The sequence below is a fragment of the Tenacibaculum sp. IB213877 genome, from assembly GCF_034043975.1.
Classification (GTDB): Bacteria; Bacteroidota; Bacteroidia; order Flavobacteriales; family Flavobacteriaceae; genus Polaribacter.
The window spans coordinates 403700-461370 of the sequence record NZ_JAXCHH010000001.1 but is presented as its reverse complement, the minus strand read 5'-3'; the positions used below and the strand labels follow the sequence as shown (position 1 = coordinate 461370).

Sequence of the window (57671 nt, the reverse complement as noted above, 5' to 3'; positions counted from 1 at the left end):
AATACAGCTGTTGTTAATAAGTTCAAACTCTTTTCCGAAGTCTTGTAACGGAACAAAAAGTTGTGCCTTAAAATATACTTGTTGCTTTATTTTATCTGAAGACAACTTTAACTCATCTAAAATCGGTTTTGTTAAAGGATGGTAGAGTAGTGGAAGTTGTTTTTCTTTAAGTTTAGTTAGTTTTTCAATTAAACTATCACGCCTATTAGGACCTATCCAATGTTCAACTTCTGTGTCTCCAACCGATTCATCATATAAATAAAATTTGTAAATTATTTCTAAATGAATAGGTTTACTATCTTTTACTAATAAACAATCTATTTCACCCAACGTTATTTTTCCGTTTTGAATTTGAATGTTTTCAGCTAAAGTTTTAATTGAATTATCTTGATTTAATTGATGAAAAACAAACTGTTCAACCAGTTTTCCTAATCTAGTTTCACGTTTAATCTCTTTTATAAGTAAACTAACATGAGTACATTGTAAATCAAACTGTTGTAGATTTTCAACTATAGAACTATGCCATAAAAAAGGAGTTTGTAAAAAACCTTGATATTGGAGCTGTAACGCTTTGTTTAAAGGTATTGACACTATAATTTTTCTTCAATTGTTTTTATGATGTTTTTTGCATCATCAGCATAATCAAACCAAATAATATCCTCGTCTTTTCTAAACCAAGTTAATTGACGCTTGGCAAAACGACGTGTGTTTTTTTTGATTTCTGATACTGCAAAATCTAAATCGAACTTACCATCAAAAAAATCAAATAACTCACGATAACCTACTGTTTGTAGAGCATTAAGCTGTTTATGAGGATGTAATGTTCTGGCTTCTTCTAATAAACCATTTTCCATCATTATATCAACTCTACGATTAATTCTATCATAAATGATTTCCCTGTCAGCGTTTAGTCCAATTTTTATGATGTTAAAGTTACGAGGATCTTTGGGTTTGTTTTTAAAAGAAGAATAGGTTTTACCAGTACCAATGCAAATTTCTAATGCTCTGATAACTCTATGAGGATTATCTAATGCAATGGTTGAAAAAGTTTTAGGATCAAGTTGTTTTAATTGCAGCTGAAGATGTTCAATTCCTTTTTCTTCCAGTTGTTGTGTCAAATTTACTCGTATTTCAGGATCTACATCAGGAAAGAAATCTAATCCTTTTACAACAGCATCAACATATAATCCGCTACCACCCACCATAATTTGTATAGGATTCTTTTGAAAAAGTTCATTTAGCTTTGTTAAAGCATCTTTTTCAAAACTTCCGACGCTATATTCCTCAAAAATACTTCTGTTTTGAATAAAATGATGTGTTGCTGAGGCTAATTCGTCTTTATCAGGAACGGCGGTACCAATTGTCATTTCTTTAAAAAACTGTCTTGAATCACAAGAAATGATATTACAATGAAAATGCTGAGCTAGTTTGATACTTAATGCAGTTTTACCAATAGCAGTAGTACCTACAATAACAATTAATGTGTTCATTGTTAATTTAATTTTGTGCCACAATGGTAGCAATATTCAGCATCATCTCTATGTTTATCATAAGAACAGTTAGGACAAGATTGTGTGTTAAGGTTGACTTTATTCTTCGTCATTTCAGAGCTTACAATTCCTGTAGGTATAGCAATAATAGCATAACCAATAATTACCGTAATACTTGCTATAAATTGTCCTAATGCTGTTTGCGGAGCAATGTCTCCATATCCTACAGTTGTCAATGTTACAATAGACCAGTAAATACTTCTGGGAATGCTTGTAAAACCATTGTCTGCACCTTCAATTAGATACATAACTGTACCTAAAATAATACACACAATTAATACAAAGTATAAAAAAACACCAATTTTAGCCTTACTTGCATTGAGAGCAACCATTAATTGATTAGATTCCCCTATGAATCGAGAAAGTTTTAGAATTCTAAACACCCTTAACAATCGTAAAGCTCTAAGTGCTACCAAGCTATGTGTTCCTACAAACAGCATTGATAAATACATTGGTATAGTTGATAAAAAATCAATGATACCATAAAAGCTAAAAATGTATTTAGACGGTCTTCTTATAGATATGATCCTTACAATGTATTCTAAAGAAAAAATAATGGTAACCACCCATTCTGCAATGTATAATTGATCATGATATTTATCATCAATATCGTTTATACTTTCAAGCATTACCAGTAAAATACTGATCAATATCATTCCTAGTAAGATAATATCAAATAGTTTACCTTGACGGGTATCTGCTTCGTAAATTACTTCGTGTAAAATCTCACGCCAAGTACGATTTTTTGTCTCTAATTTTTTCAAAAAAGATAAGTTTTACACAATATTACAAATTATTTTCTACTTGAAATCGGATGATTTTTTCAACCTTATTTTTTAATAAATAATTTTTTACTATGTTTTTTGCAAGTACTTTATTTTCAATTGGGGTAAGCATATTTTTTAACACATCTAAATGATTTTCTTGATAAGCAAGATTGGTATAGGTATAACCTATAACTTCACCATTTTCAATGAGTACTATTGAGTTCTCTTCAGGAATTCTACCTTTATCAACTAAAATTAGATGATGATGACTAAAAGTTTTTTCTGATAATTTTCTTTTTCTAATTAAATTATATCTTGGTTTTAAAGCTTCTAATTCAATATAATATTTTAACCGGGTTATTAGTTGATTTCCAGTTTCTTCATAAGTTAGCATTTTTACCTTGTCGCTTATTTTCTGAGCCCTTTTTGAGCTTTTTAAAAATAATTTACTAACTTCTTTTTTTATGTTTTTGCCCCTGCCTAAATATATAACATTACCATGTTCATTATGTAGGTAAAACACACCTTCTGTTTCTGGTGCAGTATCTAAAATAGCTGTTAATTTCTTTTTATGATTTCTATTATCAATATACTTTATAGAAGCTTGAATAATTTCTTTTTCCAAATCCTTTTCTAACAACATTTTAAAAAGTTGTACAGTGGCTAATGCATCGCCCGTAGCTCTATGTCTATCAGAAAGAGGTATTCCTAAATTTCTACATAACTTACCTAGACTGTACGAAGGTTGTTCTGGAATTAGTTTTTTACTTAAATTAACGGTGCATAGAGAATTGCGCTGATAGTTATATCCTAATCTTTTATATTCTGTTTTCAAAATACGATAATCAAAAGATGAGTTATGAGCTACAATAACACATCCTTCGGTAATTTCTATGATTCGTTTAGCAACTTCATGAAACTTTGGTGCATTACGAAGCATTTTGTTGTTAATGCCTGTGAGTTTAACAACAAATTCTTGAATTTCCCTTTCAGGATTTACTAAACTTATAAATTGGTCAACTACTTGGTGTCCGTCAAATTTATAAATAGCAATTTCTGTTATGCCTTCTTCATTGAACTTCCCACCAGTAGTTTCGATATCTAAAATCGCATACATACAGACGTATCCTGAATTAAAAATTATACTAAAAAAATAGGGGAGTGATTAATTCTTTTTCTGTCGCAAAGATAATAAAATTAACTGTAAATGAGCATGGTATTTATACAATGTAATTTCTGCTACCAAAAATGGAACTGCCTATTCTAACCATAGTACTACCACAATCTATTGCTATTTGATAATCTCCGCTCATTCCCATTGATAAAACGGTTAGGTTTGAATCATTATTTCTTATCTCGTCAAAAAGATTTTTTAATGCTAAAAATTCATTTTTAAGCTGAGTTTCATTATCAGTAAAAGTAGCCATTCCCATCAGGCCAATAATATTTACATTTTTTAATTCTGATAACTCATCAGAAGCTAAAATTTCTTTAATTTCTGAAAAAGATAAACCAAATTTGGTTTCTTCTTCCGCAATATGAGCTTGTAATAAACAATTAATAATTCGGTTGTGTTTCTTTGCTTGTTTATCTATTTCTTTCAAGGTTTTAAAACTATCCACCCCGTGAATTAAATCAACAAAATGAGCCATGTATTTTACCTTATTTCTTTGTAAATGACCAATCATATGCCATTGAATATCTTTAGGTAAGACATCATATTTCTCCACCATTTCCTGAATTTTATTTTCTCCAAACACACGCTGTCCAGCATCATAAGCCTCTTGAATATCAGCTACAGGTTTGGTTTTAGAAACCGCAACTAAGGTTACGTTTTCTGGTAATTCAGATTTGATTTGGTTTATTTTTTCTTTGATTCCTTTAAACATATTAAAATTCATAAATGGTTAAGGCACTTCGTAATTTAGGTTCTATATAGGTGGTTTTTGGTGGCATCATTAAGCCATTGCCCACAATTTCTTTAATATCATTGACACTTACGGGAAGCATTCCAAAAGATACTTTAAAATCACCACTATCTACTTTGGTTTTGAGTTCTAAACCGTCCGATTTATCTTGTGAATACATGATTTTAGAGGCATTTCTAATATCATTGATACCTAAAATAGGTTTTAAAACCGTTTGATATAAGATTTCTGAATCTAATGAACTCAAAATATCGGTAAATTCATAGGCAGTTTTACGCAGATACAAGGCATAAAACTCACCATTTAAATACATTGAAAAACAATGCTTTTGTTTGGGTTTGAATAATTCTTGACCGCGTTTTTCAATGCGATAAAAAGCATCTAGTTCAATTAAAAACTCATCAGGAGTTAAACCATTTAAATCTTTAATAAATCGGTTGAACTCATAAATACTTAACTGACTTTCAGGTAGATAATAGCTCATAAAGAAATTGTAATCTTCCTCTCCGGTATGATTTGGGTTTTCTTTAGCTAAATTTTGCGCTAGCAAACATGAAGAAGTCGAACGATGATGTCCGTCAGCAATATATAAGGTATCAACTTGTTTAAAGGCATTGGTTATTTTTTGCACATCTTCTTCATCAGTAACTACCCATAACAAGTGAAAATCTTTATCTGAAGTACTGAATTCATACTCAGCTCTTTGATCTTTATATTTATTGATGATATTGGTGATTTCATCATTATCTGCATAGGTGAGGAGTACAGGTTCAGCATTGAAACCGGTGTTTTTCAAATAATTTTCAAACAACAACTCCCTTGATTGTAACGTGCCTTCGTGCTTTTTGATAACATCATTATGATAATCTTCCACCGAAGACGCAGCTATGATACCACAGAATGACTTAGTTTGTGTTGTTTTTTGATAAATATAAAAAGCAGGTTTTTCTTCTTGGGTAAAAATCCCTTCTTCTTTAAACTCTAAATATCGGTTATGCACTAATTTAAAGCGTTGTTCACCAGAAACTTCCTTTTTATGATATTTAAACCCCGGATTAATTACATGTAAAAATGTAAACGGATTGTAACTTAATTTTGCTTCTAGTTCGTTTGAAGAATAAATATCATACGATTTAGAAGAAACTAAGGCTACTTTATCTCGAGTAGGACGTACTGCTTTAAATGGTTTTACAATTGCCATAAATTGATTTTATAAGGATTTAGAATTGATCTTTAAGTAATTCTATTACCTTTTTAGCTAGCTCCATACCAATTCTTTCTTGTGCTTCAATAGTAGAAGCACCAATATGTGGCGAAAGTGATAAACTAGGATTCATTAATAATTGCACCTCAGGGTTTGGTTCATTTTCAAAAACATCCAAACCTGCAAATCTAACCTTCTCGCTATCAATAGCATTTATAAGAGCAACTTCATCAATAATTCCACCACGAGAAGCATTGATAATTCCTACACCATCTTTCATTTTATTGAATTCTGTTTCAGTAACTACATATTCTTTTTGAGTAGGAATATGGTAGGTAACAAAATCAGATTGTTGGTACAATTCGTTAATATCAGTAGAAGCTAAGGTAAAATGAAGTTTTTGACCATCAAAAAACTCTAAATCAACTGTTACCTCATCAGTAGAATCGTCTGTCATTATCACTTGCATACCTAAACCGATTGCTATTTTTGCCACAGCAATTCCAACACGTCCCATACCTACAATCCCTAAAGTTTTACCTCTTAATTCGGTTCCTAGATATAGTTTTTTAAGTGTTTTGAAATTGCTATCACCTTCTAAAGGCATTTCTCTGTTAGACTGATGTAAATTACGCACCATACCTAATAAATGCGCAAAAACTAATTCAGCAACACTTTCAGCAGACGCTTCTGGAGTGTTTACAACGTGTAAACCTTGGTCTATGGCGTATTCAACATCAATATTCTCCATTCCAACACCACCACGACCAATTAATTTTAAGCTAGGACAAGCATCAATTAATTCTTCTCTAACTTGAGTAGCACTTCTAACTAAAAGTGCATCAATATGATTGTCGTTGATATAATTTTCTAATTGGTTTTGAGCTACTTTTACATTCAATACTTCAAATCCTGATTCTTGTAAAAGGAGTTCTCCGCTTTTCGATATTCCGTCGTTTATTAATATTTTCATTTAATATAATATTGTCATTGCGAGGAGTGAAATGAAGCGGCAATCTTTTGAAAGATTACTTCTCTTTGTTCGTAATGACGTGAATTTTTAACTTGTTCTTTCTAATTCTTGCATTACATCTACTAAAGCCTGTACACTATATAAAGGTAATGCGTTGTACATACTTGCTCTATATCCCCCCACTGATCTATGCCCATGTAAACCATTGATTCGTGCTTCTTTCCACATAGCATCAAACTTCGTTTCTAAAGCTTTATCAACTAAATTAAAGGTAGCATTCATAACACTACGATCTTCTTTGGCGGCAAATCCTTTAAACAGGGGATTTCTATCAATTTCAGTATATAATAATTCTGCTTTTTGGTTGTTTACTTTTTCAATAAATTCAATTCCGCCTAGATCTTTTAGCCATTGTAGGGTCAGCATTGACACATACACAGGAAAAACAGGAGGGGTGTTAAACATACTGTCCTTTTCAATATGAACTTGATAGTTTAACATTGATGGGATTTGACGTTGTACTTTACCCAAAATTTCATCCTTCACAACTACTAAAGTTGTACCTGCAGGCCCCATGTTTTTTTGCGCTCCGGCATAAATCAAATCAAATTTTGAAAAATCTATTCTTTTCGAAAAAATATCAGAACTCATATCACATACCATCGGTACAGAAGTTTCTGGGAAACTCATCATTTGAGTTCCGTAGATAGTATTATTACTGGTGCAGTGGAAATAATCAGCATCCGCAGGAATTTCATAATTCTTTGGAATATAAGAGAAATCTTTATCCTTTGAAGAAGCTACTTCAACCAAATCACCAAACAATTTAGCTTCTTTTATGGCTTTGCTACTCCAAGTACCTGTATTTAAATAAGCCGCTTTTTTGTTTAATAAGTTGTATGCAACCATTAAAAATTGCATGCTGGCACCACCTTGTAAAAACAATGCAGAGTAGCCTTTATCTTGTAAATTAAGATGTTCTAAGGCTAAGTTACGAGCATTTTCAATTACCTCAACAAAAGGTGCGCTTCTGTGCGATATTTCAATTAATGATAAATCATTATTATTAAAATTAATAACAGCTTCTGAAGCTTTTTGCAAAACTTCTTCAGGTAAAATACAAGGTCCTGCGCTAAAATTGTGTTTTTTCATACAAGTAGTTATTTGCTATACAAAGATGCAATTTTAATAGTGTAACAATTTAAATTTTGGCTAAAAATTCTAAGGTATTTACGCTATCAGCATAATCCCACAACTGCGGATGTTGCGTTTGACCAAAAGGAATTTCATTTTCATGAAAACCGTTAGCAACAATACACTGAATTTTCTCACGATCTTCATATAATTTGATCTTCAAATTATCCAAATCATCATAATATTCATAAAAAACAGAGGCAATAGGAGAGGCGTAGCTATCATCTTCTTTAATCATTAAAAATCCGTTTTCTAAAATATCAAACTCGCTCATTAAATACACAGCCTTATTATAGTCGTAGTTGTTAGCATATTTAACATTGTTGATAATCTCTTGTTTGTTAAACATCCCTCTAAAGAAATCATCAAAATTATAATCCTTCGGAACAAATAGCTTAGAAACAGAACGACATCCTAAGCCAAAATATTGAAACACATCATTACTTAGCTTTTCAAAATCTTCAGTGGTTTCATTTCCTGTTAAAACAGCCACGGAATTTCTGTTCTTACGGATGATATTTGGTTTGTCTTTGAAATAGTATTCAAAATAACGCGCTGTATTATCACTTCCTGTGGCAATTACAGCATCAAAACCTTCTAATTTGCCTTCAGTAAAACTTATTTTCCCTTTAAAATCTTCATAAACATACTCTAAATACTTAGCTAAAAAAGGTAGTAAATGCTTATCGTTTGAAGAAAGTTTTGCCAACACAGAATGACCAGAAATTAATACCGATAAAAAATCATGAAAACCTACCAATGGAATATTTCCTGCCATAATTACGGCAACTGTTTTAGGCTTATTCTTACCTAAGTTCTCTTTAGAAACCCAATTTTTGATATTTTCTTCGGATAAAGCTTCTGACCAATTCTCACACGCAAACAATAAATTATCTTTGGTAAACCATGAGTTGTTTTCTTCTGCTATTTTTAGTTGATGTTTAAATCCGTCAAAAAACAAATCGTTATAAGGAATAGCATCTTTTTTCTGAATTGATTTTCTACTAAACTGACTTAAAAAATCTCCTAATTTTGTAAAAGCTTGTATGCGTTGTTGGATTTTGTCCATTTAAATTGGTTATAAATTATTTTGGCTCTATTTTTGCAATCGCAAAGTTACAAAACTGAAAGAGATAAATTATGGCAATTATAATAACAGATGAATGTATAAATTGTGGTGCTTGTGAACCTGAGTGCCCAAATACTGCTATATATGAAGGTGCTGAAGAGTGGAAATATTCTGATGGAACAGATTTAAGTGGAAATATTGTATTACCTAACGGGAATTCAGCGAATGCAGATGAAGATCAAGAGCCGATTTCTGACGAAATATATTACATTGTAGCAGATAAATGTACTGAGTGTAAGGGGTTTCATGAAGAACCACAATGTGCTGCTGTTTGTCCGGTAGATTGTTGTGTACCAGATGAAGATCATGTAGAAACAGAAGAAGAATTATTAGCAAAGCAAAGTTTTATGCATAACGAATAAACTTTTCTTTTAATGAAATAAAAAATCCCGAGTTTATAGCTCGGGATTTTTGTTTGTAAAAAAGTTATTTTATAATTTAAATCCTAATCTGGTAAAGAAATAAGCACCGTCTGATCCCATTTGAACAGAATCTGCTAAACCTCCTTGGTCTGTCCAACCATCAAATTGAGGAGTAGGGTATACGTTAAAAATATTATTTCCCCCAATAGTTAATTTAATTTTATCTGTAAAAGCGTAGCTTAAGCTTAAATCGGCAGTAATTTTACTCTCATATACATCTGTAGCTACAGCATATAAAGCATCTGCTTCTGCTTGGGTAGTTGCTGGAGTATCTACCCATTGAAAGTCTTGTAATTGTACTTCACTAAACTTTGTAAAGTTTAAAGAAAGATCAAATTTTTTGTAACCATAACCTAAATTCAAACCAAATTTATGATCTGGAGCTGCTGCTTTTAGATATGCTTCAGAAAAAGGGCTAAAGAATGTAAATCTATTCAAACTACCATTATGAATTTCTTTAATTTCAGTATCATTAATATTACCAACTAAACCAAGATCTAACCTATGGTTATCAAAGTTTTTCTTATAATTTAAAACAATATCTATACCTTGTGTTTTAGTATCAACTCCATTGGCAAAGAATTGTGCTGCGTCTACACCTAGGTTTAATCCAGAAGCATCAAAGTTATCAGTTAAAATAATACGATCATCTACCGTTATAGAATACGCATCTACAGTTGCTGTAAATCCATCAGCCTTAAAAGTAAAACCTAAACTAGCATTAAAAGCGGTTTCTTCTTTTAGTGGGCCTATACCAAAGGCTCTTGTTACAGTACTATTATTAGCGGATAATAATGACGGTAAAGATTCTCCATTAACAATATTTGTAAACTTTAAGTTGTAATATAATTGTGCTAAAGAAGGTGCTCTAAATCCAGAAGAAACAGATCCTCTCAATGTTAAGTTGTCCGTAGCTTTAAATCTAGAAGCCAGTTTAAAATTAAATGTACTACCAAAATCACTATAATCTTCAAAACGAAGTGCTGTGCCAACCAATAGTTTTTCTGTAAAATTAAATTCAGCATCAGCATATAACCCAACATTAGTCCTACTTCTGTCAACTTCATTGTCTGGACCATACCCAGGGAATCCCTGAGAACCTCCTGGAACAGGAATTGTTTGTCCATCATCATTTAAAACAGGATCTCCGTTTTCATCACGAAAAATAATTATATCAGATTCAGGAGTATTGTTATTTATCGGAACCCCATTAATATCATAGGTCGTATATGATGATTCTTCTCCAGCAAAAATGGTGAAGTTTTCAGTTCTATACTCTAAACCAAAAGCAAAATTCACTCCACTCATTATGTCTTCATAATATTTGCTAAAATCCAATCCGGTAGTATTTTGTGACAAACTGTGCCCTCCAGCATTAAAATCAGTTGGCGAAGCATCTTGTAACGATGCATTATTAGAATCTTTGATAAAATAATGAAATTTATTTTCTCCAAATGAGTTATTAAAATCTAATACCCAACCATTGTCTAATTTGTGTTTAACACCTGCAGAAATAGAAGCATCTGTAATGTTAGAAGTAATTCTTGGTGTAAAACCATTAGGATATAAACTAGGTACAGTTCTTTCATCTACATAAGCATCGTCTCTAGAGAAAGCATAGGCATCTGTATCTCTGTAATTTCTACCACCAAAAGCATATACTTCTGTATTGTCATTAACAGGCAAGCTAGCGTTTATCATAAAGTTAAAACCATCAACACCTGCGCTACCATATCCTTTTCTCCAAGAAAAACCTGGCCTTAAAGTTCTTTCTTTTGACAATAATTCAGTAGTGAAATTAATAAAACCTCCTTTATCATTTAATTTAGCGCCATAATTAAGATCTAATTTAGTGGTTGCTCCATCAAAGCTTTTATCTTTGCCATCTAATCTATTTTTTCCTTCAACATTCCATAGAGTTTCTCCAGTTGCATCTTCCCAACCATCACCAACAGCTGTACTATATGCTCCGTACCCTATACTACCAGAAACTCCATCTGTATCATCTTTTAAAACAATATTTATGACTCCCGCAATGGCATCAGAACCATATTGTGCTGAAGCTCCATCACGTAAAACCTCAATACGTTTGATAGCAGCAGAAGGAATTGCATTTAAGTCGGTACCTGAATTTCCTCTACCTCTTGTACCAAAAATATTTACTAAAGAAGATTGATGTCTACGTTTACCATTAATTAATACTAAAGTTTGATCAGGACCTAAACCACGAAGAGAAGCAGGTACAATATGGTCTGCACCATCGGAACCTGATTGTTTAGTTGCGTTAAAAGAAGGAGCAGCGTATTGTAAGATGTCATTTACTTCTACTTTTCCATTTTTTGCAGCTAAATCCTGTACATCAATTACATCAATGGGTACAGGTGTATCAATTATGGTACGCTTTACGTTTCTTGATCCTACAATTACAACTTCATCCAGCTGTAAGCCTTCTTTTAAAACTACATCTAAAGTAGTTTTACCATTAACAGCTACTTCTTGGGTTTCATAACCCGCAAAACTAACCACTAAGGTAGCATCTTCGGCTACTTTTAAAGAAAAAAGCCCATCAAAATCTGATGTAGTACCATTTGAAGTCCCTTTTTCAACAACATTCGCACCTGGTAAGGGGTCATTGTTGGCATCTTTAATAGTTCCTTTAACTAAAATTTGTGCACTTGCAGAATATGCACAAATAAAAATAAGAAAAGTAAGTAATAAGTTTCTTTTCATGTGTTTAATCAATTTAATTATTATCAATGTAAATGTAATTAAAATATATATAATCATACCAAAAAGCTAAAAACAATAATAATTCACTAATAAAAATGTTAAAAATTAGCTTTTATTTTTAATAAATAAAATTCAGAAACAATACATTATATTTGCACCGCTAAATTTTTATTTATGAAAGCTGGAATTGTAGGATTACCAAACGTAGGTAAATCAACGTTATTTAACTGTTTATCGAATGCCAAAGCACAGAGTGCTAATTTTCCTTTTTGTACTATTGAACCTAACTTAGGTGTGGTAAACGTACCAGACACAAGATTACAGAAGTTAGAAGAACTAGTGAATCCAGAAAGAGTATTACCAGCAACTGTAGAAATTGTTGATATTGCAGGATTAGTTCGAGGAGCTAGTAAAGGAGAAGGATTAGGCAACCAATTCTTAGCAAATATTAGAGAAACAGATGCTATTTTACACGTATTACGTTGTTTTGATAATGATAATATTGTACATGTTGATGGTTCTGTTGATCCTATTAGAGATAAAGAAACTATAGATATTGAGCTACAATTAAAAGATTTAGAAGCGGTTGAAAAACGTCTTGATAAAGTTAAGCGTGCTGCTAAAACGGGTAATAAAGAAGCTCAAAAGGAATTAGAGATTTTAGAAAGAATTCAAACGACTTTATTAAGCGGACAATCAGTTAGAACCATTGAATTTACTGAAAAAGAAGAAGAATTGGTAAAATCAATGCAATTCATTACAGCTAAACCTGTATTATATGTTTGTAATGTAGATGAATCTTCTGCAAAAGAAGGTAATGCTTATGTTGATAAAGTTCGTGAAGCAGTTGCTTCTGAAGATGCTGAAATCATTGTTTTAGCAGTGGCTACTGAGGCAGATATTACTGAATTAGAAGACTATGAAGAGCGCCAAATGTTCTTAGCAGATATAGGATTAGAAGAACCTGGAGTATCGCGTTTAATTCGTTCTGCTTATAAATTATTGAACTTACAAACCTATTTTACTGCTGGTGTTAAAGAAGTAAGAGCATGGACAATTCCTGTGGGTGCTACAGCTCCTCAAGCAGCCGGAGTAATTCACACCGACTTTGAAAAAGGATTTATTAGAGCCGAAGTAATTTCTTACAATGATTATGTAACTTTTGGTACTGAAGCTAAGGTTAAAGAAGCTGGAAAAATGCGTGTAGAAGGGAAGGAGTATGTTGTTGCTGATGGTGATGTAATGCACTTCCGTTTTAACGTTTAAGACCTAAACATAAAACAAACTTAAAGCTCCATTGAAACTTATCGATGGAGTTTTTTTGTATCTTCACTTTTCCAAAACTACTACACCATGCAACTTGAAAAATCAACACTTCAATTCTTACTTGAGCTAAAAGAAAACAATACCAGAGAATGGTTTACTGAACATAAAGCTGATTTTACCAAAGCTCAAGACAATGCCAAGGCTGTTTATGCGGCTATTCAGGTGAATTTAAATAAACATGATGAAGTAGATAAGCACAAATTATTTAGAATTTACAGAGATGTACGTTTTTCTAAAGATAAAACTCCTTATAAATCGCATTTTGGAGGTTCTTTTCATAGGAAAAAACCTGAACTGAGAGGAGGGTACTATTTGCATATTGCACCCGGTGATAGCTTTTTAGCGGGTGGTTTTTGGGAGCCAAACAAGGAAGATTTATTCAGAATTCGTAAAGAATTAGAAATGGACGCTTCTGAAATCAGAGATATTTTAAAAGACAAGGAGTTTATAAAGCATTTTGGAGGTAAGTTTGAAGGCGATGAGTTAAAAACAGCTCCCAAAGGGTTTGATAAAGATCACCCCGATATTGATTTGATTCGTAAAAAGGCCTATGTAGCTATTAAACGTTATTCTGACAAAGAAGTACTTGCTCCTGATTTTTTAGATGAAGTAGATATTGCTTTTAAAGCCTTACGTCCATTTTTCAACTTAATGAGTGATATTTTAACTACTAATTTAAACGGAGAAAGCATTTTATAAATGAATCATATATTTACTACACAACGTGTTGTTACCAGTGAGGAAATTGACCAATTAAACCATGTAAATAACGTAGTATATTTACAATGGGTACAAGATATTGCGGAGCAACATTGGGCGGAATTATCCAAAAACAATCCGCAACCAGACTATATTTGGGTGGTTATCAGGCATGAAATAGATTACTTACAGCAAGCCGTTTTAGGAGATACTATAACTTTAAAAACATGGGTTGGAGAAACCCAAGGAGTAAAATCGGTACGTCATGTAGAGATCTATAAAGATGCTGTTTTACTGGTCAAGGCACAAACTACTTGGTGTTTACTACATGCTAAAACGTTACGTCCAACCCGTATTACAGAAAGTGTTATAAACACGCTTCTTCCGCAGAAATAAAAGTATCTTTGCAACTTATTTAAAATATATATGTCAACATTTTTAGATTTAGGCGTTCGCAAAGATTTTATCAAAGGATTAAAAGAATTAGGAATTCAACATCCTACAGAAATACAAGAAAAAACTATTCCTGTTTTATTGGAAAACAAAACTGATTTTATTGGTTTAGCACAAACAGGGACAGGTAAAACAGCCGCTTTTGGCTTGCCTATATTACATCAAATCGATCCTAAAAAGGATCATGTTCAAGCGTTAATTTTATCACCTACGCGTGAGTTGGTTCAGCAAATAAAAAAGCAACTATTTAAGTTTACAAAGTATGTAGATGGTAAAATCTTTATTGAAGATGTATATGGAGGTGAAAAAATTGAGCGTCAAATTAAGAACTTACAAAGAACTACGCACATTATTGTAGCTACTCCCGGGCGTTTAATTGATTTAATTGAACGAGGAGAAGTCGACTTAAAAAACATCAAAACGTTGGTGTTAGATGAAGCTGATGAAATGCTAAGCATGGGCTTTAAATTGGATATTAACCGTATTTTAAAATATACTTCTGGCGATAGAAATACCTGGTTATTTTCGGCAACAATGCCCGAAGAAATAAAACGAATTGTAAAAACATACATGAACATTAATGCGAAGCGTGTAGAAATTAATCCGGAATCGGTGGTTAATGAAAACATTACACATTTGTACGTAAAAACCTCTTTAAAAGAGAAGACAGATGATATTATTTCATTTCTAGAAAAAAGAAGTAGCCAAAGAGGTATTATTTTCTGTAGAACAAAAGCAGGAGCACGTAAGTTAAATTCTGAATTGCAAGAGGAAGGATTCTCTGTTGATGTTTTAGAGGGAGATATGAAACAAATTGAACGCGATAAGGTAATGCGTGCTTTTAAAAATGAAAGTTTACAATATTTAATTTCTACCGATGTAGCTGCACGTGGTATTGATGTACGTGATTTGAACTTTGTAGTGCATCATCAACTACCTGAACAAATTGAATACTTTACACATCGTAGTGGTCGTACAGCCAGAGCAGGAAAAACTGGAGTTTCAATAGCATTTGTATTGCCTAATGAATTAGAAAAAATTCATCAGATTCAAAAACAACTGCATATTACTTTTACAGAAACTTCTTTATAGTTAATGAACATCATTTACGTATTAGATATTATTGGAACCTTTGCTTTTGCTATTAGTGGTACTTTGGTTGCTTCTAAAAAACAGTTTGATATTTTTGGTGTAATTATTATTGCTTTTGTTACTGCTGTGGGAGGCGGAATGTTACGCGATATTATGATCAATGCACATCCAATTAATTGGATTGGAGATTTAAATTACATCTGGACGATCTTAATAGCTGTAATTTTCACTTTTTTATTCAAAAGTAAAATTGAACCATTACGTAAAACGTTTTTTTTATTTGATACTATCGGTATTGGTGTTTTTACACTTTTAGGTTTACAAAAAGGGTTAAACTATGAATTACATCCTTTTGTAGCCTTGGTTATGGGAATGGTGTCCGCAGTTTTTGGAGGTGTAATTAGAGATGTATTAACGAGCAAAGTTCCGTTAATATTTAAAAAAGAAATTTATGCATCTGCTTGTTTAGCGGGAGGAGTTGTATATTTATTGTTATATTATTTTCAGATAAATGAAAGTATTCAATTTATTTTATCGGTTATGGTAATAGTAGTTATCAGACTGATAGCTGCAAAATACCATTTACAATTACCTAAAATAAAGGACGATTTATTCAGTAAAAACAATTAAATATGAGTCAGCTAATTTTTAAAAGCATTGATGATTTTCGTCCTATGGAAGGAAAATCGTTACCAGATGGAAAATGGTTTACTATTACACAGCAAATGATCAATGATTTTGCGAATGCAACGTTAGATAAACAATGGATTCATATTGATGAAAAAAGAGCAGAGAAGGAGTCGCCATTTAAAACCACAGTTGCTCACGGATTCATGTCTGTTTCTATGCTACCTAGGTTATTACAAGATATTTTTACTGTAAAAAGCATAAAAGTAGCTTTAAATTATGGATTAGAAAAAGTTAGATTTCCAAATCCTGTACCTGTTAACAGTCAATTGCGATTGATAAGTTCAGTTAAAAAGATTGAAAATATAGGCAACAAAGGCGTTAAAGTAACTTTTGTATGTACAGTAGAAATTAAAGGACAAGACAAACCCGCTTGTGTAGCTGAATTTATTACAGCTGTTTTTGAATAAAAAAATCACTGTCCTTAAGCAGTGTTTGAGCTTATAATAACCATCCTTTGGCTTCAGCTTTTTGACTGTACCATACCAAAAAGATTCCAATAATTAATACCATTATAGGCATAATAGCAGCACCGGGACCGTATACTTCCATCGCTTTACTAATAAATAAATTGTAAATCAATTGCACTATAATACCTAACAAAGAAATCATAAATACAGGCTTAGCAAACTTTCTTCTCAACAATAATAGAACGCTTCCTAACAACCCTCCAAATACTGCTAAAGCAAAAGCTCCCATTGCCCAAGTTGGGGTGTTGTTAATTAATTCTAAAGCTTTTTCATCATTGTACATGGCTTTAAAACTATCTGTTTTGTAGGCTTGCTGTAAATACATGTTAACACCAGTAGCATTCCAAATTAATGCCACAATACTTATTATCCAATAAGCAACTGTAGGCTTGTTTACGTTTGACATACATTTAAGTTTTAGTTAATATGAACTAAATTTAAAAAATTATTAAACGTTATTTTTTAATTCTGACGTATAATTTTTTATTTTGTTGGTAATTAAAGTTATATAAAATGAAAAGAGGGATTATTTTATTGGGGCTTTTAATCAGTTTTAGCAGTGCTTTTTCGCAAGAAAAACAGCTTCCAGAAGGATGGGATAAAATATTATTAGAAGGTAAAATAGCTTATATGAATTTAGTTACAGGAGATGTATCAACTACTTTTCCTACTAAGGCAGCCTTAAAACCTGAAAAAGTGAAAGAATTTGATCCTACTATAATTCATAAAGTAGAAAAAGGAGAAACTTTAAGTACGATAGCTCGAAAATATAATATGAATTTAGCAGAGCTTTACCGACTAAATAGTTTAACAGATTTTGATAAAATAGAGGTAGGAGATGAGATTGTCATAGGATACAGAAGTAAAAATCAACCTTCAGAAGATATATCAGATAACACAAATAAAAATAATGTTACTCACATAGTTGAAACTGGTGATACTCTTTTTAAGATATCTAAAAAACATAATGTTTCTGTGGGTAAAATAAAAGAGTTGAATAGTTTAACTTCCAATAGTATTTTTGTAGGTCAAAAATTAAGAATTAAATAAAAAAAGAGTAGTTTTTAACTACTCTTTTTATTGTTTTCTGTTTTTACGGTAACAGGTATACTGTCTTGAGAACCGTAAAGTTTAATCTCTTTAATGTCTGCAGGCATATTTAAACCGTTTTCAATAATTACGTTTTTAACGTTTTTAATAGCATCACTTTTGGTTTCTAAAGCTCCGCGTTTGTATTCTTTAGTTTTAGTCCAAAAAATCACTTTTAAATTTACAGTACTTACCCCTAAGGAATCAACTGTAACAAAACATTGATGTTCTGCTGTGTTTATAACTCCTACAGTGTTTACCACAGCATTGATAATTACTTTTTTTGCCAAATCAATGTCATCATCATAATCTATACCAACCACGAAATCTAGTCGGTAATAACCATCTTCTGTGTAATTATACACTGCTTTTTTAATAATATCGCTATTAGGAATATACACATCTCTACCATCAAAAGTTTTTAGTTTGGTATATCTAAATTCAAGAGCTTTTACTTTTCCAAAAATATCATCTACTAAAATGGTATCATCCAAGTCAAAAGGGCGTTTAAAAGAGAGTATAACGCCTGAAATAAAATTTTCACCAATATCTTTGAAAGCAAAACCAATAATAACAGCAGAAGCGCCTGCGGCTGTTAATAAACCTGTGGCAACTCCTGATAGACCTGCAATTTTTAACGCAAACATTATAACCAATAATATGATTCCGAATTTTACAACTTTTGTTAAAAAATTGGTCATTAACGGATCTTTTGATTTAGACGCTATAGTTTTTTTAAATACTTTTGAAATAAAATTGGCAGCTAAAAACCCAATAGTAACAATAAGAATGGCTACGATAATTTCTGGAACTTGATCTATAATTTTTAGCCAAAAGCTTTCTATAGAGTTTTTGAGTTTAATTAATGTGTCGCTAAAAGTCATTTTTTAATAAAATGTATTGAGTTGATTAGTGTATTTAAGATAAAATAATTTCTTCATTTAATTGCTCTACGGTACTTTTAGACCATGCATTAAGCATCCAACTGGTTTTTTCTAAGCTGCTTATGTAACCAGATATTAAATCAGGAGTACCTTCGTCTTCAGCTTTTTTAGCTTTTTCAAGAACTCTATACATTTGTTTTAAAAGAGTCTTATGGTCTTTAAGTATAGATTCTATCATATCAGTATCAGTTTGTAAAGGAGATTCTTCACTTATTGATGACATTTTTAAATACATACTGTATCTGCTAGTAGGATGGTATTGTAAGGTTAAAATTCTTTCGGCAATTTCATCAATCTTAGTTCTAGCATCTGTATACATAGTTTCAAAAATTTCATGCAAATCAAAGAAGTTCTTTCCTGTTACATTCCAATGAAAATTTCTTAATTTTTGGTAATAAATATGATAGTCAGCTAATAATTGATTTAATTCTTTGGCAACGGGTAGTATATTATCTGTTCTTACGTTTAAATAATTCATGTCTTGTTTTTTTAGTTATTTTAAAATTTGTAGCAAAAAAGAGTGGTTGCTTAACCACTCTTATGTTTTAATTGTGTAACTTTAATTACATTTTAAAAGTATCAAAAACAGCTACTTCTAAAGTGTTTGATTTTTCATCATAATATTCAATTACAAAGTTGCTATTTGTATCAAAATATCCAACACCATTAAACTCTGAACCTTTTACTAAATAATAGTTTTTGTTTTGAGATCTCATTGCTCTAGCAGAGTTAATATCTTTCTCATTCATTGTATACGAAATCTTAAAATCTTTTCTATTGTCATCTACATAAAAACCATATTTTTTACCATTTAAAGTGTAATAAACAACTTTAGTTTTTTCATCATAAAATGGATCAACATCATTATCTACCATTACTGTTTTGGTTACAGCTACAGGTGTTTCTACCAAGTCTTGATTTAATTTATGTTTTTGTGCCGGATCAAACATGGTGTTCTTCGTTTTTTCAGTAACTACTTTTACTTTTGTATTATATACTACACCATTTTCTGTTACTTCTGGCTTAGATTTTACTTCTGTAGTTTTGATTACTTCTGTCTGTGCATTTACAAGTGCGATTGATCCTAAAAAAAGGATACTAAACATTAATTTTTTCATAATATATACGTTTTTTTATTAGCAGTAATTTGTTTATTGTATAAGATGCTTACTGTTTAACATCTTTAAATAAGTACACTACAAAATTACATGCATTTTACATGAGTCTTTTGCTCATTTAGTTTTAAGATTGACTCATATAGTGTTGTATAACAATTGATTAAACAATAAAAGGACAGCTAATGCTGTCCTTTTATATCCCCCCAAAATAATTATCACATTGATAATTAATTTACTAAATTTTTCTTCTTCCTGTTATTAATGAAATTACAAATAGTATTAAAAAGATAAAAAATAGAATTTTAGCAAATCCAGCGGCTGCCCCTGCAATTCCTGTAAATCCTAATATACCTGCAACTAATGCTATTATAATAAATGTGATTGTCCAACGTAACATAATATTGTGTTTTAAAGTTAATAATTCAGTTTTGATTACAATGCAAAGTTATAAGAGAAGAAGACTTGTTATTAGCTCATTTAAAATCATTATTAACTCATTTAAAAATAGCAAATGAGCAAAAATTCAAATGATTTGCATTAATAGGAATGATAGATTGACAGTACTTTTGTTATATATAAATATTAAAGTAAGTATTATGGAAAAAAGAAATAAAAAAACAGATTTCAAATTAGTTAAAGACAATCCTGAGAGTCCGAATAAGAACTACATATTTCAAAATAATAAAATTACGCGTGTAGGTTTTTATATAATTTTGATACTGTTAGTTATTGGAGCCATTATGGTTTTTGTTCAGGGTTTACCATTAGCATAATAAATTAAAATAAACTTAAAATGAAATATAAATTATCTAACATAGCAAGCAAAACTTTAATTGAAGATTTTACTAAGCTAAAACTTAAGTATCCTAATATATATAAACCAAAAAGAAATATAGACGGATTAAAAGAGCAAAGTGTTAGCATAATTACTATGGAAAATCCAAATATAATATCTCAAGGTATTTGGGGTATTTTACCTCATAATTTTAAAGATTCATGGGGAGCCTTTCAAAAAATAAAAAATACCATTCATACTAATAAAAATGAATTATTTAACAACATACTTTACAAAGAAGCATTGTTTAAAAGACGTTGTTTAATATTAGCAACAGGGTTTTACATTTATAAAATTAAAAACAATAAAATTATTAGATATTTGGTAGAAAAAAAGAATAGAGAACCTTTTTATTTAGCTGGTATATATAATGTTACTGATGATGGTTTTAAAACTTGCACAATTATTAACACAGAAACTGAAGATGTCTTAGACGCTTATGATAATATTTATAACTGCATGCCATTACAAATACCAAAAATTTTTAAGAATATTTGGTTAGATAACACAACGAAGTTAGATAATTTAAAATATATGATTTCAAAACCTTATCTTTCTAATCTTATTGTACAAAAAATAGCATCATAATGCAAAATGTTTTTATAGCGTTATATATTGTCACTTCGTTATGGGCATTCTTTAGTATTATTCTTTATGGTAATAGACCTGCCAGATCTATTAGCTGGATAATAATTACTATAGTTTTACCTTTTATTGGTGTTTTTTTTTACATCCTCTTTGGTATCAATAGAAAAAGATTCAAGTTTTTTAGCCTAAATTTCAATGCTAAAAGAAAACTATATAGCCTTAACCATAGCAGTAAAACCATTGATGAATTTGCTCATAAATTTAATGCTGATAAATATGGAGCAGTAGGTAAGTTACTGCAAAAAAGTTCAGGATTTCCTGCTGTAGATGGTAATAAAATTACTCTTCTAATGGATGGTAAATCTAACTTCGATGCTATTTTTGAAGCTTTTAGTAAGGCAGAAAAATTTATTCACATACAATATTATATTTTGGAAGAAGGTGAATTATTAGACAAACTATTAGCTCTCTTTCAAGAAAAAATTAAAAAAGGAGTAGAAATCCGTATTTTATATGATGCTTTTGGTAGCTATGGATGGAAAAATAAATCCGTTAAAAAATTAAAACAATTAGGTGCTGAAATACACCCTATACTGCCTTTAAAAATTGGAACCATTCTTTCTACTTTAAATTATAGAAATCATAGAAAAATAGCCATTGTTGATGGGGTGGTAGGTTTTACTGGAGGTATGAATGTATCTGATAAATACATTAAAAAGAAAACAAGATTAGGTATTTGGGATGATTTACATTTAAAACTAGAAGGAGCCATTGTAGATCATTTGCATAGAGTATTTATTAAAGATTATTTTTTTGCGAATAACAATACATTAATTTCATCCAAAAAATACTTACCAAATCAATCAAAAAAAGGAGATTCTTTAGTTCAATTAATAACAGGTGGTCCTGACCATAATTACCTATCTATTCTTCATCAATACACTATGATGATTAATACAGCTCAAAAATCAATTTTTATAGAAAACCCATATTTTATTCCTAATAAATCACTTTTAGAAGCTTTAAAAATGGCTGTTTTGAGAGGTGTAGATGTTAAAATAATGGTACCTAAAAATAATGATAGCAAAATAGCAAAATATAGTATGTTTGGTAATTTTGAAGACTTACTTAAAACCGGAGCTAATATTTATATACTAAAAGACAGATTTTCTCATAGTAAGCTTATGATAGTAGATGAAGAAATAGCCTCAGTAGGATCAGGAAACTTTGATTTTAGAAGCTTTGAACACAATTATGAAGTAAATACTTTAATGTATGATACTGCTATTGCTAAAGAGCTAGCTAAAGATTTTATTAAGAATATAGATGATTGCAACATTCTTGATTATAATTCTTTTGTAAACAGATCTTTAAAAACAAAATTACTAGAAGGTTTTTCTAAAATTTTAAGTCCGCTATTATAATTAAAATTCTCTAATTTCTCCTTTTTTCTTATTTGCTAAAAATTTGCTTGGACTTATTCCATATTTTCTTTTAAAAATTTTTGAAAAATAACTTCTACTACTAAAACCAATAGAATAAACCACTTGTGATATATTATAATCTGTATTATTTAATAAATCTCTTGCTTCTTCTAATCTAACATGTCTTAAATACTCTATAACAGTTCTGGCGTATAAAGTTTTAAACCCCTCTTGTAGTTTAGCTTGAGAAATTGCACATTGCAATGCTAAGTCATCTACATTATAGTCTTTAGATACATCTTTTAAAATATCCTGACTAATTTTTCTAACTTTATTAAGTTCTTTTTTAGTTAAAGAGCTTTTAGCTTCCTTTTTTCTTTTTAAATCTTTAGTATGCTGAATCATATGAGCAGATAAGATTTGATAAACGATTCCTTCTTTCATCATAATTCTAATCATACCTTTTTGTTTAATGACATTCAATTGCTTAATTAAATTGGCAATTTTTAAATTAAAAGTACCTATATAAGCAAAAACCTTTTCATGATGTTCATCATGAAAAACTTTATATAAACTTTGATTTAATATGGAAGCATCGTTAAGACGTTTTTTTAAAAATTTTATTCTGTTTATTTGAATTGAGTTAACGTGTGTTTTAATGTGCTTATCAAAATAAGTATAATTATAACCCTCTTCTTTACTAGTAATAATAGCTGGTTGAAACTGCTCTATTTTTCTTTTCTTTCTTTCTTTTTTAAACTTATGATAAAAATGACCCTCAGTAGCATACATAAAGTGTATTGGATTAAATTGGGTAGCATCTATTATAAGTTCAATATCTTCAAAAAAAACAATATTGTATATTAATAAGCTTCCTCCCCAATCAAACATTATATATGTAATAGTGCCTTTTGCATTATCATTGTTAATAGATAAAACATGCTCACCCCATCTTTCAGAAAAGGTACCTCCTATGATTTGCTGAATTTGTTCTACAAACCCCTTAGTACTTTGAGTTACTATATTAATTGTTTTCATAGGCATGTTAAACTATAAATATAATCAATTAATTATTTAACCACTAAATGGTAAATGAGCAAACATCTAATTGTATTGAGCTAACTACCATGAAGCTATACCAGTAACTTTGTATCATAATTAAAAATTAGAACATTATGAAAAACATAAAATCAGTATTATTTGGTGGTTTATTATTGTTAACTAGTATAGCATACTCACAAAGTATTTCTAAAAATGCATTAGGTATTAGAGTAGGTGATAATGACGGATTTGGAGGTGAAATATCATACCAACGGTATTTAAATGATAATAATCGCTTAGAATTTGACTTAGGTTTTAGAAACTCAAATGAAGTTGATGCATTTAAGCTTGTAGGTTTATACCAGTGGGTTAATGCTTTAGATGAAAACTTTAACTGGTTTGTGGGTGCTGGTGCAGGAGTAGGATCTTATGATGCCCCTTCAGGTGATGGAGCTTTTGCTTTAGTGGCTGCCGATTTAGGTATTGAGTATAATTTTAACATACCACTAGTAATGTCTTTAGATATTAGACCTGAGCTAGGTTTTAATGATGACTATAGTGATGATCTGGATCTTGATATTGCTTTAGGAATCAGGTATCAATTTTAATACATATTAACTAATCTTAAAACACAACTATTATGAATCAAACAATAAAATTAATACTAATAATAGCTGGTATAGCTTTATTGGCATATGGCGGATATGAACTAGTAACACCTGAAGCATCTGTTGATCTTGGTATTGCTGAATTTGAATCGCAAAACAACGATAATGCATACATAAGCTTAGGCTTAGGTGTTGTAGTATTATTAGCGGGTTTATTTACGCCCAAAAAATAATTTTATGAAATACGATGTTAAATAGTAAGCATCTTTAAAGAAGTTACTTGTTAACCTTAAAGTAAAAAATTATGTATAGTTACACAGAAGCAGTAAGTAATCAATTAAACGGATTATTAGAGAAGAATTATGATGCAGAAAAAGGCTACAGAACAGCCTCTGAAAATGCAAAAGGAAATGCTTTAACTCAATTTTTTGAAAAAAAAGCAAGAGAACGTAGAAACTTTGCAGATCAATTAAAAACAGAAATTAGAACATTTGGTAAAACTCCGGATGAAGGGGGTAGTATTAAAGGTGCTGCGCACAGAGCATGGATGAATACAAAAGCTCTTTTTTCTTCAGACAATGATGAAGTTATGTTAGAAGAAGCAATTAGAGGAGAAAAAGCATCTATTGAAGAGTACAATGAAGTAATCAATTCTGATGAGCATTTACCTCAATCTACAGCTAATTTATTAAAAAACCAAAGAGATCAGATTATAAGTGATACGGTTTTAATTCATAAATTAGAAGATATTAAATCTTAGAACCAAATTTAATAGCTAAACTATAACTCCAATCAATAAGATTGGAGTTTTTTTATGAAAAATACAAAAAGTATTACCTAACAATGCTTTACACTCAATAAAGCTTAAAAACACACCTATACAAAAACCATACATTAATAGTTTTTCACCTTAACAACGTATAAAAAAGCTACATTAGTAAACTACAAACAAACTCACTAATGTTAGGTATTTTATCATTTATTGCATTTACAGTTGTTGTGGCAGTAATTGCATACACTTCAACAAGAAAAACAAATGAAAAAACCTCTGATGGTTATTTTTTAGGAGGCAGAAGTCTAACCGCAGGCGTCATTGCTGGTTCTTTGCTTCTAACTAATTTATCAACAGAACAAATTGTAGGTTTAAATGGAGCAGCCTATTCAGAAGGAATATTGGTCATGGCATGGGAAACATTTGCAGCTATAGCCATGATATTGACAGCCATATATTTATTACCCAAATATTTAAAAAGTGGATTAACTACCATACCTCAATTTTTAGAAGATCGATTTGACACTACAACCAAAACATTAACTTCTGTTCTATTTTTAACTGGATATGTAGTAGTGCTTTTACCAACTATATTGTATTCAGGTTCATTGGCAATTAGCGGAATGTTCAACATTCCAGAAGTGTTCAATATTTCAAAAAATGCTGCTTTATGGCTTTGTATTTGGGCTATTGGAATTATAGGAGCAATATATGCCGTTTTTGGAGGTTTAAAAGCAGTTGCTGTGTCCGATTCAATAAATGCAATTGGACTTCTTTTAGGTGGATTGTTAATTCCTATTTTTGGCTTAGTAGTTATTGGAGAAGGAAATTTAATTAATGGAGTACAAACATTACAAGCCAGCATTCCTGAAAAATTTAACGCACTAGGTAATAAAACAGCTTCTGTTCCTTTTGCAACTATTTTTACGGGTATGATGCTTGTTCAGATATTTTACTGGGGAACCAACCAGCAAATAATTCAAAGAGCATTAGGAGCTAAAAACTTAAAAGAAGGTCAAAAAGGACTTTTATTAGGCGCTTTTATTAAAATACTCGGGCCAATTATAGTGGTGCTTCCAGGTATGATTGCTTTTTACATGCACAGTAAAGGAATGTTAAATGTTAATTCTGCAGATGAATCTTATGGAGAATTGGTTAAAAATGTGCTTCCTAAAGAGTTTATTGGCTTTTTTGCTGCAGTGCTTTTTGGAGCTATTTTAAGTTCATTTAATAGTGTATTAAATAGCTCTGTAACATTATTTGGGGTTGATATTTACAAAACCCATATCAATAAAAATGCTACTGAAAAAACCATAGTTAAATACGGAAAGCTATTTGGTGTTACTTTGGCCTTTTTCGCTATGTTAATTGCACCTTTTTTAGCTAGCTTAGAAAGTATTTTTGCATACTTACAGAGAATAAACGGAATATATAGTATTCCTATTTTAACAATAATTTTTGTCGGTTTGCTTACTAAAAAAGTACCTGCTATTGCTGCTAAAATTGGTTTGTTATCCGGATCTTTTTTATATGTTATTAGCGAATTTTTTGTTAGACCATACCTAGTTAACAAAGCATTACACAACATACAAACGGCAAAAAATGTAACTCCTGAAGATATAAAAATAATTACAGCACAAGCTTACCCTCATTTTTTACATATTATGGCTGTTTTATTTTTATTAAATATTCTTATTATGCTAGCTATAGGTAAACTATATCCTCAAAAAGAAGCATATAAACAAGCTTTTACAAATAATGTAGATATTACTCCGTGGAAATACACTAAGCTTATTGGTTTGATAATTTGTATAATTGTAATTGTAATCTATATATATTTCTCATAATTGAAAACTAAAAACCTATTTTACCTTTGTTTATTATCTTTTTGGTGTATTCATTTATCTGCGCAGGAGTTACCACCAATCAATACGTTTTTATCAGAAAGTTATAAGGCTGAATCTCAAAATTGGGCAATATCTCAGTCAGATAAAGGCGAAACATATTTAGCAAATAATAAAGGTTTATTAGAGTTTAATGGTGCTGAGTGGAAACTATACCCAACACCCAATGAAACTATAATGAGATCTGTAAAAGTTATTAAAGATAAAATTTTTACAGGATTTCACATGAATTTTGGATACTGGGTTAAAGACAACTCAGGGAGTTTACACTATACTTCATTAACAGAAAAATTGCAGATACCTCTTTTAGAAGATGAACAGTTTTGGAATATTATTACACTTGATGATTGGGTTTTATTTCAATCATTACAAAGAATTTATCTTCTAAACTTAAAATCAAATAAGGTTAAAACAATTAATGCAGAAACTTCCATAACAAAAATTTTCAAAATAGATGATACTATATATTTCCATCAAATAAACAAAGGAATTTTTAAAATAGAACAAGGTAAAGCTTCATTAGTATGGGATTATGATGTTTTAAAAAGCAACAATGTAGTAGATATTGTTAAAACAGAAAACTCATTTTTATTTGTAACGGCTATTGATGGTGTTTTTGAACTTAAAGATAAAGCTTTAATTCAGTGGAAACAGAAGTTAAACACCTTTCTTAAAGGAAAAACTATTTACAATGCAATTCAACTCTCTAACAAAGATTTAGTGCTCGGAACTATATCGCATGGTGCTATATATGTAAACAAAACAGGAGAAATAGAGTTTGAATTGAATAAAAAAAACGGATTAAATAATAATACTGTTTTATCAATTTATGAAGATATTGACAAAAATGTTTGGTTAGGATTAGACAATGGAGTAGGAGTGGTTAATATTAATTCTCCATTTAAGATTTTTAAAGATTTAAAAGGTAATGTAGGTACGGTATATACTTCAATCATTCATCAAAATAATTTATACTTAGGCACAAATCAAGGTTTATTCTTTAAAAAATATAATTCAGGTTCAGATTTTAGTTTTATTGAAGGCAGCCAAGGACAAGTATGGTCTTTAAAAGTAATTGATGATGAGCTTTTTTGCGGACATAATTCAGGTACTTACGTTGTTAAAAACAACAAAATAATTAAAATTGCAAATGAACAAGGTGCGTGGGATTTTCAAAAAGTAGATAAAAATACTCTTTTACAAGGGAATTATAATGGATTGCACATACTCAAAAAGTATCATAAAACATGGGAATATTCACATAAAATTGAAGGTTTTGATATTTCTAGCAGATATTTTGTATTTAAAAAACCTAATAAAATATTTGTTAATCATGAGTATAAAGGCCTTTTTAAATTACAAATTACAGAAGATCTTAAGCAAATAACATCTGTAACAAGAGATTCTTTAATGGGTAAGGGGTTGCACTCAAGTCTAATTTCTTACAATAAAAACGTTTTATATACCTCAAAAAAAGGGATTTATAAATATGATAATGATCAAAACACCTTTATAAAAGACACACTATTAAGCAAACTTATAACTAAAAAAAACTACACCTCCGGTAAGTTAATTTTTGATAACCAAACAAATAAACTTTGGAGCTTTTCTAAAAACAATATTCACTCTTTATCCCCAGGAAACTTAAGCTCTCAATTTAAACTAAGATCCATACATGTGTCTAACAACTTAATAAAAAAACCTTTAGGATATGAAAACATTAATAAGTTAGAAGATAATAAATACTTAATTGGGGGATTGGATGGATATGTAATTGCTGATTTAGATAGATTGAATGGCGATAGTAATTATACTGTAAAACTCCATTCAATAGTAAAAAGTTCCTTAAATGGAGAAAAATCACTACTTAATTTCCATGAAAACTCTACACTAAAATATGAGCATAATAATATTAACTTTTTCTATAGTATACCCTATTTTGGAAAAGATCTAACAGTATATTATCAATATAAATTAATAGGACATAATGAGCATTGGTCACCTTGGTCCACCAATCCATCTGTGTTGTTTAAAAATTTATCTTTTGGAAATTATACTTTAAAGGTAAGAGGCAAAGTAGGTAACACTATTAGCACTAACGAAATTAGTTACACATTTACTGTATTACGCCCATGGTATTTATCAAATATAATGCTAATTGGTTATTTTTTAATCATCCTGTTATTTTCAATATTTATGCATAATTTTTATAAAAAACACTATGAAGATCAACGTGAAAAATTATTAGAAAAGCAAAAAAAGGATTTCGAGTTCAAATCATTAGCTAATGAAAAAGAGCTTATGAAAATAAAAAATGAACAGTTAAAAGCAGATGTAGAAAGTAAAAATAGAGAACTGGCAATTTCAACTATGAGTATTATTAAAAAGAATGAATTTTTAAGCTCAATTAAAAATGAATTAAAGCCAGGAGATGAAAAGAGCACAAAAAAAGTAATACGAATTATAAATCAAAATCTTAATAATACCGATGATTGGCAAATGTTTAAAGAAGCCTTTAATAATGCTGATAAAGACTTTATAAAAAAAATAAAGAATTTGCATCCATCACTTACTCCAAACGACCTTAGACTTTGTGCTTATTTACGTTTAAATCTATCTTCCAAAGAAATAGCACCACTTTTAAATATTTCACCCAAAAGTGTAGAAGTTAAACGATATCGATTGCGTAAAAAGATGAATTTACCCCATGATATCAATCTAACCACTTATATTTTAGAAATAAAATAACACTACACTAACAAATAACAACCAAACATCAACACTACATGTAGGTTTTTTAACATAAAAAAAAACAATCAAACCTATTGATTTTTATAGGCTTTACGAGAACTAAAATTAAGATGTATGTTTTTTGTAGTGTGTTTTTTTAAACATTTAACAAAAAACTAACCTAATTTTAATGAAAAATCAAAACTTACTATATATGAGAAAACTATTGCTATTAGTATTTTCAATTTTATCAACTACAATTTGTGTTTCACAAACCAAAACTGTTGTTGGTATTATAACTGAAAAATCTACAGGAGATCCTTTACCAGGTGTAGCGGTAATTGTTAAAGGCACAACCACAGGAACCGAAACAGATTTTGATGGAAATTATCAACTTAAAAACATAAAACCAACCGATGTTCTTGTATTTTCTTTTGTAGGAATGAAAACAAAGGAAGTAACTGTAGGAACTCAAAAAACAATTTCGGTAGCGCTAGAACAAGGTGACCAAGTTTTAGAAGAAGTGGTGGTTGTTGGTTATGGTACACAACGAAAAGAATTGGTATCTGGTGCTTTTTCTAGTTTAACTGCAGAAAAAATAACAGAAAACAACCCAACAAGAATAGAAGAAGCTTTAGTAGGTAATGCTGCCGGTGTTCAAGTTTCTGCTAATTCGGGTTCTCCTGGTTCTTCTTTAAATATTAGAATACGTGGTGTTACAACTAATGGTAATAACAATCCATTAGTTATTGTTGACGGTATTAATATTGGTGAAGATTTAAGTGTAATTAATCCAGATGATATTGAAAGAATGGACATTATTAAAGATGCCAGTTCTGCTATTTATGGTGTGCAAGCCGCAAATGGTGTAATTTTAATTACCACTAAAAGTGGTAAGAAAGATAGAAAGACAAGATTTGGTTATAATACATATGTTTCATTACAAGAAGCATCAAATCAACTAGATTTAATGAATGCAAGTGAATATGCTATTTATGTTAATGAATCTGAAATAGCTAATGGTAATCCAATACCTTACACTAACATTGGTAATTTAGGAGTGGGTACTAATTGGCAGAAAGAACTATTTACTACCTCTCCAATAATTAGTCATAGCTTAAGTGCTAGTGGTGGTTCTGAAAATATAACTCATAATACCAGTGTAGGTTACTTTTCTCAAGAAGGTATTATTGCACCAGATAAATCTTATTTTAACAGATTAACAATCAAAAACAATTTAGGTATTGATCTAACAGATAAGTTAAAATTAAATACCTTATTATTATATACCAATAATAAAAGAAGAAGAATTAATGAAAACGGTAGAGGCTCTACTTTATATTACGCATTGAATGCTTCTCCATTAACTTCTATTTATGACGGAACTGATGGTACAGGACCTTCAAGAGGTTTCACTTATATTGGGGATGAGCAGGGATCGGAAATAGTAAACCCTTTTGCTGTAATCAATAATACTTATAATGAAGAGAAAACAAATAGATTTACTGGAAAATTAGAATTACAATATGATGTAATTGAAAATTTAAAAGCTACTAGCCGCTTTAATTTCAATTACGCCAATGTATACCAAAGAGAGTACTTTCCATTAAGCTATTATGGGTCTGGTAAAGTAGTCAATAATATAGATTTAGATGGTAATCAATTTGATTTAGATAGAAATGACAATGGTACTACAGATGTTTTTAGTACTGTAAACGAAAACAGACATACTTATTTTGACTTTACTTTTGAAAACTTTTTAGAATACAAAACTTCATTTGATAAACATAACATTACTGCCTTAGCAGGTATTTCTATACGAAGTGAAAAGAAAAATGAAAATTGGGTTTCAGGTTTTTTAACCGTAAGTCCAGATAGAGACAATTGGAGTAACGCTTATATATTTAATACTAGCTCTTTTATCTACGATGAAGTAAGAGATGAAGATAATAATATAACATCTGATACAGTAAATCAAAATGTAAGTCCAGCACAGTACATTAATGAAGATAGATGGTTTTCCCTTTTTGGAAGATTACAATATGATTACGATGGTAAATATCTTTTCTCTGCAATGCTAAGAAGAGATGCTTCAACAAGATTTGGACCTAACAACCGCATAGGGTATTTTCCTTCATTATCTGCAGGTTGGGTTATTAATAAAGAAGAATTTTATGAGTCTGAAACCATTTCAAATTTAAAATTAAGAGGAAGTTGGGGTATAACAGGTAATGATAAAATAGGAAGCTACAGATGGATTGGTTTTTTACAAGGAACCAATGGAACTGAAGCATCTTATTCATTTGGAGACAATTTATACTATGGAAATGCCCTTGGAGAACTAGCTAATCCTGATCTGCAATGGGAAACCAATGAACAATTAAATATAGGTTTTGATGCCAGTTTATTTAATGGTGATTTAAACGTAACTTTTGATTATTATAAAAAGAGAACTGAAGATTTATTAACAGTAGCCGAAATATCAGGTGTGGTAGGAAGTGCAGCTCCAGGAAGCAACCCTCCAATTGTTAATGCCGGTACTGTTGAAAATAAAGGTGTAGATTTATCTATTAATTATAACCATCAATTCACGCAAGATTTAAGAATAGGTGTAGGTGTAAATTTGACTACTGTTAACAATAACACCATAAAAGTGAATAACTCTGCTGGTTTTATTAGTACAGGTGTATTTGATCTATCTCAAACTACTTCTAGATTTCAAAGTGGTTTACCTATGGGAGCTTTTTACGGATTAAAAACCGATGGTGTTTTTCAAAACCAAGCAGAAATAGATGCCTTGAATGTTGACGCTAACAATGACGGGGTAATTAGTACAGATGAAGAATATCAAACTGGAGCACAACCTGGAGATTTAAAATTTAAAGATATAAACGGAGATGGAAAAATAGAGTATGGTAGTGAAGATGATTTAACTATGATAGGTAATCCAATTCCAGATTTTACAATGGGAATGAATTTTAATATAGAATACAAAAATGTAGATTTTTCAACATCTTTATATGCATCTGTAGGTAATGATGTAGTAAGAAGCTATGAGCGTTTTTTAAGCTACAGTAACAAACCTAGACTTTATTTAGATAGATGGACTGGAGAAGGAACTTCTAATTCAGTTCCAAGAGCTACAACCAGTTCTTCAGGAAATACACTGTTTTCAGATTTTTATGTAGAAGATGGTTCTTTTCTAAGAATTCAAAACGTACAAATAGGTTATACTTTACCTAATAGCTTACTAAATAAAATAAAAGCAGATAAAATAAGACTCTATTTTGCTGTTAATAATTTATACACTTTTACAAAATATAGTGGTTATAATCCAGATGTTTCTAACGCAGATCCTTTAGCTGCAGGTGTTGACTTGGGTCAATATCCTCAAACAAGAACATTTACAACAGGTGTTAATATTTCATTTTAAAATTACTCATTATGAAAAATAAATTTAAAAACATATCAGTAATTGTACTTGTAATAATTTCAATTATTTCTTGTGATGATTACTTAGAAATAACTCCAGAAGGAAAACAAAATTCAGAAAATTACTTTAATTCTCAACAAGACTATGAAGATGCTCTTATAGGAGTTTATGACCTTTTAGGAACCAATTACCTAAATCATATTTTAGGTGAAATAGCATCAGATAATAGCCTTTGTGGTGGCGAAAGAGCCAATGATGTTATAGAGTGGCAACAAATAGATGACATGATACATACGCCCGATAATAACGCCCTAAGAAACGTTTGGAAATGGATGTATGCAGGTATCAGTAGAGCTAATTATATCGTAGAATTTCAAAATAAAACAACTTTTGATAGAAAACAAGAATTGTTAGCTGAAAACTTATTTTTAAGATCATATTATTATTTTCAATTGGTTAAATTCTTTGGAGATGTACCTTTATATGTAGATAGAAGAATTACGGTGCCAGAATCTCAATCTATTGATAGAGCACCAAAATCAGAAGTATATACTCAAATAGAAGCTGATTTAAATACAGCTATTAACAATTTGCCTTGGCAACAATCACAACCAGGTAGAGCTACCAAAGGAGCTGCTTTAGCTTTGTTAGGTAAAATTTATCTATATCAAGAAAAATATAATGAAGCGGCCAATGCTTTTAACAAAGTTATTTCATCAGGTCAATATGAATTAGTATCAGATTTTAGTACAATTTTCTTAAATAACAATGAAAACAACAAAGAATCTGTATTTGAAATTCAATATTCTATTGGTGTTGAAGGAGGAGATTACGGTCAGCTAGAATACTCTGAAGGAAATGTAGCTGCAGGTTTTATGTCTCCAAGATTTACAGGAGATAAGGAGCTTTGGGGTCCGTATGATGATGGTAATACTTTTAGTCCTGTTGTACAATTACTTGTTGATCTATATCAACCAGGAGATACAAGACTAGAACCTACTATTTTTGATATAGAAGCTTACGCTGATGCTCATCCGGGGCTAACATATGCTACAAGAAACGAATATACAGGGTATTACAATCATAAATATATGGTATACCAAGAAGCTAATTTACCAGATCTCCGAATTACACATGGTAATAATTATAGAGCTATACGTTATTCAGATGTTTTATTAATGGCTGCAGAAGCCAATTTATTAGCTACAACACCATTAAATAACCCACAAGACTTATTAGATTTAGTAAGAGATAGAGCTTTTGGAGATACTAACCATAGAATTCCCGCTAATTTAGAAAATGTATGGGCTGAAAGAAGATTAGAACTAGCAGGAGAAGGACATCGCTTTTTTGATCAAGTTAGAACAGGTAAAACCAGTACAATTCCTGGTTTCCAATCTGGTAAAAATGAAGTATTTCCAATTCCAAGAATTGAAATCGAATTGGCAGGTAATAGATGGTGCCAAAATAAAGGTTACGCTACATCTACATGTTCAACAGAATAAAACTTTATCATGAAAAAAATTAAAACAATATATAAAGCACTAATCATTCTGATGATTTTTAGTGCTTGTACAGATGAAAATAATTTAAGTTTTTTAGATTCAGTTCCTGTACCTTCAAATGTCTCTGCCGCTTATAACGTAACGCAAGACAATACAGGTGTAGTTACCATATCTCCAACAGCAGAAGGAGCTACACAGTTTGATATTTATTTTGGAGATGACACAACAAATTCAGCAAAAGTTAAAGCAGGTCAAAGTGTTAACCATGTATATTTAGAAGGAACCTATGATGTAAAAATTATAGCCTATAATATTAAAGGAGACACAGCAGAAGCAACACAACCATTAGTAGTTTCTTTTAAAGCACCAGAAAACCTAGTAGTTAATATTACTAACGATGAAGCAGTTTCTAAACAAGTAAATATAAAAGCTACTGCAGACTTTGCAACCATTTTTGAATTTTATTCTGGTGAGAGCGGAGTAGATCAACCTGTAGCAACAGCCAATATAGGCGAAACAATATCTTATCAATATCAAACTCCAGGTACTTATGATGTTAAAGTTGTAGCTAAAGGTGCTGCTATAGAAACAGCTGAATATTCAGAAAATTTTGAAGTAACTGAAATTTTACAGCCTATTCAATCTGCACCAACACCTCCAACAAGAAATGAAGAAGATGTTATTTCTATTTTTAGTGATGTTTATACAAATGTAACTTTAGATGAATTACCTACAACTTGGTCTTCATTAGGCAGTTTTGAAACTATAACTATAGATAACAATAACGTTTGGAAGTTAACTAATTTAGACTTTTTAGGAATGGTAACCAATTATGCAAACGGTATAGATGTTTCATCTATGGAAAAACTACATATAGACTATTGGGTGCCTTCTGGAACAACCAATGAGTTATTAGTAAAAATAGTAAATACAATAGATGGAGGAGAAGATGAAGAGTCTTTAGGAACTACTGTTTCTGGTTCATGGCAAAGTATAGATTTAGATATGTCAGGTTTTGATGGAGGAGACTTAGCTAACAAAAATAAAATAACACAATTACTAATAGATTCTGATGGAGCTGCAGGAGTGGTTTATATAGATAACTTCTATTTCTACAAAATCCCTGCACAAACAGGAGTACCTATTCTTTTTGATGATTTTGAAGGCAATGGAAATATTACCACTTGGGCAGGTGATGCTGCAGGATTAAACACAGCCTTTGCAAACCCTTTTATAGATGCAAATAATGAATCTGCTACAGTTTTAGAATATAATGATACCGGAGGTCAATATGCAAATATTCGTTTTGATAATGCAACTAATTTTGACCTATCAGGGGGAAATAGCATATTTAAATTAAAAATTTATGTACCCTCGTCAAGTATTTCAGGAAGCCAACCCAATCAAATTTCTTTAAAGTTACAAGATGGTACAGCTGCTGAACCATGGGTTCTACAAACAGAAATTATTAAACCTATAGCTTTAGATACTTGGCAAGAAGTTACCTTTGATTTTGCTAACGACGTTTCAGTAGGACAACCAAATCCAGTTGATAGAACAGATTTTAACAGAGTAGTTATTCAAGTTAATTCTGAGAACAATACAGATACAGTTATAGCCTACATTGATGATTTTTCTTATGGAAACACAATAGTAGACACACCTCCATTTGCAACAGATGATTTTGAAGGCAATGGGACTATTACAACTTGGGCAGGAGATAGTTGTGGAATGGATAACATGTTTGCAAATCCACATATAGATGCAAACAACCAATCTGCAACAGTTTTAGAATATAACGATACAGGAGGTCAGTATGCAAATATCCGTTTTGATGTTACTCCTAATTTTGATTTAACAGCAAAAGCTAAATTTACACTAAAAATTTATGTGCCTTCATCAAGTATTACTGGTAGTCAGCCCAATCAAATTTCATTAAAATTACAAGACGGTACAGCTGCAGAACCTTGGGTTTTACAAACAGAAATTATTAAACCTTTAGTTTTAGATACTTGGCAAGAAATTACGTTTGATTTTGCAAATGATGTTTCAGTAGGGCAACCCAATCCAATTGATAGAACAGATTTTAATAGAGTTGTACTTCAAGTTAATTCAGAGAACAATACAGACACTGTAATTGCTTATATAGATGACTTTAATTACCATAATTAAAATATAAAAAATGAAAAAAAGTATATATAGTTTAATCATTTTGATCATTACAGCAAGTTTTATTAAAAGCTGTCAAAAAAATGATTATGAAGTAGGAGACATTGTAGTTCCAAAAAATGTAAGTATAACAGCTGAAGTTTTAGGTGTAGATGAAAACAACCCTCACGGAGACGGTTCTGGATTCGTAGTATTTAAAGCAACAGCAGATAATGAAATTAATTTTCAGTTTGATTTTGGTGATGGAAAAAGAGAAGTAGCTCCATCAGGAGTTATTAAGCACAGGTATACAAAAGTAGGTATTAACACATTCTCTGTAATAGTAAATGCTACTGGTACAGGAGGTGTTGGTTCTAGCTCATCTATAGAAGTTACTGTTTATAGTTCTTTTTCTGATGTAGAAGCTGAATCTTTTTTAACAGGAGCACAAACCACGGTAGAGGATGGAGAATTAGTAATAGATCAAAATCAACTCCCATCTTTTAAAAAATGGTATTGGCAAGCAGATAAATCATTACATGTAGGATTAGGACCTGTAGAAGGTGATGGGTTTGATTTTGAAGCTTGGTGGAGTGGTATTGGTCCATGGGATGAAGAAAAAGCCTGTATGTATGATAATGAATTTGTATTTACAAGAACAGCAGAAGGAGTTACCTTTGAACAAACTGTGGGACCTGCTTTTGTACCGGGTACTTATGCAGGTAAAATTGGAGTTGACGGAGACCAATGTCATGATGAAACTGTAGCAATAAATATGTTTGGTGTTAAAGACGTTACCATAACCCCATCAGAATCTACAGCTGCTTTAGAAGGGCAGTATAACGGTTCTCCATACAGACAAACAAGCTTTGAAATCTCAGACGGAGGTTTTATGGGGTGGTACGTTGGAGCTAGTACTTATGATATTATATCTATAACTAATGATGAATTAATTGTAAGAATTGTAGAAAGCGGAAATGACTTTGCGTGGTATCATAAATTTACTTCAACAAAACCATCTCAAGATGCAGATTATACTTATGACAATTTAGTTTGGGAAGATGATTTTAATACAGATGGAGCGCCAGATGCTTCAAAATGGACCTATGATATAGGAACAGGAGATAACGGATGGGGAAATAGTGAAGTTCAGTACTATACAGACAGAGCTGAAAATGCAAAAGTAGAAGGAGGAAATCTTGTAATAACTGCTAAAAGAGAAGATTTTTCAGGAAGCCAATACACTTCAGCTAGATTAAAAACAGAAGGATTATACGATTTTCAATATGGAAGAGTAGAAATCAGAGCGCAACTACCACAATCCGCAGGAACATGGCCTGCCTTATGGATGTTAGGCTCTAACTATACTACGGTAGGTTGGCCAGATAGCGGAGAAATAGATATTATGGAACAAACAGGTTCAAATAAAACTTCGACATCATCTACGTTGCATTACCCTGGTAATTCTGGAGGAAATGGACCTACAACTTCAACTACAGTAAATACTTCAACCACAGAGTTTCATACATATACTGTAGAATGGAAACCAGAAGAAATAATTTTTGCTGTAGATGATCAAGTGTTTTTCACTTTTACAAATGAAGCATCATTACCTTTTAATCAAAACTTCTTTTTAATATTTAATGTAGCTATGGGAGGTACTCTTGGAGGTACCATAGATTCTTCTTTCACAGAAGACTCTATGCTTGTAGATTATGTTAAAGTATACCAATAATTTGAATTGATTATTTAGCAATAGGATCAAGGGTTACCTTGATCCTATTGCTTAATCATTTTTATGTATGAAAAAACTAATTACCACTTGGGTATTATTGTCTTTTATTGCCTGTAATTCAGTAAAGAAAGATAATGAACCTTCAGAAATAGATAAAAAAACAGACTCCATTTTGTCTTTAATGACACTTGAAGAGAAAATCGGACAAATGAACCAATACAATGGTTTTTGGAATGTAACAGGACCAGCGCCTAGTGAAGGAGATGCTGGTAAAAAATATGAACATTTACAAAAAGGTTGGGTAGGTTCAATGCTTAATGTAAGAGGAGTTGAGGAAGTAAAAAAAGTTCAAAAAATAGCAGTTGAAGAAAGCCGATTAGGTATTCCACTAATCATTGGTTTTGATGTTATTCATGGCTATGAAACGCAAAGTCCAATTCCGTTAGCAGAAGCCGCTAGTTGGGATTTACAAGCGATTAAAAAATCAGCAGAAATGGCAGCCAAAGAAGCTTCTGCAGCAGGAATTAACTGGACGTTTGCACCGATGGTAGATATTTCTAGAGATGCTCGTTGGGGGCGTGTCATGGAAGGAGCAGGAGAGGATCCGTATTTAGGAAGCTTAATAGCTAAAGCGCGTGTAAAAGGTTTCCAAGGAGAAGATTTGTCTGACCCAAATACCATCATTGCCTGTGCTAAACATTTTGCTGGATATGGTTTTGCTGAAGCAGGAAAAGATTATAACACCGTAGATGTAGGTACATCTACCTTACATAATATTATCTTTCCTCCATTTAAAGCCACTATTGAAGCTGATGTAAAAACCTTTATGAATTCCTTTAATGAGTTAAACGGAGTACCGGCAACGGGTAATAAATATTTGCAAAGAGATATTTTAAAAGGCGATTGGAACTTTGAAGGATTTATGGTGTCCGATTGGGGGTCAATCATGGAAATGACCTATCATCGATATGCAAAAGACTTAAAAGAAGCGGCTGCATTAGCTGCTAACGCGGGTTGTGATATGGATATGGAATCCTATGCATATGTAAATGAATTAGCTTCTTTAGTAAAAGAAGGAAAAGTAGATGTAAAGTTTATAGAGGATGCTGCTAAAAGAATTTTAAAAGTAAAATTTGAATTAGGCTTGTTTGATGATCCGTATAAATATTGCGATACAGCAAAAGAAAAAGAAGTTATAGGTAGTAAAGAAATCCACGAAGCTGCTTTAGATATGGCAAAAAAATCTATTGTTTTGCTTAAGAATGAAAACAACTTATTGCCTTTACAAAAAACAGGTCAAAAAATAGCATTAATAGGGGCTTTAGCTTCCGATAAAAACAGTCCGTTAGGCAATTGGCGTATTGCAGCTAAAGATCATTCTGCAATCTCTATTTTGGAAGGAATGCAGCAATACAACGGAAATAAGGTAACATATGCAAAAGGAGCTGATTTGTATTCAGGTGAAACTAATTTTGCAAGTGAACTTGTTATCAATACTACAGATACTTCAGGTTTTTCTGAGGCTATTGCTACAGCCAAAAAAGCAGATGTAGTAGTAATGGTATTAGGTGAAGTAGGGTATCAAAGTGGTGAGGGTAGAAGTAGAGCTAAACTAGATCTTCCCGGAGTACAACAGCAACTATTAGAAGCCGTTTACAAAGTAAACAAAAACATTGTATTGGTACTAAATAATGGTAGACCATTAGCTATTAATTGGGCAAATGAACATATTCCGGCAATTGTTGAAGGTTGGCAATTAGGCTCTCAAGCGGGTAATGCTATTGCACAAGTGTTGTATGGAGATTATAACCCAAGCGGAAAATTACCGATGACTTTTCCAAAAAATGTAGGGCAAGTCCCTCTTTATTACAATTATAAAAGTACAGGAAGACCCGGACCTAAAAATGAAGTGTTTTGGTCTCATTATCAAGATGAAAGTAACGAACCATTATATCCGTTTGGTTATGGTTTAAGTTATGCTACTTTTGAATATAAAGATGTAAAAGTTAACGCCATAACTTCAGATCAAGTTACTGTAGAAGTTGCTGTTAGCAATACGGGGAAAGTTGATGGAAAAGAAGTTGTGCAATTATATCTTCAAGATGTTTCAGCAAGTATTACTCGCCCTGTAAAAGAACTAAAAGGTTTTGAATTGATTAAATTAAATGCAGGAGAAACCAAAACAGTTCAGTTTACATTAACGCCAAAAGAGCTTGGTTTTTATGATAATACAGGAAAGTTTCTGGTTGAACCAGGTGATTTTAATGTATTTATAGGAGGAAGCTCTGTAACCACTTTACAAACCAAATTTACCTTACCATGAAAAAAATTATAATCATTATAATAGGTTTTGCGTTGTTTTCTTGTCAAAACGAGACTAAAAAACTGGTTTTTGAAGAAAATTTTGATGGAAATACTTTAAATGAAAAACATTGGAATTACGATTTAGGTAATGGTTGTCCGTCTATATGCGGATGGGGAAATAACGAATTAGAGTACTATACTAAAGAAAATGCAGAGTTAAAAAATGGTCATTTGGTAATAACAGCCACCAAAAATGATACTATTTATCAATCAGGAAAAATTCATACCCAACAAAAGTTTGAATTTCAGTATGGTACTATTGAAGTACGCGCAAAATTACCGAAAGGAAACGGATTATGGCCAGCAATTTGGATGTTAGGCAACGATATTAATGAAAAAGGATGGCCTGCATGCGGAGAAATTGATATTATGGAATATGTGGGTAGGGAACCTCACACCATATACACATCGCTTCATACACCAGATAGCCATGGCAATACCATAAATTCTAAGAAAACAGTCATCAATGATATTGAAGAGGATTTTCATGTATATAAAACAACATGGACTAAAGATGCTATTGAGTTTTATATAGACAATACTAAAGTCTATACATTTTCTCCAGAAGAAAAGAACGATCAAACATGGCCATATAACAAACCTTTTTACATCATTCTAAACCTTGCTATAGGTGGTGATTTTGGAGGTAAAGTAACAGATGATGCTATTTTTCCACAAGAATTTATAATCGATTACGTAAAAGTTTATCAGTAAAAAATACAGTTATATAAATGAAAATTAGAAGGGGTTTTCATTTTAAGTAATACAAGCAAGTTCTTTCAAAATTTGCAACCACATAATTTATATAAGTATGTAAACAAGTATTAATTAATTAATCAATAAAAATCATTAAGATGAAAACCCCGAATCTAAAAACAATTTTAAATTGGAAGACGGTCATTTTTATAATCGTTTTTCTCTTTAATGCCGAATTGTATGCACAAGGTGCAATCCCTTTTGAAATTAAAAACACATCTACGTTTAGTGACGCCGAAATTTATGTTGCCATTGTTGGAAAAGAACTTGGTACTGGTAATCATATATGGATTGATCCCAAAACCAGTCAAATTTTACCAATGGATTCCTCTTACAATACTGTAACAGGGCCATCTATTGGTGGAAATACAGGACCAGGAGGCGATTCTAAGTACGCAAATTGTTTTGCAAAACTGAGTGAAATCCCTAACAAAACATTCTCCCTACCACTTATTCAAGGGTGTAGAGTGTTTATTGCACAAGGATCTCAGTTGTATTTATATTTTCATGGTTCTACAGGTGCTCCTTCAGGTTACGCAGGAGTTAATCCTTTAAATCCAACCGATCCTAATACAGGAATTTTATATGAAATGATCGAGCTCACCAACGATTTAGGTGGTTTCTTTGGAAATACCACTCGTGTAGATTCGTATAAATATCCTATGGGATTAGAATTATATGGAGCTAACGGTTATTATCAACAGGTAGGAGAGCTTCTTAAACATGAAGAAATTGTTGCTGCTTTTAAAGCAAATGTACCTAATGAATTTCAAGGATGTGTAAATGATGAAAGCGGAGAAATCACAGCTCCGTCTAAAACTTCTCCTTTTGCTGATGGAAGTGACGGTAGACCAGTGGGTCCGTACGCAAACTACTTAAGCTCTTATATTGATGCTATTTGGAACAAATACAAAAATCAAGATTTGATTTTTTATGCAGGAGAAGCAGGAGTGTTTAAAGGACGTGTTATTGGTGAACAGCTAGAAGTTGTGGGGCAATCAGGCGCGTTTGTTGGACGTACAGGACGTGTACAAAATCGTCCCACCACACAAGAAGCTCTTGAAGGAAAAGGTGTATTAGATAGAAGATTGGTTGATGGAGATTTAGATTTGGTAATCCAATCGCAGTTGACTGCTGCTATTAACAGACACATGGTTGATGTTACTTCTGCAAATCCCGGAGAACAGAATTGGCATAATATATCTGCTTTCTATCAAGGAAATCCGATGAATCATTACTCTAAATTTTGGCATTTACCAGGTATTTGTATCAATAATTTAGCCTACGGTTTTGCGTATGATGATGTAGCAGATCATTCACCTTCTTTACATTCGCCTCAACCCACAAAAGCAGTAGCGGTTTTTGGAGGTTATGGATATTCAAATCCGCCTTCATCTTCAGAAGCCACGGTATATAAACATTGTAATTATGATGGATATGCTGTAAACTTACCACTAGGCAATTACACTTTAGGTCAATTACAGGCTAGAGGAGTGGTTGATAACGATATTTCTTCAATCAAAGTACAAAGTGGATATGAAGTAGTGTTATACGATGGCGATAATTTTACAGGTAATGTTGTAACCATCACTTCGGATGTTTCTTGCTTGGTAGATTATAGTTTTAACGATTTAGCCACTTCTGTACGTGTACAACTTGCAGGAAGTGCTCCAAGTACATTAATTCAGGCAGAAGATTATTTTGCAATGAACGGCATTGAAACAGAACCAACTACCGATGTAGGCGGAGGCTTAAATGTAGGGTATGCAGACACAGGCGATTGGATGGCGTATGAAAATATCAACTTTCCATCAACTGGTTCGTATGTAATTGAATACAGAGTAGCCAGTGCCGTTAACGGAGCACAAATTTCAAGCGATTTAAATGCAGGTAACATTCAGCTAGGAGTTTTGGATGTTTCTAATACAGGTGGATGGCAAAATTGGCAAACCATTTCACACACGGTAAATGTGAATGCAGGTACGTACAACTTCGGAATTTTCATTCAAAACTCTGGTGTAAATCTAAACTGGATTCGTATTACCAAAGTTAATACTCTAGCTGCTAGAGTAGCAGAGGAGACTAAAGAAAAAGAAGAGGAGTTGATTTTGTATCCAAATCCTGTAATAACTACGTTACAATTCAATACAAACTTGGAAAAAAGTAATGTGCAAATCTTTAATCTTCAATCAGGAACAGTTACTGGTAAAAGAAAAGTGAACAACAATAGTATTGATGTATCTGATTTAAAATCGGGTGTCTACAGTATAATTATTGAAAGAGATGGAAGAAGAATTGAGAAAAGATTCATCAAAAAATAATTTGAAGGAATCTGATTTTAAAGTTCACTAAATTTAAATGCAATCAATATGAAAAATAATAATATTCTTGAGGTTTTAAAAAACAAGAAAACCTCTACCATACATAATATAATGAGGAGTTTTAGCCTTTTTATACTCTTTTTTTTAACCTCGTTAACTTTTCAAGCTCAGGTAGGAGAAGTTATTTGGGAAGATAATTTCAATACTTTTAACAACCAACAATGGACCAAGGATGTGGGCGATGGTTGTAACGTGGGTCTATGCGGTTGGGGAAATCAAGAACTTCAATCTTATGAAGAAAACAACGTGTATGTTGCTGACATCCCAGGGGAAGCTGGTAATAAAGCTTTGGTCATTGAAGCTAAAAGAGAAAATTCAGGTTCAAGAGCTTATACTTCTGGTAAAGTAATTACAGAAGATAAAGTAGCTATTCATTATGGTATGATAGAAGCCCGTGTGCGTGTACCCAATCTAGAACAAGGGTTATGGCCTGCGGTTTGGATGCTAGGTACTGCCAACTTAACGTGGCCTTCTAAAGGAGAAATTGATATCATGGAAATGGGCTTTAGTAAAGCTGGTAGAGATCACCAAGGAGAAACATCCTCTACAGTAAACAATTATGTAGGAGCTAATACTTTCTTTCCAATCCCGGGAGGTGGTGTAGGAAACATAGCGTATGATGTAGATTATAACAAACCTTATGTGGCTAGTACACCTTTAAATGATCGATTTGTAAAATACAGAATTTATTGGGAGCCTACTCAAATTCGATTTACCGTAATTGATGGAGGTACAGAATATGATTTGTACGAAAATCCGTTTCCTATAGATGCTGAAAACCCAAATACAGCACCGTTTACAAAACCATTTTATATGTTGTTAAATATGGCTGTTGGTGGTACGTTACCGGGAGTAGCATCTAACGACGGAATCACAGCGCCATTACCAGGTAAAATGTATGTAGATTATGTGCGTGTGCATAAGTGGAATGGTCATGGAAGTGTAAGTTTTTCTGACGGTACAATTGCTGCTGAAAATGGCACTTTTGGCGTGTTTACAGATACTACACCATCTACAAATAGTTTAAATTTTGGAGTAGATTCTGAGTTTTACATTTTTGACGGAACACTAGTAGAAAACACAGATATCGCTCCTTATGAAGGTGATAACGTGCTTTCATTTACCAATGTTAAAGAAAAAGGTTGGTTTGGAGCAGGAATTATAAGTCTGTATGGTAAAAACATGTCGAATTATACCGAAAACGGATCACTGAAATTTAAAATTAAAATTCCTGCGGATGTTTCATTTATCATAGGAGTAAATGATAATTATACCAATGCCGCAGAAGTTAAATTTCCAGCAGGAGAGACAAAATATGGTTTGGTTAGAAATGGAGAATGGGGACAAGTAACCATACCTATAAGTGATTTAGGTGGTTTAGTAGCGTTTCAAGACATGTCATATATGATACGTATTGGAAATGATGGTGCGATACCAGATAGAAATTTTCAGTTCGCAATGGATGATATTGTGTGGGAAGATGGAAACACAACTGTTTGTCAACCTTCCGCTGTTACACCATATTATAATGTAAATAGCCAAGGGTGGGCATCTAATACATCTGTTTCTCTTCAAACAGGAGATAGTGTTAGTTTTGGTCCACAACCTGCTTCTGATGGTAATTGGACATGGACTGGGCCTAATGGGTTTTCTGCCAATACAAGAGAAATTACCGTTTCTAACGCTCAAACAAGTAATTCGGGTAACTACGTGGCTACTTTTACCAACAATTGCGGAGCTTCCAGCAACCTTATTTTTAATGTTTCAGTAGCATCTGTTAATACGTTTGTTCCTGATCCTAATAAAGTGTATTATATTGATAATTCGTTTCATAATAAAAGAGTAGGGGCCAATGGTTCAGAAGATCCGTTTAGTACTTCTACAACTGCAACCGGAGCTACTGTAGAATGGAAATTTACCGCTACTGCTAATAACAGTTATTTTATTGATTGTGTTGGCGGACAAGGAAATGCAAGACTTCGTTCTGATAATACTGATTTTACCGATATGCAACCCACAAGTTACGCAGGTACTTGGGAAAGTTGGCAAATTACTCCGGCAGGAAATGGAACGTTTTACTTAACTACTTTAGAAAGTAATTTACGAAGATTACAAATGAATAGCGAAGGTGTTTTAAAACAAGTAGGAACAGACTCTCAAGATACGTGGGAGCAATTTACATTTACCGATGCAACCACAGTAACTCCGCCACCCACAAATGGATGTATCCAAGCTGCTGCAAACGGACAATTTACTGTGCAAATTTCTACAACTTCTGAAGGTTCTTTTTTAACATTTGTACCACAAACAGCAGGTGTAGGAGATACAACCCTTATTTTATACTATAGTACTGCTGAAAATGCAACCTATCCGGGGTATTTAGCGCAACCTAATGTTCCGTATGCTATCAATGCAACTACAGGAGACACCGTGTATTTTTATTATACGTATAGCTTGCCAACAGGCGGAGAAAACACCACTATAAACAGTAAAATGAATTTTGTATCAGGTAGCTGTGGTAGCAGTAGTGCAAGTGCAAGAGTTACAGAAACTCAACAATTAGAGATTTATCCAAATCCTGCAGAAACAATTGTGAATTTTAACACAGATTTAAAAGATTCTAAAATTAGTATCTATAATTTGCAAACTGGAAGTTTGCAAAAGGTCACTATTAAGAACAATAAAACTATAGATGTTTCTGGATTACCATCAGGAGTATATTCTATAATTATTGAAAAAGACGGAAAACGAATCAACAAACGATTCATTAAAAAATAACAACTTAAGAAAAAGCTCTAGTAGCTCTACTATTACTAGAGCTTTTTCTTTTATATACTACTATTTTAAACTTGTATGGTAACATTAAAAGATTTAGCAAAAGAGTTAAATGTTTCGGTATCAACCGTTTCTAAAGCATTGAGTGACAGTCATGAAATCAGCAAAGAAACCAAACAAAAAATACTAACATTAGCTCAAGAAAAGCAATATACCCCTAATAATATTGCTATTAATTTACGTAGAAAAGAAACAAAAACGTTGGGAGTGATCATTCCTAATATTTTTAATCATTTTTACACTAAAATTCTATACGGAATAGAGTCGGAAGCACGTAAAAATGGCTATAAAACCATTATTTCTATCTCCAATGAAACGTTTATTGCCGAAAAAGAAGGACTATCGTATTTTTCTAATGGTTGTGTAGACGGAGTGTTAATGGCACCGTCTGAAGAGTCGGAAATGCTAAATCAAACCAAACATATTTTAGAATTACGTAAAAAAGAGATTCCGTTTGTGTTCTTTGATCGTTATTTTGATGGTTTAGATGTGGATAAAGTGGTGATTGACGATTATGATGCTGCAAAAAATGCTATTGAATACTTTACCAACAGTGGCAAAAAGAATATTTTAGTGGTTTCTATGCTTAAAAACCTGTGGATAGGGAAGTTACGTAGAGAAGGAGCCTTAACTGCGGAAGGAATTGATATTATTGAGTCAGAATCTGAGGAAGAAATTGAATTTCAATTAAACAGAAAGCTGTTAACACAAAATGTGGATGCCATTTTAGCGTTGGATGAACTTTCAGGAATTATATCGTTGAATTTGGTACGCACGTTAACATTTGAAGTGCCTAAAGATGTTTCTATTATTAGTTTTAGTCAGGGAATCTTATCGGAGTATTCGCATCCAAAATTATCTACGGTAAACCAACACGCACAGTTAATTGGAGCCAATGCGGTAAAATTATTATTACGTAGATTAAAAAACAGAAACCCAGATCCGGTAACTAATGTGGTAAAAAGTACATTAGAGATTCACGGAACCTAGAGCAGGGTTCTGAAATATTCTATTTAACATAATATTAATTATAGTGCAAATATATAGTAATTTCTGTATAGCCGCATTTCAGGCTATTTAGCATAATATCAGATATAACGTCTTTAGACTTATATCAGCAGATATTATGTTAAAAGAAATTACGGCTAATTAACTTGTCTTTATTAATTCTTTTAAAATATTCAGTAAATTTGGTCAAGAAAATTTTAAATACGCGATTCTCGTGGATTTGAATTCTATTTTTAAAAGGAAAGTCATTTGTAACTATAATTTGCCGTTATGTAAAATAGCCGCTACCAAAGCGCTCGATTGTTTTATAAAATCAAATTGTTATCACAATTTATTTTACACACAATTATCCATCGCTTGCCAACGCCATATAAAAGCTTCACTTTTTGCTCTGTTTTAAAATTCGCGTATTTGATAAAATGTACGTCAAAAAAATTTTTAAGCAATTCTCGTCAAGTTGCCACAAGAGTATAAAATTTCTCTGCGAGCAAATTTCTATACACTTGTTCTATATAGAACTCCAATTAAAGTTTTCTTTTTGTGCGCTATCTTTTGCCTTGATGCAAAAAGAAATCGAGCCTGTGAGATTCACGAGTACCACAATATTAAATATGTAGCGAGTAAACAAAAAATCAAGGCTGCATATAATTTTGAAAACAATTAACGGCTCGCTTCACTATATTTTAGGAAAGCCTATAATTATTAAAATTATGTAGATATATTATGTAAAATAGAAATAATTAAGAAACTGTAATGCTAAAACCCTAAAATATGGTCGTTCTGCTCGTCTATTGTTTTAATCAAAATTTTATGAGGCCAAATTTCACATCGTGTTTACATTATATAGGTAATCATAGATTTTTCCTATTCTTGTGAAAAGTACTTATTCGACCTGTTGGTTCTATATGTATTGTATAATAGTCTCCTTGAAAATATATACTTTTTTCTCCATATCTACTATATCTTTTACCAGGATTCAGCTTAAAAAATTCTTGAACTTCATCATTAATCTCATTTACAACTTCTTTCATTACGAACGTTACATTTTCTTCATCCCATTGGAAATTATCTTTATGTTCAAAATGCTTATTTACTTGCATTTCTTCTACATGTCGCATATATACATGTAAGTATCTTTCAATATCCAAATATATTGGAACTAGTCCCATTACATTTAGTTTTATATCCTTAAAATGCTCAACTTTTATGAGTAATTCAGCAGCTTGTTCAATATTATCTGCAATTAGTTTTTTTAAACTACTTCCAGATTCATTTAAATACTTATTTAAAATGATCTTTGATTCCTCTTGTTTTTGCCTATACATTAAAGTACATTTCTTTTTTTCTTCCTGCGTTAATTCTTCCTTTTGATATTTAATTTTAAATAACTCCCACTCTATTTCCTCTTTCATTATTAAATCACCATTTGGATAGATTTCTTGAACTTCTTCATTAGATAAATTATCAGGCTCAAAATAAAATTTAAGCGCTAAATAAAAATGTCTATCCATTGGAGTAAAACCTACACCATCATTAATAAGTTTTTTCTGGAAACCATAAATCCAATTATAATCTCCACCTTTTGGAGATGTCCTCATAGGAATATTAAGAGTCTTAACTGTTCGTTTTTCTTTAGAGTGATAAGTGTTTTTTGGGTCGTGAACAAAATAATTTATGCAAGCAATATCATTTGAATTAATTCCTTCAAGTTCTAATTTTTTTATTTGCTCTTTAGATAAATTTCCAGCTAAATATCTCACTTTTAAAATTCCATGCTTGGAAAATGGACTTGTTTTTACTAATTCATCAAGTTCTTCTCTTTCTTTTTGAGTGTATAAAAAAACAACAGTTACAAATTGGCCATAAATTTTTACTGATTCACTATTATATTTGAATGTTATTCCAGCAGTTTTATCTTTCTTGCCTACTAACTTATATATTTCTTCATGAGTATAATCTTCCATAATCAGTTTAATTCGAAATCGTCATCACCTTCTGGTAATTCCAATGCTTTCACAGATTGTATTGCATTACCAGCAATTCCTTTTATTGAACCATACATATCAATCGTGTTGGTTACAACCTTTTCAATTTGCTTTTCTCTTTGTTTCCAAATTCTTTGCATTGAACGTTTCTCACTATCTAAATCTGATTTCATTTGTGTAAATCCTTCAACAATAGCTTCTATTTGCATTCTGAATGTACTACTTGTTAAATAGTCATAAAGCAAATCCATTTTATCTCCTTTATTTTCTTGAGTTATAACAGCATTATTTACCTGTATAATACCTTCTCTTAAAACAACACAAAGCCCTTTAATTCTTCATAATTGCATATCCAAATACCATCTTTCAATCCCATTCTATCCATATCAGATGGCATAACCTCTGTTACCAAAACTCCAATATTTGCTCCTCTATCTCTTATGTCAGCTTTAAATTTTTCAATCCAACTCGGTTGAAAGTCTTTAGTTCTCTTACTTTCATAATATATCGAACCACAATTTTGTTCTGTTCTTGTATGGACAATTTGAATACAATCTCCTCCTCTAACTCCTTTTTTTATTTCCTCAATTGTATCTAATGGGAATTTTGATTCTAACCACTCTTCTATTGCTAACTCTTGAACTTCTCCTTGAAGTTGCATCGAACCTTGCTCCTGCTTACGTTTCATCTCTTCAGTAAGCTTTTTCTGGTCTTCCAGTTGCTTTTGCATTTCTTTGAAACGTAATTCATTCTTTTCTTCTTCAGATTTTTTAATCTTCTCCTTTTCAGCAATTAGTATTTCATTTAGCTTCTTTTGTGCTTCTGCTTCAGCGGCTTCTTTTAGTTCATTTTTTTCACGCTTTAACTTTTCAATCTCTGCTTTAGAACGATTCAATTCTTTTACTTGATCTGACTTTTCATTCAATTCTTTTTGTAAAGCATCAAATTGTTCAGATTGTTCTTCTTTTAATTTAAGTTTTAGTTTTAATTCTATTTCTTTCTTTTCTTCTTTTAACTGATTTTCTAATCGTTCTTGAAATAGCTCATTTTCTTGTTTTTTCTTTTTTTCAAACTCAAGTTTATCTTCATTTAACTTTTTTTGTTCTGCTTCATATTTCTTTTTTTCTTCAGCAATTTGAGTTTGATATTTTTGTTTTATTTCTTCTTCAAGTTGATGAGTTAAAATATCTTGTACATCTATTGATGTTCCACAGTTTGGGCATTTTATTTGAGTTTCGTTTTTCATGCTACTTAAGTTTTTATTCTTCTCATCATATTATAATGACTTTCATGTCCCATTTTATTAAATATGTCTCTAAATACTTTTAGATACTTTTCTATACTTTCTGGTTCCACAAACACAACCAAATCATCATTAATAAAATGCGATCCATCATTTATCCATGAAACCAACGATTTACATATTATTAGTTCTTCCCCTTCAAATTTACTTATTGCGTCCTCATAACCTAACCCTCCAAGAATGTTAAAATAATATTCTAAAATTCTTCGTAAAGTATTAAAAATTGTTGCTGTATTGATGTTCTCTAAATCATCTAATTCTCTCCATAATAATTCATATGTTGTTTGAATTGGGTTTTCTGGATGCTTAATTATTTTGGTTTGATTGTCTAACTTTCGAACTATCCAAAAAGAAACCTTATTTGAATGACTATACCTACTTCCTAAAAATGTTACTTCCTTATAAAAATATACATTATGTGTTAAAACAAAAATCTGTTTAACTCCATGTTTACCTTTCTTTACATCTTCGACAACTTCTTTAATTAAGTTGCTCACAACAAACAATATATTACTATCAAGACTTGAAATTGGGTCATCAATTACAACTACTTTATTTGTTGCAATTCCTGTTTCAGATTTACTTCCTTTTAATAGATGATAGAAATATAAAAAAGTAATAAATGTATACTCTCCTTCACTTAACGATTCGTTGACTTCAGTTCCATCTTCTCTGACAATTTTATAAAATCCTTTAGTTTCTGATTCGTCAAGCTTAAAATTTGTAAATCCAAAAAGAGTAAGAATTTTATTTATTTCATTGACTGTTGGAAGTACACTTGTGATTTCAGACTCTTTTAAATTCACTTGCTTCTGGAGTTCAAGCCTTTTATCAGTTTTTTCTTTTTTAGACTTATTCATTCCTCCTTTTGCCTTTTCTACATCTTCTTTAGTCTTTGTATATGTTCTTAAATCTAACTTTAATTCATTTAATACAAATTGCCATATTTCAGATTTTAAATCATCCTTTTCTTTCGTAATGTTTTTTACAGTCTTATTATTTGCTTCTATTTCCTCTCTAAACTTTTTAATAATACTTGCAATACTTTTTAAAACAGGTTCTAAAGATTTTAATTCTATTTCAATACTTGGCGTTTTTTGTTTTGATTGAAGTATAATAACATTTGACTTATACTGTTCTTCTAAAAGTTCTATTTTATTTTTTAAATCATCAAATTCAAGAATAATTATGTCTTCTTCTAATATGGATTTGGCGTTTGTAATCAGTTCATTAACATACCTTTTATATTCTTGTATAAAATCATTTAATTCTAACTTTTTATTCTCGTAAGTTTCATCAAAAAATGATTCTATTTCATTTTTCAACGATTTACTAACTTCTTGTTGACAAAAAGGACATTGATTTTCTGTAATTTTTAAGTAATCCACTCCATCTTTAATCCAGTCACTATTATCAAGCTTTTTAATTAACTTCCCAATCTCAACATCTTCTTTTCCAATAATTTTTGTCGAAAGAATTTTGGAATTTTCTTTAATAGTTAATTCAGGATATTCAAACTGTTTGATTTGATTAAATGACTTCAAATCATCATTAAAAACTTTTCTGCATTTATCTTTGATATCATCTTCATTTAATAAAACAGAAGTATTACCAATTTCACTAATACACTTATTGAAAAAGGCTTCTCCACTTCCCATAAACCCTTGGTAAGCAGGTCTGAAAAACTCTTCATATTTAAGCTTAATTTGCCATGCTTTGTTAATGGTTTCTCTTTTCTTTTTAGCTAAAATTGACTCTTGCTTTTCAATAGCTTCTATTAATCCGTCAATACTTTTAGTTAAGCTATCTATTTCAATATTAGACTCTTTGATGAAGGTTTGTGCATTTGTCTCATCTTTTCCGAGAGTAAAAATCCCTTCAATTGCATTACTTTGATTAAAGCTCGAGTTAACAAAATTTTTATTATAAACCAAAGTTTCAATTGTACTTGATTCCCAATCTAATGAACAATCTTCATAAGAACTACAATCATCTATTACATTACCCAATGAGGTTTTGCCTGTTCCATTACTTCCGTAAAAATAATTCACTTCAGATGGTTCAATTTCAACCATCTCCATATATGAAGCAGTTTTATGTATTTTAATTTTATTAATCATATCTGGTAGTTTTATATAGCAATTGACTATGTCGTATTAATCGACATTGCTATTATGTAATTAAAAATTGTTAATTAAGGGAGATTTTAAATCTACGAAATATTGTAGGAATTAACGTGAGGGAAAACCGTAAAGTAAATAAAGTTTTTAACACAAATTATCATTCCACACACATTACACTACTCTCCTATCGTCGTTTCGTGTAAAGAGTGTTCCATTAACTGTATTAAAGAAACTTTTGGAGTAAAATTTTTTCAGAAACTTTAGAAAGGACTTTCGCTTTTATCCAAAGCTCAAGTTACATAACGCGAGAACATTATAGTACAAATATAATATATGAGCAAAACGACGAATACCACGTATTTGATATAATATCAGATATAATTACGCACCAGCGTATTATATCGACGGATATTATATTAAACAACAAATTGTTTTAAGGTATTCATTGTTAAGTAATGTACATTTCAACAAAATAATTTAGATTATATTCGAAACCGTAAATCAAACATTTAGAGAATCAAAAAGCATATGTTGTTTTTTTATTATTTAATTTTCTTATTGCTATTTATTACGGTGTTAAGACCTTTTTCTACTTTAATTCATGAGTTAGGTCATGGTATTCCTGCTCTGATATTTACAGATAAAAAAGTAACTCTATATTTAGGTTCTCATGGAGATCCAACAAAAAGTTTTAGAATCCAAATTGGAAGATTAGAACTTTTTTTTAACAATAATCCTTTTCATTGGAAAATTGGCCTTTGTGTATTAGAGCAAAAAACACTTTCAATAAACAAGCAAATATTTATTGATTTAATGGGACCTTTGGCATCATTGAGTTTATCAATGATTTTAAGTTATTTAGTTTTCTTTAGTAATTTTAATGACAATGTTAAAATTGTTCTATTTTTTTTCAATATATCTACATATTACGACTTCTATATAAACATAGTCCCAAGTAAAAATCCTATAGAGCTTTATGATGGAACTACCGTGTTTAATGATGGTAAACAAATAATGGATTTGTTGAAGTATAAAAATATTTCTGATGGATATATTTTAGGAGCTAAACATTACAACAATCAAGACTATGAACTAGCTGCTTTAGAATTAGAAAAAGTTCTTGATAAAGGTTATCAGGAAAATATTATCTATCAATTATTAATAAGTGCATATTTACAGATAAAGGATAACACCAATGCTGCAAGAATAAATAATTTATACAGTAATAGGTCTAAAAAAACATTCAACTCAAATGATTTTTCAAATTCAGGATTAATAAAATCATTTTTTGGTAATTACGATGGGGCAATTAAAGACTATGACGAAGCAATTAAAATTGATCCTAATAATAGTAACGCATTAAATAATCGTGGTTATACATACAATCTTATAGGAGATTATAAAAGTGCTATAAAAGATTTTGAGAAAGCTATATTGTTAGAAGACAGTTTTGCTTACGCACTCAATAATAGAGGATTTGCTAAAATTAAACTTGGTTTAAAAGAAGAAGGACTCAAAGACCTTGAAAAATCAATGACATTAGATGGAACAAATTCCTATTGCTATTTTAATTTTGGTATGTATCATTATTATAATTTTGAATATGAACAAGCTCTAGAGTACTTTACTAAAGCTAAAGAATTAGATTCAACAACCTATAAACTTGATAGTTATTTAAAAAAAGTTACGGACAAATTAAGTTTATAACTTACTAATTCATTTCACACACATTACATTCCCCTATCGTCATTTCAGGCAAAAGGTATTCTGATAGACTCCAAAATATCCAATTAAAACCATATTCGTTTACGGTTTTCCGTAATATGCCTTCCCACCTATGTTTTTAAGTAAAAAACAACGCAACGCATAAAAAAATCCCATGGGTTGCCATGGGATCTTTATGAAAATAATTCAATAATCTATACATAAAAGTTTACGCAGGTACTTCCATCGCTACTTTGCGTCGTTCCCAATTACGGTGTTGTGCAATGGCATCTCTAAACTGTTTTGGTTTTTCATTAATACATACAGCTGCATCGTCTTTATAATCGGCTACAAAGGTTGTATCTAACAGCTCCTCTCCTTCTCCGTCTGCCGCTATGGCTTTGCAATGCTTAAAAGCTTCGTTAATGAACTTTTTTATTTTTGCTTCTTTCTGTAACGCTTTTACGGCTTTTTTCCCTCCGGGAATGTATACCGCATCAAACAATACACTTTCGGTAGTGGCAATAGCAGCATCTACTTCATGCTCCATGTTATCGCTACAGGTTACGGTACCGCCATGAGGCGCTACCAATTTTACCATAGCGCCTTCTTTTTCAAGCGTAGAGGTCATTTTTTTAAAGGCTTTCATGTCAAATCCGTCGGCTACCAATACCGCTATTTGTCGCGTTTCAATAGTGTCAAACTTTGTGTTCGCTTGACTCAACGCAGGATCTTCGTCTAAGTAATTTTTAGGATCTTGCGGTTGGTGTTCTTTTACATTAGCATCTGCTCCAATAGCTTGGTTGATAGGTTTGTTAATACTTTTAGGTACTTTCATTCCTAAATTTTCAGCCACAGTTTTAGCCAGATTTTTATCTATTTTGTTGATAAGCCATAGCATACGCTCTTTAATATGTTTTTGGGTACATTTTCCTAATTCAAAAGAATAAGCTTGTGCCACGTGCTCTTTTTCCCAATCGGATAAACTGCGGTAAAATAATGCGGGTTGCGAAAAATGATCGCTAAAACTTTCACTTCTGCCTCTAATTTTTTTCGCATCTATACGCTCTTCATAATGCGTAAAGCCTCCTTCTTTCATTTTACTAAGGTGCGGACATCCACCCATTAACGTATTAGGAAAATACGCTCCTTGTCCTTTTGGTATATCCATTTGCATGTGTCCGTCACGCTCATTGTTATACACCTTGGTAATAGGTTTGTTAATAGGTATTTGATGGAAGTTAGGCGATCCTAAACGAGAAAGTTGTGTATCTCGGTACGAAAACAAACGCCCTTGTAGTAACGGATCGTTGGTAAAATCTATACCCGGTACAATATGTCCTGGTAAAAATGCAACTTGCTCTGTTTCTGCAAAGAAATTATCCGGGTTTCGATTCAATACCATTTTACCAATAATTTCTACCGGAACCAGCTCTTCAGGAATCAATTTAGTAGGGTCTAACAGGTCAAATTCATATTTGTGTTCGTCTTTTTCAGGAACTACTTGTATCCCCAATTCCCACTCCGGATAATGTCCTGCTTCAATAGCATCCCATAAATCGCGACGATGAAAATCGGCATCAGCACCGTTAATTTTAACAGCTTCGTCCCAAGTTACAGAATGCACTCCTAATTTGGGTTTCCAATGGAATTTTACAAAATGAGATTCGTTTTTATCATTGATCAATCTAAAGGTATGAATACCAAAACCTTCCATCATTCTTAAACTACGCGGAATGGCTCTGTCGCTCATGGCCCAAATATGATTGTGTAAGGTTTCTGTAGTATGCGAAACAAAATCATAAAAAGTATCATGAGCCGAGGCTGCTTGCGGAATTTCATTATTCGGTTCTGGTTTTACAGAATGGATTAGATCTGGAAACTTCATAGCATCTTGAATAAAGAAAATAGGCATGTTGTTTCCCACCAAATCCCATGTGCCTTCTTCGGTATAGAATTTTACAGCAAAGCCTCTTACATCTCTCGCTAAATCAGGAGAGCCTTTTGAACCTGCTACGGTTGAAAAACGAACAAAAACAGGTGTTTTGCGTTTGGTATCGGTAAAAATACCTGCTTTACTGTATTTTTTTATGCTTTTGGTCAGCTGAAAATAACCATGTGCTCCACTACCCCTAGCATGTACAATGCGTTCTGGAATGCGTTCGTGATCAAAATGGGTAATTTTTTCACGCAGTAAAAAGTCTTCTAATAAGGTAGCTCCTCGTACGCCTGCTTTTAAAGAGTTGTTAGTGTCGTTTACTTTTAATCCTTGATTGGTGGTCATAGGATTGTTTTCATAGTCCACTTTGTGTGTTTCTAAATCTTGTATTTTTTTAGATTCGGAGGTTTTTTCTATATTTTTTTTTGCCATGATATAATGAGTTGTAATTAGTAAATAATATAGCATCTAAATTACTTATATTACTACATTTCAACAACTTACAACATCATATGAGTTAAAGAAAATACGATATCAGTTCATATTTGTTCTTGAGTGAGAAATAAACTAATTTTTTTAAGTTTTATCTTTCTCTATGTATTCTTGTAATTTACCTCTATACTCTATAGAGGTTCTATGAGAACTGGTAATATGAATGCTTGTGGTTAAATTAGGAAAAATACGTACTGTAACACGGTAACTTTCTGAGTTAGAATTGTCATCTTTAGCAGAAAATGTTATTGTGTAATTACCTTTATCCGTTTTTGTTATTTGA

General features: G+C 31.4%; 45 protein-coding genes and 2 pseudogenes (2 of these 47 running past the window's edge). 26 read left to right on the top strand and 21 right to left on the bottom strand.

Annotated features, from left to right (window positions below):
- The 9 genes from SLH33_RS01930 to SLH33_RS01890 all read right to left on the bottom strand — a co-directional run.
- Nucleotides 1-591 carry the 5' portion of a DUF1853 family protein gene (locus SLH33_RS01930; protein WP_320417374.1) on the bottom strand. Its footprint begins 234 nt before the window's first position, so only the first 591 of its 825 coding nucleotides appear in the window; it begins with the start codon at nt 589-591; the stop codon falls past the left edge of the window.
- Entirely contained in the window at nt 591-1490 is a 900-nt protein-coding gene (gene miaA, locus SLH33_RS01925) for a tRNA (adenosine(37)-N6)-dimethylallyltransferase MiaA (protein WP_320417373.1), read from the bottom strand. The genes SLH33_RS01930 and miaA overlap by 1 nt, the downstream gene beginning before the upstream one ends.
- 2 nt (nt 1491-1492) lie before the next feature.
- A complete protein-coding gene (locus SLH33_RS01920; protein ID WP_320417372.1) occupies nt 1493-2314 on the bottom strand; it encodes an ion transporter in 822 nt (273 codons plus the stop codon).
- Nucleotides 2315-2336: 22 nt separating this feature from the next.
- Nucleotides 2337-3434, bottom strand: coding sequence for an exonuclease domain-containing protein (locus SLH33_RS01915; RefSeq protein WP_320417371.1), 1098 nt, complete (start codon nt 3432-3434; stop codon nt 2337-2339).
- Between the two features lie 103 nt (nt 3435-3537).
- Complete coding sequence (locus SLH33_RS01910) at nt 3538-4218, bottom strand: YggS family pyridoxal phosphate-dependent enzyme (protein WP_320417370.1); 681 nt, start codon at nt 4216-4218, stop codon at nt 3538-3540.
- Entirely contained in the window at nt 4208-5446 is a 1239-nt protein-coding gene (locus SLH33_RS01905; protein ID WP_320417369.1) for a DUF1015 domain-containing protein, read from the bottom strand. Before SLH33_RS01905 ends, SLH33_RS01910 begins: the two co-directional genes overlap by 11 nt.
- Nucleotides 5447-5465: 19 nt before the next feature.
- The gene (locus SLH33_RS01900) at nt 5466-6422 is read right to left on the bottom strand and encodes a D-2-hydroxyacid dehydrogenase (RefSeq protein ID WP_320417368.1); all 957 of its coding nucleotides are present in this window, start codon (nt 6420-6422) and stop codon (nt 5466-5468) included.
- Between the two features lie 87 nt (nt 6423-6509).
- Nucleotides 6510-7574: a 3-phosphoserine/phosphohydroxythreonine transaminase gene (gene serC, locus SLH33_RS01895; protein WP_320417367.1), complete on the bottom strand. Its 1065-nt coding sequence runs from the start codon at nt 7572-7574 to the stop codon at nt 6510-6512.
- A 49-nt stretch (nt 7575-7623) separates the two neighbouring features.
- A complete protein-coding gene (locus SLH33_RS01890; protein ID WP_320417366.1) occupies nt 7624-8685 on the bottom strand; it encodes an acyl-CoA reductase in 1062 nt (353 codons plus the stop codon).
- A gap of 71 nt (nt 8686-8756) precedes the next feature.
- On the opposite strand from SLH33_RS01890, the gene SLH33_RS01885 reads away from it, so the two are divergent.
- The gene (locus tag SLH33_RS01885) at nt 8757-9107 is read left to right on the top strand and encodes a 4Fe-4S dicluster domain-containing protein (RefSeq protein WP_320417365.1); all 351 of its coding nucleotides are present in this window, start codon (nt 8757-8759) and stop codon (nt 9105-9107) included.
- Between the two features lie 69 nt (nt 9108-9176).
- Here the strand turns inward: SLH33_RS01885 and SLH33_RS01880 are convergent, their stop codons facing one another.
- Nucleotides 9177-11897 (bottom strand): TonB-dependent receptor, encoded by a 2721-nt coding sequence (locus SLH33_RS01880; protein ID WP_320417364.1) that lies wholly within the window; start codon nt 11895-11897, stop codon nt 9177-9179.
- A gap of 174 nt (nt 11898-12071) precedes the next feature.
- Between SLH33_RS01880 and ychF the strand changes: the two genes are divergently transcribed.
- From ychF to SLH33_RS01850, 6 genes are all read left to right on the top strand, one after another.
- On the top strand, nt 12072-13163 hold the full coding sequence (gene ychF / locus SLH33_RS01875; RefSeq protein WP_320417363.1) for a redox-regulated ATPase YchF: 1092 nt from the start codon (nt 12072-12074) through the stop codon (nt 13161-13163).
- 87 nt (nt 13164-13250) lie between these two features.
- Nucleotides 13251-13922 carry a DUF2461 domain-containing protein gene (locus SLH33_RS01870; RefSeq protein ID WP_320417362.1) on the top strand — a complete coding sequence of 224 codons (672 nt, stop codon included), beginning with the start codon at nt 13251-13253 and terminating at the stop codon, nt 13920-13922.
- Nucleotides 13923-14318, top strand: coding sequence for a thioesterase family protein (locus SLH33_RS01865; RefSeq protein WP_320417361.1), 396 nt, complete (start codon nt 13923-13925; stop codon nt 14316-14318).
- A 30-nt stretch (nt 14319-14348) separates the two neighbouring features.
- The gene (locus tag SLH33_RS01860; RefSeq protein ID WP_320417360.1) at nt 14349-15467 is read left to right on the top strand and encodes a DEAD/DEAH box helicase; all 1119 of its coding nucleotides are present in this window, start codon (nt 14349-14351) and stop codon (nt 15465-15467) included.
- A gap of 3 nt (nt 15468-15470) precedes the next feature.
- Nucleotides 15471-16097 (top strand): trimeric intracellular cation channel family protein, encoded by a 627-nt coding sequence (locus SLH33_RS01855; RefSeq protein ID WP_320417359.1) that lies wholly within the window; start codon nt 15471-15473, stop codon nt 16095-16097.
- Between the two features lie 2 nt (nt 16098-16099).
- Nucleotides 16100-16564, top strand: a complete 465-nt coding sequence (locus SLH33_RS01850; protein WP_320417358.1) for a MaoC family dehydratase — start codon at nt 16100-16102, stop codon at nt 16562-16564.
- A 31-nt stretch (nt 16565-16595) separates the two neighbouring features.
- Here the strand turns inward: SLH33_RS01850 and SLH33_RS01845 are convergent, their stop codons facing one another.
- Nucleotides 16596-17030 carry a hypothetical protein gene (locus tag SLH33_RS01845; protein ID WP_320417357.1) on the bottom strand — a complete coding sequence of 145 codons (435 nt, stop codon included), beginning with the start codon at nt 17028-17030 and terminating at the stop codon, nt 16596-16598.
- A 107-nt stretch (nt 17031-17137) separates the two neighbouring features.
- On the opposite strand from SLH33_RS01845, the gene SLH33_RS01840 reads away from it, so the two are divergent.
- Nucleotides 17138-17674, top strand: a complete 537-nt coding sequence (locus SLH33_RS01840; RefSeq protein ID WP_320417356.1) for a LysM peptidoglycan-binding domain-containing protein — start codon at nt 17138-17140, stop codon at nt 17672-17674.
- Between the two features lie 14 nt (nt 17675-17688).
- Here SLH33_RS01840 and SLH33_RS01835 read toward each other — a convergent pair whose 3' ends face one another.
- The 4 genes from SLH33_RS01835 to SLH33_RS01820 all read right to left on the bottom strand — a co-directional run bounded on the left by SLH33_RS01835 (nt 17689) and on the right by SLH33_RS01820 (nt 20172).
- Nucleotides 17689-18597, bottom strand: coding sequence for a mechanosensitive ion channel family protein (locus tag SLH33_RS01835; protein ID WP_320417355.1), 909 nt, complete (start codon nt 18595-18597; stop codon nt 17689-17691).
- Between the two features lie 34 nt (nt 18598-18631).
- Entirely contained in the window at nt 18632-19135 is a 504-nt protein-coding gene (locus SLH33_RS01830) for a DNA starvation/stationary phase protection protein (protein WP_320417354.1), read from the bottom strand.
- 85 nt (nt 19136-19220) lie between these two features.
- Nucleotides 19221-19775, bottom strand: coding sequence for a hypothetical protein (locus SLH33_RS01825; protein WP_320417353.1), 555 nt, complete (start codon nt 19773-19775; stop codon nt 19221-19223).
- A 235-nt stretch (nt 19776-20010) separates the two neighbouring features.
- Entirely contained in the window at nt 20011-20172 is a 162-nt protein-coding gene (locus tag SLH33_RS01820; protein WP_320417352.1) for a DUF1328 family protein, read from the bottom strand.
- Between the two features lie 199 nt (nt 20173-20371).
- Here SLH33_RS01820 and SLH33_RS01815 point away from each other — a divergent pair, with 199 nt between their 5' ends.
- The 3 genes from SLH33_RS01815 to cls are packed head-to-tail and all read left to right on the top strand — an operon-like array spanning nt 20372 to nt 22622.
- Nucleotides 20372-20548 (top strand): hypothetical protein, encoded by a 177-nt coding sequence (locus SLH33_RS01815; protein ID WP_320417351.1) that lies wholly within the window; start codon nt 20372-20374, stop codon nt 20546-20548.
- Between the two features lie 20 nt (nt 20549-20568).
- Nucleotides 20569-21198 (top strand): SOS response-associated peptidase family protein, encoded by a 630-nt coding sequence (locus SLH33_RS01810; protein ID WP_320417350.1) that lies wholly within the window; start codon nt 20569-20571, stop codon nt 21196-21198.
- On the top strand, nt 21198-22622 hold the full coding sequence (gene cls / locus SLH33_RS01805) for a cardiolipin synthase (RefSeq protein WP_320417349.1): 1425 nt from the start codon (nt 21198-21200) through the stop codon (nt 22620-22622). Before SLH33_RS01810 ends, cls begins: the two co-directional genes overlap by 1 nt.
- Here cls and SLH33_RS01800 read toward each other — a convergent pair whose 3' ends face one another.
- Complete coding sequence (locus SLH33_RS01800; RefSeq protein WP_320417348.1) at nt 22623-23660, bottom strand: helix-turn-helix transcriptional regulator; 1038 nt, start codon at nt 23658-23660, stop codon at nt 22623-22625.
- A 137-nt stretch (nt 23661-23797) separates the two neighbouring features.
- Here SLH33_RS01800 and SLH33_RS01795 point away from each other — a divergent pair, with 137 nt between their 5' ends.
- The 14 genes from SLH33_RS01795 to SLH33_RS01730 all read left to right on the top strand — a co-directional run bounded on the left by SLH33_RS01795 (nt 23798) and on the right by SLH33_RS01730 (nt 47824).
- Complete coding sequence (locus tag SLH33_RS01795; RefSeq protein ID WP_320417347.1) at nt 23798-24271, top strand: hypothetical protein; 474 nt, start codon at nt 23798-23800, stop codon at nt 24269-24271.
- Between the two features lie 32 nt (nt 24272-24303).
- Entirely contained in the window at nt 24304-24504 is a 201-nt protein-coding gene (locus SLH33_RS01790) for a hypothetical protein (RefSeq protein ID WP_320417346.1), read from the top strand.
- A 71-nt stretch (nt 24505-24575) separates the two neighbouring features.
- On the top strand, nt 24576-25031 hold the full coding sequence (locus SLH33_RS01785; RefSeq protein ID WP_320417345.1) for a PA2169 family four-helix-bundle protein: 456 nt from the start codon (nt 24576-24578) through the stop codon (nt 25029-25031).
- A 200-nt stretch (nt 25032-25231) separates the two neighbouring features.
- Nucleotides 25232-26890, top strand: a complete 1659-nt coding sequence (locus tag SLH33_RS01780) for a solute:sodium symporter family transporter (RefSeq protein ID WP_320417344.1) — start codon at nt 25232-25234, stop codon at nt 26888-26890.
- The gene (locus SLH33_RS01775) at nt 26891-29695 is read left to right on the top strand and encodes a triple tyrosine motif-containing protein (protein ID WP_320417343.1); all 2805 of its coding nucleotides are present in this window, start codon (nt 26891-26893) and stop codon (nt 29693-29695) included. It begins immediately after the preceding gene.
- A 196-nt stretch (nt 29696-29891) separates the two neighbouring features.
- Entirely contained in the window at nt 29892-33110 is a 3219-nt protein-coding gene (locus tag SLH33_RS01770; protein WP_320417342.1) for a TonB-dependent receptor, read from the top strand.
- Nucleotides 33111-33121: 11 nt separating this feature from the next.
- Nucleotides 33122-34615, top strand: coding sequence for a RagB/SusD family nutrient uptake outer membrane protein (locus tag SLH33_RS01765; protein WP_320417341.1), 1494 nt, complete (start codon nt 33122-33124; stop codon nt 34613-34615).
- Between the two features lie 9 nt (nt 34616-34624).
- Complete coding sequence (locus SLH33_RS01760) at nt 34625-36787, top strand: hypothetical protein (RefSeq protein ID WP_320417340.1); 2163 nt, start codon at nt 34625-34627, stop codon at nt 36785-36787.
- A 10-nt stretch (nt 36788-36797) separates the two neighbouring features.
- Nucleotides 36798-38498 (top strand): glycoside hydrolase family 16 protein, encoded by a 1701-nt coding sequence (locus tag SLH33_RS01755; RefSeq protein ID WP_320417339.1) that lies wholly within the window; start codon nt 36798-36800, stop codon nt 38496-38498.
- A 67-nt stretch (nt 38499-38565) separates the two neighbouring features.
- Entirely contained in the window at nt 38566-40821 is a 2256-nt protein-coding gene (bglX, locus tag SLH33_RS01750; protein WP_320417338.1) for a beta-glucosidase BglX, read from the top strand.
- Nucleotides 40818-41576 carry a glycoside hydrolase family 16 protein gene (locus SLH33_RS01745; RefSeq protein ID WP_320417337.1) on the top strand — a complete coding sequence of 253 codons (759 nt, stop codon included), beginning with the start codon at nt 40818-40820 and terminating at the stop codon, nt 41574-41576. The genes bglX and SLH33_RS01745 overlap by 4 nt, the downstream gene beginning before the upstream one ends.
- A 140-nt stretch (nt 41577-41716) precedes the next feature.
- Nucleotides 41717-43939, top strand: a complete 2223-nt coding sequence (locus SLH33_RS01740) for a beta-1,3-glucanase family protein (protein WP_320417336.1) — start codon at nt 41717-41719, stop codon at nt 43937-43939.
- Between the two features lie 48 nt (nt 43940-43987).
- Complete coding sequence (locus tag SLH33_RS01735) at nt 43988-46777, top strand: T9SS type A sorting domain-containing protein (protein ID WP_320417335.1); 2790 nt, start codon at nt 43988-43990, stop codon at nt 46775-46777.
- A gap of 75 nt (nt 46778-46852) precedes the next feature.
- On the top strand, nt 46853-47824 hold the full coding sequence (locus SLH33_RS01730; protein WP_320417334.1) for a LacI family DNA-binding transcriptional regulator: 972 nt from the start codon (nt 46853-46855) through the stop codon (nt 47822-47824).
- A gap of 869 nt (nt 47825-48693) precedes the next feature.
- On the opposite strand, the gene SLH33_RS01725 is transcribed toward SLH33_RS01730, so the two are convergent.
- The 3 genes and pseudogenes from SLH33_RS01725 to SLH33_RS01715 form a co-directional block, all read right to left on the bottom strand.
- Nucleotides 48694-49806, bottom strand: coding sequence for a hypothetical protein (locus SLH33_RS01725; RefSeq protein ID WP_320417333.1), 1113 nt, complete (start codon nt 49804-49806; stop codon nt 48694-48696).
- Nucleotides 49807-49808: 2 nt separating this feature from the next.
- Nucleotides 49809-50515: pseudogene (locus tag SLH33_RS01720) on the bottom strand (DUF2130 domain-containing protein).
- 563 nt (nt 50516-51078) lie between these two features.
- Nucleotides 51079-53250 carry an AAA family ATPase gene (locus tag SLH33_RS01715; RefSeq protein ID WP_320417332.1) on the bottom strand — a complete coding sequence of 724 codons (2172 nt, stop codon included), beginning with the start codon at nt 53248-53250 and terminating at the stop codon, nt 51079-51081.
- Nucleotides 53251-53781: 531 nt separating this feature from the next.
- Between SLH33_RS01715 and SLH33_RS01710 the strand changes: the two genes are divergently transcribed.
- Nucleotides 53782-54960: a tetratricopeptide repeat protein gene (locus SLH33_RS01710; RefSeq protein ID WP_320417331.1), complete on the top strand. Its 1179-nt coding sequence runs from the start codon at nt 53782-53784 to the stop codon at nt 54958-54960.
- A gap of 226 nt (nt 54961-55186) precedes the next feature.
- On the opposite strand, the gene SLH33_RS01705 is transcribed toward SLH33_RS01710, so the two are convergent.
- Nucleotides 55187-57328: a catalase gene (locus tag SLH33_RS01705; protein ID WP_320417330.1), complete on the bottom strand. Its 2142-nt coding sequence runs from the start codon at nt 57326-57328 to the stop codon at nt 55187-55189.
- A gap of 234 nt (nt 57329-57562) precedes the next feature.
- A pseudogene (locus tag SLH33_RS01700) lies at nt 57563-57671 on the bottom strand (DUF4251 domain-containing protein) (its annotated part continues 260 nt past the right edge of the window); the annotation flags it as partial.

Coding starts and splice junctions, on each gene's coding strand:
- SLH33_RS01825 (WP_320417353.1), bottom strand. CDS start 19,775: ATGAAAAAATTAATGTTTAGTATCCTTTTTTTAGGATCAATCGCACTT.
- bglX (WP_320417338.1), top strand. CDS start 38,566: ATGAAAAAACTAATTACCACTTGGGTATTATTGTCTTTTATTGCCTGT.
- SLH33_RS01880 (WP_320417364.1), bottom strand. CDS start 11,897: ATGAAAAGAAACTTATTACTTACTTTTCTTATTTTTATTTGTGCATAT.
- SLH33_RS01770 (WP_320417342.1), top strand. CDS start 29,892: ATGAGAAAACTATTGCTATTAGTATTTTCAATTTTATCAACTACAATT.
- SLH33_RS01915 (WP_320417371.1), bottom strand. CDS start 3,434: ATGTATGCGATTTTAGATATCGAAACTACTGGTGGGAAGTTCAATGAA.
- SLH33_RS01780 (WP_320417344.1), top strand. CDS start 25,232: ATGTTAGGTATTTTATCATTTATTGCATTTACAGTTGTTGTGGCAGTA.
- SLH33_RS01905 (WP_320417369.1), bottom strand. CDS start 5,446: ATGGCAATTGTAAAACCATTTAAAGCAGTACGTCCTACTCGAGATAAA.
- SLH33_RS01740 (WP_320417336.1), top strand. CDS start 41,717: ATGAAAACCCCGAATCTAAAAACAATTTTAAATTGGAAGACGGTCATT.
- SLH33_RS01785 (WP_320417345.1), top strand. CDS start 24,576: ATGTATAGTTACACAGAAGCAGTAAGTAATCAATTAAACGGATTATTA.
- SLH33_RS01725 (WP_320417333.1), bottom strand. CDS start 49,806: ATGGAAGATTATACTCATGAAGAAATATATAAGTTAGTAGGCAAGAAA.
- SLH33_RS01790 (WP_320417346.1), top strand. CDS start 24,304: ATGAATCAAACAATAAAATTAATACTAATAATAGCTGGTATAGCTTTA.
- SLH33_RS01865 (WP_320417361.1), top strand. CDS start 13,923: ATGAATCATATATTTACTACACAACGTGTTGTTACCAGTGAGGAAATT.
- SLH33_RS01795 (WP_320417347.1), top strand. CDS start 23,798: ATGAAAAACATAAAATCAGTATTATTTGGTGGTTTATTATTGTTAACT.
- SLH33_RS01835 (WP_320417355.1), bottom strand. CDS start 18,597: ATGACTTTTAGCGACACATTAATTAAACTCAAAAACTCTATAGAAAGC.
- SLH33_RS01900 (WP_320417368.1), bottom strand. CDS start 6,422: ATGAAAATATTAATAAACGACGGAATATCGAAAAGCGGAGAACTCCTT.
- SLH33_RS01830 (WP_320417354.1), bottom strand. CDS start 19,135: ATGAATTATTTAAACGTAAGAACAGATAATATACTACCCGTTGCCAAA.
- miaA (WP_320417373.1), bottom strand. CDS start 1,490: ATGAACACATTAATTGTTATTGTAGGTACTACTGCTATTGGTAAAACT.
- SLH33_RS01860 (WP_320417360.1), top strand. CDS start 14,349: ATGTCAACATTTTTAGATTTAGGCGTTCGCAAAGATTTTATCAAAGGA.
- SLH33_RS01820 (WP_320417352.1), bottom strand. CDS start 20,172: ATGTTACGTTGGACAATCACATTTATTATAATAGCATTAGTTGCAGGT.
- SLH33_RS01870 (WP_320417362.1), top strand. CDS start 13,251: ATGCAACTTGAAAAATCAACACTTCAATTCTTACTTGAGCTAAAAGAA.
- cls (WP_320417349.1), top strand. CDS start 21,198: ATGCAAAATGTTTTTATAGCGTTATATATTGTCACTTCGTTATGGGCA.
- SLH33_RS01885 (WP_320417365.1), top strand. CDS start 8,757: ATGGCAATTATAATAACAGATGAATGTATAAATTGTGGTGCTTGTGAA.
- SLH33_RS01705 (WP_320417330.1), bottom strand. CDS start 57,328: ATGGCAAAAAAAAATATAGAAAAAACCTCCGAATCTAAAAAAATACAA.
- ychF (WP_320417363.1), top strand. CDS start 12,072: ATGAAAGCTGGAATTGTAGGATTACCAAACGTAGGTAAATCAACGTTA.
- SLH33_RS01735 (WP_320417335.1), top strand. CDS start 43,988: ATGAAAAATAATAATATTCTTGAGGTTTTAAAAAACAAGAAAACCTCT.
- SLH33_RS01730 (WP_320417334.1), top strand. CDS start 46,853: ATGGTAACATTAAAAGATTTAGCAAAAGAGTTAAATGTTTCGGTATCA.
- SLH33_RS01910 (WP_320417370.1), bottom strand. CDS start 4,218: ATGAATTTTAATATGTTTAAAGGAATCAAAGAAAAAATAAACCAAATC.
- SLH33_RS01840 (WP_320417356.1), top strand. CDS start 17,138: ATGAAAAGAGGGATTATTTTATTGGGGCTTTTAATCAGTTTTAGCAGT.
- SLH33_RS01890 (WP_320417366.1), bottom strand. CDS start 8,685: ATGGACAAAATCCAACAACGCATACAAGCTTTTACAAAATTAGGAGAT.
- SLH33_RS01715 (WP_320417332.1), bottom strand. CDS start 53,250: ATGATTAATAAAATTAAAATACATAAAACTGCTTCATATATGGAGATG.
- SLH33_RS01850 (WP_320417358.1), top strand. CDS start 16,100: ATGAGTCAGCTAATTTTTAAAAGCATTGATGATTTTCGTCCTATGGAA.
- SLH33_RS01855 (WP_320417359.1), top strand. CDS start 15,471: ATGAACATCATTTACGTATTAGATATTATTGGAACCTTTGCTTTTGCT.
- SLH33_RS01800 (WP_320417348.1), bottom strand. CDS start 23,660: ATGAAAACAATTAATATAGTAACTCAAAGTACTAAGGGGTTTGTAGAA.
- SLH33_RS01710 (WP_320417331.1), top strand. CDS start 53,782: ATGTTGTTTTTTTATTATTTAATTTTCTTATTGCTATTTATTACGGTG.
- SLH33_RS01755 (WP_320417339.1), top strand. CDS start 36,798: ATGAAAAAAAGTATATATAGTTTAATCATTTTGATCATTACAGCAAGT.
- serC (WP_320417367.1), bottom strand. CDS start 7,574: ATGAAAAAACACAATTTTAGCGCAGGACCTTGTATTTTACCTGAAGAA.
- SLH33_RS01815 (WP_320417351.1), top strand. CDS start 20,372: ATGGAAAAAAGAAATAAAAAAACAGATTTCAAATTAGTTAAAGACAAT.
- SLH33_RS01760 (WP_320417340.1), top strand. CDS start 34,625: ATGAAAAAAATTAAAACAATATATAAAGCACTAATCATTCTGATGATT.
- SLH33_RS01745 (WP_320417337.1), top strand. CDS start 40,818: ATGAAAAAAATTATAATCATTATAATAGGTTTTGCGTTGTTTTCTTGT.
- SLH33_RS01810 (WP_320417350.1), top strand. CDS start 20,569: ATGAAATATAAATTATCTAACATAGCAAGCAAAACTTTAATTGAAGAT.
- SLH33_RS01765 (WP_320417341.1), top strand. CDS start 33,122: ATGAAAAATAAATTTAAAAACATATCAGTAATTGTACTTGTAATAATT.
- SLH33_RS01845 (WP_320417357.1), bottom strand. CDS start 17,030: ATGTCAAACGTAAACAAGCCTACAGTTGCTTATTGGATAATAAGTATT.